The sequence below is a fragment of the Leucobacter holotrichiae genome, assembly GCF_055791005.1.
Map to the genome: position 1 here is coordinate 169,445 of NZ_JBVUAC010000003.1, position 57,506 is coordinate 226,950.

The following is a 57,506-nucleotide window of genomic DNA, read 5'->3' on the forward strand; positions in this document are numbered from 1 at the left end:
ACGCCGACACCGCCACATCAGTCCGACGCCGCAGGCTCCCGATACCGCGACAGGCTTACGCCCGCGCGATCAGGCGCCCTCGATCGCGCGCTCCAGGCGCTCGAGCTTCCCGTCGAGCTCGCCCTCGAAGCCGGGGCGGATGTCGGCCTTGATGACCAGCGAGACGCGCGAGCCGAAGGGCAGCACCGCCTCCGTGGCGCGTTTGACGACGTCGAAGACCTCGTCCCAATCGCCCTCGATCTCGGTGAACATGCTGCTCGTGCGGTGCGGGAGCCCCGACGCTCGCACCACCTTCACGGCCTCGGCTACGGCATCGGACACCGAGGCGTCGGCCTTGCCGGTGCCGCTCGGTGCGACGGAGAATGCGACGATCATGCGTGATCCTTCCTTTCTGATTCAACGGAGCGAGCCGGGCGCCGCGCCAACAGCAGGGCGATGAGCGCGCCTACCAGGATGACACCCATGGGCATGAGGATCGACTCGGCCATCGCTGCGGAGAAGCCCTCGTGCAGCGCCTCCGGGAGCGCGCCCGATCCGCCGCCTTCGGCCCCGGCCCCGCCGGCGGCATCGGCGACCTCCGAGCCCAGCTGGGCCGCGATCCGCGACCCCATGAACGCGGCCATCGCCGCGGAGCCGAGCACCGCGCCCACCTGGCGGCTCGTGTTGTAGACACCCGATCCCGCTCCTGCGAGATGGCGTGCGAGACCGAACGTGGTGATCGACGCGAGCGGCCCCCACATGAAGGCGTTGCCGAAGCCGAGCACGGCACTCGGGATCAGCAGCAGCCCGAGCGGCACGTCGGGCCGCGACATGAAGTAGTAGCACACGAGCCCCGCGGCCACGAGCAGCAGACCGAGCACCGGCAGACGGCGCGGATCGCGGTTGTCGATCAGCAGCCCGACCGGGCGCGCGAGCAGGATCGACAGCACGGCCATCGGCACCATCATGAGCGCCGACTGCGTGGGTGTGAGCCCGCGCACGAGCTGCAGATAGAACATGAGCGGGAGCGACATGCCGGTGACCGCGAAACCCACGGTCACGATCACGGCCGACCCGACCGAGAAGTTCCGGTCGCGGAAGATCTGCAGCGGAATCAGCGGCTCGCCCTTCTGCACCCGCTGCCACACCACGAACAGCGCCAGCACGACCGCGCCCGCGATGATGAGGCTCCAGACCGTGATCGGGCCCCAGATCGTGCCCCATTCGAAGCTCTCGCCCTCCTGGATGCCGAACACCAGCAGGAACATGCCCACGGCGCTGAGCAGCACGCCCAGCCAGTCGAAGCGGTGCGCGTTCGTCGGCAGCACCGGCACGAAGCGCAGCGCGCACACGAAGGCGATCACGCCGACCGGCACATTGATGAAGAAGATCCACTCCCAGCCCCAGGCGTCGACGAGGAAACCGCCGAGGATCGGACCCACCAGCGTGGCCACACCCGCGGTGACGCCCCAGACCGCCATCGCCGAGCCGCGCTCCCGCGGCGGGAAGATGCGCGTGATCACCGACATGGTCTGCGGAGTCATGAGCGACGCCCCGAGCCCCTGGAAGACCCGGGCCGCGATGAGGGTCTCGACTCCGGAGGCGAGGCCGCAGGCCAGCGACGAGAGCGTGAAGATCGAGAGGCCGACGAGGTAGACGCGGCGCGGGCCGAAGCGGTCGCCGAGGCGGCCGGTGATGAGCAGGGGCACCGCGTAGGCCAGCAGATAGGCGCTCGTCGCCCACAGCGTCGCCACCATCGTGGTGTCGAGACCGCGCATGATGGACGGGTTCGCGACCGACACGATCGTCGTGTCGACGAGGATCATGAAGAAGCCGATGACCATCGACCAGAGGGCCGGCCACGGCCTGATATCGGGTTGCCGCGAGGGCTGATCGGTGCTCACCAGGCAAGCCTACTCCGGGCCCCCGACACTCGCCCCTGGGCACGGCGACCGACCTTCGATAGCGTCGAGGCATGACTGCTGCAGGCGCACCCCTTCCCGCTTCCCCGATCCCGATCGCTCCCGGCGTGGAGATGCCCCAGCTCGGCTACGGACTCTACAAGGTGCCCGCCGAGGATGCCGAGCATCTCGTCGGGCTCGCTCTCGCAGCAGGCTACCGGCACCTCGACGGCGCAGCGTTCTACGGTAATGAGACGGGGGTGGGGCGCGGGATCCGCACCGCACTCGAGTCCGGCCTCTCCCGCGAGGATCTGTTCGTCACCAGCAAGGTGTGGAACACCGAGCAGGGCTACGACCGGACGCTGCGCGCGTTCGATCGCACCCTCGACGATCTCGGGCTCGAACAGCTCGATCTCTTCCTCATCCACTGGCCGTGCGCGGAGCGCGGACTGTTCATCGAGACCTATCGCGCGCTGGAGCGCCTGCACTCAGAGGGCCGGGTCCGGGCGATCGGCGTGAGCAACTTCCAGATCCCGCACCTGGAGCGACTGCTCGACAGCACGGAGACCGTGCCGGCGGTCAACCAGGTCGAGCTGCACCCGTGGCTGCAGCAGAGAGACCTGCGCGAGTTCCACGCCGAGCACGGCATCACCACCGAAGCCTGGTCGCCGCTCGCCCGCGGGCGACTGCTCGACGATCCCGCGCTCCTCGGCCTCGCGCGGGATCGCGGCGTCTCGATGGCGCAGCTCGTGATCCGCTGGCACCTCCAGATCGGCAACGCGGTGATCCCGAAGGCGAGCAGCGCGGCACGCATCGCCGAGAACGGGGACGTGTTCTCGTTCGAGCTCGACGCCGCGAGCATGGACACGCTTGCGGCCATGGATCGCGGCTTCCGCAGCGGCTCGCACCCCGACGAGGTGAACTGAGAGCCGGCGACCTACCCCTTGATCGCCTCGCTCAGCTTCACCTTCGCCCCGGTGCGCAGGATCGAATTGCTGTAGATGCGGGCGCCGATCCAGAGCACGATCGCGATCGAGACGAGCAGCACGCCGACCGAGAGCAGCGGCTCCCACCACTCGGCGGTGCCGAGGTACAGGCGCATCGGCATGCCGATCGGAGCCGAGAACGGAACGTAGCTCATGATCGCGAGCGCCTGCGGGTTGTCGTTGAAGAAGATGATCGCGAAGTAGGGCAGCATCACCAGCCACATGACCGGGCTCACAGCCGAGGCCACGTCCTCCTGCCGCGACACGAGGGTGGCGAGCGCCGCATACATCGTCGCGAGCAGCACGAAGCCGAACGCGAAGAGCACGCCGAACCAGATGAGGGAGGTGCCGAGCTCGCCGAGCAGCAGGTCCTGCCCCGTCGCCAGCATGCCGACCGAGGCCACCGCGACGATGGCGACCACCTGCGCGAGCGCGAGGATGCTGTTGCCGAGGATCTTGCCGGCGAGCATGGTGCGCGCCGAGACCGTGGCGAGCAGGATCTCCACGATGCGGGTCTGCTTCTCCTCGACCACGCTCTGCGCGATCGTCGTGCCGAAGGTGATCGCGCTCATCATGAACACCACACCGAAGGCGACGGCGATGATGTAGGCGAGCCCCGGATTGTCGGTCGTGGGGGCGAGCAGTTCGACCGAGGGCGCCGCCGAGAGGGCGGTGAGCACGTCGCTCGGCGCGCTGTCCTTCGCGAGTACCGTGAGGTCGACCGCGGTGTCCCCACCCGGCACCACGGCCGCGTCGACATCGCCGTCGAGCACCATCTGCTCGGCTGCGGCGCGGTCGGGCGCCTGCGTCACCTCGAAGGTCTCGCCGTCGAGCGGTTGCAGCACCGAGCTCGCCTCGCCGACGGCCGCGACCTTGGTCGGGCCGCCGAAACCGCCCGAGTTCGCCATGAAACCGCTGAACAGCACCCCGCCGAGCACGAAGAGCAGCAGCACGATGCTCGAGACGACGAATGCCTTGCTGCGCAGTTTGGTGGTGATCTCGCGCTCGGCGACGAGCCAGGCGCCCTGTGCACCGCTCACCTGACGCGCTTCGCTGCGGGACTGGATCTGCGTGGTCATTGCACGACCTCCTTGAAGATCTGGGCCAGCGTCGGGGTGACGGGGCCGAAACGACGGACGACGGACGATGCCGGGTCTTGGCCGACGGCGCGCGTGAGGATCGCCTGGGCCGCGGCGTCGCTGTCGGCGTCGAAGCGGGCGAAGCCGCCGTCGAGGTGGGTGACGGAGACGCCCGGCTGATCCCGAACCCATCCGGCATCCGCCCCGGGGCCCGCGAGCTCGATCTCGAACTCTCGCCCCGAGTGCTCGGCCCGCAGCGACTCCCGCGATCCGGAGGCGAGGATCTTGCCGCCGCCGATCACGACCACGTCGTCGCAGAGCCGCTCGACGATGTCGAGCTGATGAGACGAGAACAGCACGGGAGCCCCCTGCGCGGCGTAGTCGCGCAGCACGCCGAGCACCACCTCGACCGCGATCGGGTCGAGCCCGGAGAACGGCTCGTCGAGCACCAGCGCGATGGGCTCGTGCACGAGCGCGGCCGCGATCTGCGCCCGCTGCTGGTTGCCGAGCGAGAGGTTCTCGAGGGTGTCGTCGGCGCGCTCGCCCAGACCGAGCCGCTCGACGAGACCGCTCGCCGAGGCCTTGGCCGCGTGCGCGCTCATGCCGTGCAGCCGCCCGAGATACACGAGCTGCTCGAGCACCTTCATCTTGGGGTAGAGGCCCCGCTCCTCCGGCATGTAACCGAAGCGCGCCCGGTCCGCCGCGGTGATCAGCTCGCCGTCGAGCGCCACCGTGCCGCTGTCAGCGGACAGCACGCCCAGGATGATGCGCATCGTGGTGGTCTTGCCCGCGCCGTTACCGCCGACGAAACCGGTCATGCGGCCGCTCTCGACGCCGAAGCTCACGTCGCTGAGCACTCTGCGATCGCCGAAGCTGCGGGAGACGCCTGTGATCTCGATCATCTCGTCTCGCTCCTTTCCTCGTTGACTCCACGCTAGAGGCGACCTCTGACATCGCGCGTCCCCCGCGAGGCGGAAACCGCTCCTCCGGGAGGAGGACGCGCAATGTCGGAGGGTCCCCCTACGCTGGATGGCATGACAGATCTCAGAGGCGCAGAGTGGGTGCGCCCGAAGCCGAGCCCCCGCAGCATGCGGGGCGACCTCGGCCTCGCGGTGCTGCTCGCCTTCGCGGCTCTCACCACCTCGCTGCTCTACCAGCGCACGGGCCTCATCGCCGAGCCCGCCGAGCCGTGGGTGTGGGCGCTCGGCCTCGGCCTCGCCACGCTGCCGCTCGCGCTGCGGCGCCGATATCCCGTCCCCGTCGCCGTGATCGTGTCGGTGGGCTTCTTCATCTGCGGCCAGTTCGCCGTGCCCGAGATCCTCATCGTGAACATCTGCCTCTTCATCGGGCTGTACACCGTCGGCGCTTGGGAGGAACGGCGGGCCCTCGCGGTGTGGGCGAGGATCGCGATCGGCGGAGCGCTCATCCTCTGGCTCGTGCTGTCGCTGATCATCTCCTCCTCAGACACCGACGCCTTCCCGGGTCTGTCTCGCTCGGGCCTGTTCTCGGCCTACGCGACGTTCGCGGTGATCCAGCTCATCACCAACCTCATGTACTTCGGCGGCGCCTACTACTTCGGCGAGCGCTCATGGCGCGCGGCGCGTGCTCAGGCGCGTCTCGAGGCGCAGGGGCGCGAGCTCGAACTCGAGCGTCAGACGAGCGCCGCGCAGGCCGTCGCCCTCGATCGGATCGCGATCGCCCGCGAATTGCACGACGTCGTGGCGCATCACGTCTCGGTGATGGGCATTCAAGCGGCCGCTGCGAGGCGCAGCATCGAACGGGACCCCGTACGTTCGGCCGCCGCGCTCGAGGTGGTCGAGGAGAGCGCCCACACGGCGGTCGAGGAGCTGCGACGCCTCGTGCACACGCTGCGCACCCCCGAAGCGGAGACCGGATCGAGCACCGTGGGTATCGCGCAGCTGGCAACGCTCATCGCCGAGTCGCAGAGCGCGGGCGTGCCCACCACGCTCATCGTCGCCGGCGATCCCCGTCCGCTGCCCATGCTGGTCGACGTCGCGCTGTACCGGGTGGTGCAGGAGGCGCTCACCAATGTGCGCAAGCACGCCGGCCGCGGAGCCACCGCCGACGTGCGGCTGCGTTTCACGGCCGGCACCGTCGAGGTGGAGGTGAGCGACGACGGCGTGCGGCAGCGCGCCGACGAGCACTCGGAGGGCGCGGGCCTGGGCATCCGAGGCATGCGTGAACGCATCGGCGCCGTCGGCGGCACGGTTCAGGCCGGGCGTCGAGAACCCGCGCTCGGAGCGGGTACGGGCGGCTTCCTCGTGCGGGCGTCAGTGCCCGCTCCCGCCCCAGCCCCCACCCCCGTGTATGCGAACAGTGCGCACCCGGCAGAATCAGAAGTAGAAGGGATCGACGTATGATCCGCGTACTGCTCGTCGACGACCAGGCGCTCGTGCGATCAGGTTTTCGGATCATCCTCGAGACAGAGCCGGATATCGAGGTGGTCGGCGAAGCCGCGAACGGGCTCGAGGCGGTCGAGCTCTCGAGGTCGCTCACGCCCGACGTGATCTGCATGGACGTCGAGATGCCCGAGATGAACGGCATCGAGGCGTCCCGACGAATCCTCGGAGACCCGGGCGCCGCCGGCCCGGCCGTACTGATCCTCACCACCTTCGGCCACGAGACCTACCTCTTCGATGCCCTCGCGGCGGGAGTCAGCGGCTTCCTGCTCAAGACCTCGCGCGCCGAGCAGCTCATCGACGCCGTGCGCACGCTGGCTTCGGGTCAGGCGCTGCTCGGACCGGACGTCACCCGAGCCGTGATCGAGCGGATCTCGCAGGGCTCGGCCCAGAGCGGTGAAAGCGCGGAGACGTCTGCGCGAAGCGAGGCGGCGGCCCCGGAGAACAGTCAGAGCGGCGGATCACCGTCGGCCCTCGACCGCGCGGGTCTCACCGAGCGGGAGCGCGAGGTGCTGGCGCTCATGGCGGAGGGACGTTCGAACGCGGAGATCGCCGCGGCGCTCTTCCTCGGCGAAGCCACGGTCAAGACCCACGTCTCGAACGTGCTGCAGAAGCTGGAGGTGCGCGACCGCATCCAGGCCGTCGTGTGGGCGCACACTCTCGGGGGCGTGCAGGCCCACCGACCCCGGTAGTCGACGTCGGGTTCCGGTCCAGCCGGTGATTCGCAGGGGAGCGGGCGTCGAAGGCCGATGGCTGCCGGTCTCGTGTGAATCACCGGAGTTCTCACGGTCCGAGCCGGTCCAGCCAAGGACCGAGACCGCGCCGAATCGCGTTACTGCGATAATCGATGACGATGAAAGCGCACGAGGTGGTCATGGAGTGGGTGACCGAGGAGCTGCGGAGCGGGCGGCTCCACATCGGCGACCATCTCCCCGGCGAACGGGCCCTCGCAGAGACGCTGCAGGTCTCCCGCAGTTCGCTGCGCGAGGCCCTGCGCGTGCTCGAGGCGCTGGGCACGATCCGCACGGCCACGGGTTCCGGCCCGCGATCCGGCACCGTCATCACGGCCGTCCCCGAGCAGGCCCTCACGCTCGCCCTCAACCTCCAGCTCGCGACCAGTCAGGTCGAGCATCACCACGTCTACGAGATGCGCCTCCTGCTGGAGTGCTGGGCAGCCGAGCACTCCGATCCCGCCCGCGGCGACTGGGAGCGCGCGGCCCGGCTGCTCGAACTGATGGACGATCCGGATCTACCGGTCGAGGAGTTTCTGCCCCTCGACGCAGAGTTTCACGTGCTCCTGTCGCGCGCGGCCGACAACCCGCTCATCAGCACGCTGATGGACGCCCTGCGCATCTCGATCGCCGACCACACCCTGCAGCGCGCCCAGGGGCTGCCCGACTGGGCGCGCACCGCGGAACGCCTGCGCGCCGAGCACCGCGGCATCCTCGAGAGCCTGCGCGGGGGCGACCGCGACGCGGCCGTCGAGCGGATCCGCTCGCACATCCGCGGTTACTACTTCGAGACCGCCCGCTGAGCCGAGCCCGCGGTCGGCCGCACCCCGCCCGCACCCGCACCCTGCCCCCCTGTCCCGCTTACCCCTGTCGAGAGACGGAAAGCGCAGCCTCGGCTCGCGCAGAACACGCGAAATCCGTACCTCGGCGCCTCTGCCCACACCCGCGCCCTGCCCCTGCCCCTCCCCGCTCCCCCCTGTCACGCCCGCACCATCCGAGAGGACGAAAACGGCTGCGATCCTGGGGATTCAGAGCCCTTCTCGACCTCTCGGCGGGGTAGGGGCCGGCGGTGGCAACGGCCGACGCGGATCCGACGCGGATCCGACACGGATCCGACACGGGCTCCGATCGTCGAGACCGCCTGTCGCCGTCAACGCAAGAGGCGGTCTCGGCGGCAAAAGGCAGCCTCAGCCGCAGCAGGCGGTCTCACCCGCAGCAAGCAGTCTCGACACCGAGACCCCCTCCCCGCGAATTGACGGATCGCGACACCCGACCTACACTACTTGTGGTAATACCACATGGTCAGACCACAAGTATTTCGAGGACGTGACATCCTCACGACAGAGATCTCAAGGGAGAGACGACATGACGAGCACCGCAGCCCGGGCCGACACGGTGCCGGGGATCAACTACCGTGTACTCCTCGGCAGCCTCAGCGGCAGCGTGATCGAGTGGTTCGATTTCCTGGTCTACGGCACGGTCGCCGCGCTGGTCTTCAACAAGCTCTACTTCCCGAGCGACAACGAGTTCGTCTCCACGATGCTCGCCTTCGTGTCGTTCTCGCTGACCTTCTTCTTCCGCCCGCTCGGCGGCATCATCTTCTCCCACATCGGCGATCGCATCGGCCGCAAGAAGACCCTCTTCATCACCCTGACCCTGATGGGCGGCGGCACGGTCGCGATCGGCCTGCTGCCCGACTACGCCGCGATCGGGATCGCGGCCCCGATCCTGCTCATCTGCTTCCGCATCCTGCAGGGCCTCGGCATCGGCGGCGAGTGGGGCGGCGCCCTGCTGCTCGCCTACGAGTACGCCCCCAAGAACCGCCGCGGCCTGTACGGCGCGGTGCCCCAGATGGGCATCAGCCTCGGCATGCTGCTCGCCGCCGGCGTCGTCGCGCTGCTCACCCAGCTGCCCGACGGCCAGTTCATGACCTGGGGCTGGCGCGTGCCGTTCGTCGCCAGCATCGTGCTCGTGTTCGTCGGCCTGTGGATCCGCAACGGCCTCGACGAGACCCCCGAGTTCAAGCGCGTGCAGGAGACCGGGGCGCGGCTCAAGCTGCCGATCAAGGAGGTCATCACGAAGCACTGGGGCGCCGTGCTCGTCTCGATCGGTGCCAAGGCCGCCGAGACCGGCCCGTTCTACATCTTCGGCACCTACGTCGTGGCCTACGCCACCGACATCCTCGGCGCGCGCGACAACGTCGTGCTGCTCGCCGTCGCCGCGGCCGCCCTCGTCGCGACGATCTGGATGCCGATCTTCGGCAGCATCTCCGACCGCGTCTCCCGCGCGGCCCTCTACCGCTGGTCGGCCTGCACCACCATCGTGCTCGTGGTGCCCTACTACCTGATCCTCAACACGGGCGAGACCTGGGCGCTGTTCGTCGCGACGATCCTCGGCTTCGGCTTCCTGTGGGGCAGCGTGAACGCGATCCTCGGCACCCTCATCGCCGAGAACTTCGCCCCCGAGGTGCGCTACACCGGCGCGTCCCTCGGCTACCAGCTCGGCGCGGCGATCTTCGGCGGCACGGCTCCCCTCATCGGCGCCTGGCTGCTCGAGATCAGCGGGGGCGAGTGGTGGCCGATCGCGATCTACGTCGCCGTCTGCGCCGGTATCTCGATCGTGGCCTCGTTCTTCATCAAGCGTGTCGCGCACGTCGAGGACGAGCAGGCGAAGGATCCGATCGCGCGCTCCGCGCAGATCGCGTAGAGTCCCCGGAGCATCCCGGCTCCGACCGCCCCCCAGCACCCCAGTCCCCGAGTCGAAAGGGTCACCCAGATGAAGCGGCAGTTCCCCAACCCGGCCGAGCTCCTCGAACTCATGCAGTTCAAGAAGCCCGACCTCAACGGCAAGCGGCGGCGACTCGAGTCGGCACTCACCATCGCCGATCTGCAGCGCATCGCGAAGCGCCGCACCCCGAAGGCCGCCTTCGACTACACCGACGGGGCCGCCGAGGGCGAGCTGTCGCTGGCGCGAGCCCGGCAGGCGTTCGAGGACATCGAGTTCCACCCCGACATCCTCAAGCCCGCCGAGCACGTCGACACCTCGACCGAGATTCTCGGCGGCCGCTCGGCACTGCCCTTCGGCATCGCCCCGACCGGCTTCACCCGCCTCATGCAGACGGAGGGCGAGATCGCGGGCGCGGGCGCGGCGGGCGCGGCAGGCATCCCGTTCACGCTCTCGACCCTGGGCACCACCTCGATCGAGGACGTGCGAGCCGCGAATCCCCACGGCCGCAACTGGTTCCAGCTCTACGTGATGCGCGACCGCGAGATCTCGTACGGCCTCGTCGAACGCGCCGCCGCGGCCGGTTTCGACACGCTCATGTTCACTGTCGACACCCCGATCGCGGGAGCCCGCCTGCGCGATAAGCGCAACGGGTTCTCCATCCCGCCGCAGCTCTCGCTGAACACGGTCGTCAACGCGATCCCGCGGCCGTGGTGGTGGATCGACTTCCTCACCACCCCCAAGCTCGAGTTCGCCTCGCTCTCGACGACGGGCGGCACGGTGGGCGACCTGCTCAACGCGGCGATGGATCCCACCATCTCCTACGAGGACCTCGCGGTGATCCGCGAGATGTGGCCGGGCAGGATCGTGATCAAGGGCGTGCAGAACGTGCCCGACGCGGTGAAGCTCATCGACCTCGGCGTCGACGGCATCGTGCTCTCGAATCACGGCGGGCGCCAGCTCGACCGCGCCCCCGTGCCGTTCCATCTGCTGCCGAAGGTGGTGCGCGAGGTCGGCCGCGACGCGACCGTGATGATCGACACCGGGATCATGAACGGCGCCGACATCGTCGCCTCGGTCGCGCTCGGCGCCAAGTTCACGCTCGTGGGCCGCGCCTACCTCTACGGCCTCATGGCCGGTGGCCGCGCGGGCGTCGACCGGATGATCGCCATCCTGCGCAGCGAGATCGAGCGCACCATGGCCCTGCTCGGGGTGTCGTCGCTCGAGGAGCTCGAACCCCGGCACGTAACGCAGCTCAGCCGGCTGACCCCAGTCCCGCAGGCCGCGAGCGAGGGGATCGAGCAGGCCGGGTAGGGCCGGGAGGATCCGGGACGGTGCCGGCCTCAGCCGAGCCGCGGCGAGGCCGGATCCCCGGGGAGATGCCCGGCGACCCGGTGCTCGAGCCCGAGGCGCACACCCGGCCACTCCGGCCGGGTGATCGAGAACACCACCGTGTCGCGCACGTAGCCGGCCTCGGGCTTGAGGTGGGCACGCAGGATCCCGTCCTGCTTCGCCCCGAGCCGCGCGATGGCCGCGCGCGACTGGTGATTGTGGAAGTCGGTGCGGAACTCGACGGCCGTGCATCCCCACGCGTCGAAGGCGTGGCCGAGCAGCAGCAGCTTCGACTCGGGGTTGGTGCCCGTGCCCTGAGAACTCGCGGCATTCCACGTGGAACCGATCTCGACCCGCGGCGTCGCCGCATCGATGTTCATGAAGGTCGTCATGCCGATCGCGCGCCCGGTGTCGTTGCAGCGGGCGGTGAAGGGCAGCATGCTGCCCTGATCCTGCAGCGCGAGTCGGCGGCGGATCTCGGCATCCATGCGCTCGGGCTCCGGGATCCGCGTGTACCACAGGCGCCACAGCTCCCCGTCGCGCACGGCGTCGGCCAGTTCGTCGCGGTGATCGAGCGAAAGCGGTTCGAGGGTGACGAGGCGGCCGCGGAGGGTGCCCGGGTGTTCGAGTGCCATACGCCCATTCTGCACGCATCGAGGGCGGCGTCCCGGTCGGCCCGCGATGATTCCGCTCAGGGCCGCTGCGCTCCCGGCATGCACTCCCGCACCTCGACCCAGGTATCGAGCTCGCCCGCCAGCTGCCCGGCGAGCTCGTGCGCCCGGGCGCGATCCGGCACCCGCACCACCCAGAGCCGACGCAGCGGCTTGCCCGCTTCGTTGTACCAGCCGTCGCGGCGCTCCCCGCCCGGCCCCACGACCTCGGCCCGCGCATCGCTGTCGAGCGTCTCGGTCCACTCGAGCTCCGAGCGGCTGAGCAGCTCGTCCTCGAACCGCGCGAGGAACTCGACGACCTCCTCGATCCACTCCGGAGCGCGCTGCAGCAGCTCGGATTCTCGGCGGTGCAGCAGAAGCATGAAACGCATGATGCCCTCCTCCCCCCGGGGCTACCGCAGCAAGCGCGCGCCCGGTCCCCGGTGCTCACATCGTGACACGAACCGGGCGCCGCGTCGAGATCGGCGGCTACTCGCCGTCCGGAACGAGGATCAACCGCAGCTCCGCGACGAAGCGGTCGATGCTCTGCTGCGCGTCGATCCGCGCTTGCGCCGACTCGTCCGGGCGGTTGAGGTATCCGTGCACCGTCGCCGGCTGCACCGCCTCGACGACGGGAACCCCCGCCGCGCGCAGCTGATCCGCGAACTGCTCGCTCGACGCCCGCAGATCGTCGGCATCCGCGTTCACGATGATCACCGGGGGCAGCACCGCCAGCCGCTCGGGCGGCAGCTCGCCCGCGATCACGGCGCCCGCCGCAGTCGCCTCACCCGGGTCGCCCAGGTAGAAGTCGTACATGCCCGCGATGCGCTCAGCGCCGAAGCGGCGCTGCTCGGGGAGGACGGCCGTTACCGCGTCGAGCTCGGGGTCGAAGCGCTGCGTCCGGTGCAGGGTGGGGTATTCCAGCAGCAGCGCTGCGATCGGACGCCCGCCCGCGGCGTCGGCTTCGGAGAGTGCCGCGAGCACGGCCAGGTGCGCGCCCGCGCTCGCCCCGCCCACGACGAGGGGGTGCACGCCGTCCTCCGCCCCTGCCCAGCGCACCACTGCGGAGACGTCGGCGACGGGTGCCGGCGCCTTCACGGTTTCGCTCGCGAGCGCATAGTCGACGGAGTGCACGCGGATCCCAGCCTCGGCGAAGCGGCGCGCCGCCCAGTCAGCCTCTGGCCAGTCGAGGTTGCCGCGAGAGAACGAGCCGCCGTGCGCCCACACGAGCGTCGCCCACGCCTCACCATCGGGTTCGTAGGTGCGCACCGGCACGGCGGAGGAGCCGACCCGGTTCGGCAGGCCCGGATCGCGCCCGGCAGCGGGGCCCTCGATCTCGGTGTCGGTGATCCGCATCTCCCCGCCCCTCTCGCCCGCCGCCTGCTCGACGACCAGCGGCTGCTCGACCACCGCCGCGTGCGGCGGCTCGACCGGCTCGCTGCGCGGCAGCCACACCGCACCCGCTGCGGCGAGCGCGAGCGCGCACGCAGCCACCAGCTGGAGGGCCCTGCCCTCTCGGACGGAGCCTCGACGCACAGGCACAGTCTAGGCCGCCCCGGGCCTGGGCGCATGCCCCGGGCCTGGTGCGGGCGCACGCGCCAGGCAGGAGATCGCGATCCGAGCGGGTGAAAACGCGGGATCCCGACCGCACAGGCCGCGATCTCCTACCTGGGGAGCGCACTCCGACGTGTGGAGCGCGCCCTGTCTCGAGCGCGCCTCCAGAGTCCGCGCGACCTGCCTGAACTGCGGACACTGCGGAACCCGCCCGCCGGGGCTAGCATCGAATATGAACGGTCTTCATTTTGCGAGGCCTCGAGCGGCACGAAAGCGAGCACCCATGAGCACGAACACCACGATCTACCGCAACGCCACGGTCTTCACCGGAGACGCCGCCGTCGCTCCCCGCGAGAGCTTCGCGGTGCGCGACGGCCGGATCCTCGCCGCCGGAGACCTCGATGCCGTGCGCCTCGCAGCGGGCGAGGCCGAGGAGGTCGACCTGGACGGCGCGCTCGTCACCCCCGGCGTGATCGAGGGCCACTCCCACATGCTCATGCTCGGCGAGGCGCTGTCGAAGGTGCAGCTGCGCGACGCGAAGACGGTCGCCGAGGTTCAGGAGCGCCTGGCCGCCGCCCGGGCGGCGAACCCGGAGGCGACCCGGATCCTCGGCGTCAGCTGGCTCTTCGACATCTTCGAGGAGGGCGAGCGCCCCACCGCCGCCATGCTCGATGCGGCCGTGCCCGACGTGCCCGTCATCCTCGACGCCAACGACCTGCACTCGGCCTGGGTGAACTCCGCCGCGCTCGAGGCGATGGGCATCACCCGCGACACCCCCGATCCGGTCGGCGGCGAGATCGTGCGCGACGAGCACGGCGACGCCACCGGCTTCCTCATCGAGACCGCCGCCGTGAAGTACGCGTGGGGCTACCTCGACGAGGTGACGACCGACGCGGATCGCGATCGCTACCTCGCGGCCGCCTTCGACGCGTACCTCGAGACGGGCGTCACGGGCGCCACCGAGATGTCGTTCGGGCGCCCCGACCTCGAGGCCTACCGCCGTATCCTCGACCGCGACGGGCGGCTCCCCTTCCCGGTGAACGCGCACTGGATGCTCACTGCGACGGGCGACCTCGAGAGCGATCTGGCGCAGATCGGCGAGGTGGTGCGCGTCCGCGACGAGGTCGCGGCGCAGTACGGCGACGAGTGGCTGCGGATCGCGGGCGTGAAGTTCATCCTCGACGGCGTGATCGACGCCTGCACCGCGGCGATGCGGGCGCCCTACGCGAACGGCGAGATGCCCGGCCCGATCTGGGAGCGCGAGTTCGCACTGCCCACCGCGGTCGCGGCCGACGCGGCCGGGCTGCAGCTCGCGCTGCACGCGATCGGCGACGAGGCGAGCACGATCGCACTCGACATGGTGCAGGAGTGCATCAGGGTGAACGGTCCCCGCGCGGATCGCCGGCCCCGAGTCGAGCACCTCGAGTCGGTGGCCGACGACACGATCGCGCGCATGGCGGCCCTCGGTGTGACGGCGTCGATGCAGCCCGTGCACTGCGACCCGGCGATCATCGACAACTGGATGGCGCAGCTCGGCGACGAGCGGGCGCACACGGGCTTCCCGTGGCACAAGTTCCGCGATGCGGGGGTGCCGCTCGCTCTCGGCACCGACGCGCCGACCGCGCCGCACGAGGCCCCGAACAACCTCTTCATCGCCCTCACCGCGAAGTCGGTGCTCGACCGGGCCCGCGAGCCGTACCAGCCCGAGCGCATCTTCACACCCGCCGACGCGCTCGAGGCGCTCACCCTCGGCACCGCGTACGCGACGCGGCGCGACGATGAGGCGGGGCGGATCGCGGCCGGATACCGGGCCACCGTCGTGGTCTGGTCGGCCAACGCGCTGACAGACTCGCCCGAGAAACTGCTCGACACGGAGGCCGCGATCACCATGGTCGACGGCGAGATCGTGCACCGCGGCGGGGAGTAGTCGGACGCACCCTGGCGCTGTTCAGCCCCGCACACCAGAATGAGGGGATGACCGAAGCGAACGGGTACACCGAGTTCAGCTACACCGATGAGTACGGCGTGGAGATCGCGGCGTACGAGTGGGCCGCCGCCGAGCCGGTGGGGATCGTGCAGATCTCGCACGGCGTCGGCGATCACGCGAAGCGCTACGACGCGTTCGCCCGCGCGCTGACCGGCGCCGGCTTCACCGTCTACGCCGACGACCACCGCGGTCACGGCGAGACGGGGCGGGCGCAGCACAAGGGCGACCTGTCGAAGCTCGGTCGCCTCGGCCCCGGCGGGCTGCGCGCTGCGGAGGCGGCGATCCTGCAGCTCACCGGGATCGCCCGCGAGCGGCACCCGGGCCTGCCCGTCGTCATGTTCGCCCATTCGTGGGGCTCGCTCATGGCGCAGCGCATCCTCGGCGAGCACCCGGGGGCCTGGGACGCCCTGGTGCTCTCGGGGTCGGCTCTCCGCACCTTCAAGCATATGGAGAGCGGCGACCTCAACGCGAAGTGGAAGAGCGACGACGCCAACGGATTCGAGTGGCTGAGCCGCGACCCGAGGACCGCCGAGGCCTTCATCGCCGACGAGCTCTGCTTCGCGGCCGATATCGCGAAGCTCTTCGGCGTGGCCGATTCGCTGAGGCTGTTCGGCAAGCCGGGGCCGGGGATCCCGAGCGACCTGCCGATCCTCATCGTCTCCGGCGGCGACGATCCGCTCACCCGCGGCGACGGCCTGCGGCAGCTCGCCGACGCCTACCGCAGGCGCGGCGTGCGCGACGTCACGATGAAGATCTATCCGGGGGCGCGGCACGAGACGCTGAACGAGACCAATCGCGACGAGGTGTTCGCCGATCTCATCACGTGGATCGTGGATCGCGTCGGCGCCGAGTAATCCGCGATACCGGTTCGCACGGCTTGAGCCGTCGCCTGCTCCCCTCCCGGGCCCGAGAGGCGTACGCTGAGATCATGAGCATGCACGGTGAGTACAAGGTCCCCGGCGGCAAGCTGGTGGTCGTCGACTTCGACGTGGTCGACGGGCGCATCAGCGGATTCAATCTCTCGGGCGATTTCTTCCTCGAACCCGACGACGCGCTCGCCACGATCAACGGCGCCGTCGAGGGGTTGAATCCGTCGAGCACCATCGAGGAGGTGGGCAACGCGATCCGCAAGGCCCTCCCCGCCGAGGTGCACCTGCTCGGATTCACGCCCGATTCGGTGGGCGTCGCGATCCGCCGCGCCGTGACCGGTGCCGCGCACTGGCGCGACTACGACTGGCAGATCCTCCACGAGCCGCCGGTCGCCCCCGTGCTGAACGCCGCACTCGACGAGGTGCTCACGGCCGCGGTGGGCGAGGGCCTACGCGGCCCGACGCTGCGCATCTGGGAGTGGAACGCGCCCGCCGTGTTCATCGGCAGCTTCCAGTCCGTGAAGAACGAGGTCGACGAGGAGCAGGCCGCGGCGCACGGAGCTCAGATCGTGCGGCGCATCTCCGGCGGCGGCGCGATGTACATGGCGCCCGAGGCGTGCATCACCTACGCGCTGTACGTTCCGGGCGAGCTGGTGCGCGGCATGAGCTTCGCCGATTCGTACGCGTACCTCGACGAGTGGGTGCTCGAGGCGCTGCAGGCGCTCGGCATCGACGCCCACTACAAGCCGCTCAACGACATCACGAGCCCGCAGGGCAAGATCGGCGGCGCGGCTCAGAAGCGCCTCGGATCGGGCGCCGTGCTGCATCACGTCACGATGGCCTACGACATGGATCCCGCGGCGATGACCCAGGTGCTGCGCATCGGGCGCGAGAAGCTGTCGGACAAGGGCACCACGAGCGCGCAGAAGCGGGTCGATCCCCTGCGCAGCCAGACCGGCCTCACGCGCGAGGCGATCATCGAGAAGATGATCGCGGTGTTCAAGCAGCGGCACGGCGGCACCGACGGCGAGGTCACCGAGGGCGAGTGGGACGCGGCTGAGCGGCTGGTCGAGAAGAAGTTCCTCACGGAGGCGTGGATCCGCCGCGTGCCGTAGACGGTTCGGCAGACCCGCATTCGACCTGGTGGCCGGCAGCACGCGGCTCGATCCGGTCGAGACCGAGAGCTGGCCCGGCACCGGCCCGCTGCCGGATGCGGCAGAGCACCTCACCGAACACGACTGAGGCGGTGCCCTACACGCACTCGGCCGAGAGCTCCTCGACGAAACGCAGCACGGCGACCGATCCGGGATCCCGCTGCCCCACCGAGCGCTCCTGCTGCCACGCCGCCCTCCCGCGTCGCGACTGCCACTGCGCTGTCTCCTCGACGGCCGCCTCCGCCACACCGGCGAGCTCCGATGCCGGAACGCCCGACGCGAGCGCGGAGGCCACCGGTCCGAGCACGTCGAGCAGCGTCTTGTCTCCGACCCGCGCACCTCCGCGTTCCGCGATGCGCTCAGCGAGTACGCCGAGCAGCGGGGCGAGCCCGTCAGCCCCGAGATGCTCGCCTGATTCGAGAGTGTCCGCCGCGCTGATGAGGCCGCTGCCCACGAGCGCCGCGAACGTAGAGGGGTTCGCCGAGGAGAAGGCAAGACCCGCCGCACGCAGCACACTGCGCGCATCGGCGTCCTCCGGGAGCGCTCGCAGTGCCTCGGCCGCGGCTCGACTGCCCGCCGACACCGTGATCCCGAGGTCTCCGTCGCCGAGGACCGCGTCGAGCTCGCGCAGCTCGTCGGCGTGAGCCTCCATGCGCGGGAGTGCACCGACGAGCACGCTTCGCAGTGCGCTCGGGCTGCCCGCGGACACCACCTCGGCGCCAGCCGACTGACCGACGGGGACGGCGTTCAGCACCCCTCGGGCGGAGACGGGCACGGGAGCGTCTCCCTGTCGGAAGAACGGGGATCCCGCGGGCTCGTGCAGCAGCTCCTCGAGCTCCTCATCGAGCTGCATGATGGAGAGCGACGCCCCGGCCATCTCCAGACTCGTCACGTATTCCCCGACAAGGCGGTACGCGATCTCGACGCCGCGCTCGGCGAGCACCCGGTGCGCCCTGCGGTACACGACGTACAGCTCCTCGAGGGGCGTCGCTCCGAGGCCGTTCACGAGCACCGCGACGCGCGCGCCCGCGGTGAGGTCGAGCTCCGTGCCGAGCTCTGAAAGGAAGCGGTCGGTGATCTCGTCGGCCCTCTCGAGCGGTCCGCGGTGGCTGCCGCGCTCGCCGTGGATGCCGACGCCGATCTCCATCTCCCCATCGTCCAGCGAGAACGTGGCCTCCCCGGCCGCGGGAAGGATGGTGGGAGACAGCCCTACGCCCATCGTGCGCGTCGCATCGGCGGCCTTCTGCGCCACCCGGGCGACCTCGTCGAGCGACGCGCCCCGGTCCGCGATCGCCCCGGCGGCCTTGTAGACGAGCACGAGCCCGGCGACCCCGCGCCGAGTCTCCGAGCGTTCGGCGGGCGCGGACTGGATATCATCGGCACCCAGCACCGTGCGTACCTCGATCCCCTGACCGCGGCAGAGATCGGCGGCGATGTCGAAGTTGTAGACGTCGCCCCCGTAGTTGCCGTAGAGATAGAGCAGCCCGGCGCCGCCGTCCACGGCGAGCGAGGCAGCGTGGATCTGCGCTGGGCTCGGCGATGAGAACACGTTACCCACGGCGACCGCCGAGCATAACCCCCGTCCCACGTACCCGAGGAAGAACGGCAGATGGCCGGATCCGCCGCCCGTCACGATGCCCACGCGTCCGGCGGCCGGGGCGTCGGCGCGCACGAGCGCTCGGCGATCCTCCGTCGCGGCGCGCAGTTCGTCGGAGTGGGCGAGCAGGATGCCCTCGAGCACCTCGTCGACGAACTCATCGGCGCTGTTGATGATCTTCCGCATGGCTCCCATCTCCCCTCACTCGCCGGCCAGCACCGGCGCGTAGTCCTCGCCGTCGATCAGCGCCTCGCCGTCGACCTCCAGGCGGCCCGACGGCCGCAGGTCCTTCACGATGTCCCAGTGGATCGCGGACTCGTTACGGCCTCCGCACTGGGGGTATGAGCGCCCCAGTGCGATGTGCACCGTGCCGAGGATCTTCTCGTCGAGCAGCAGGTCGCCCGTCATCGTGCGCATGCTCGGGTTGGTGCCGATCCCGAGCTCCCCGACCACCCGCGCCCCGGGCGCCGCGAGCACGCGATCCACGAAGTCGCCGCCCTCGGCGGCCGCGGCGGCCACCACGCTGCCGCCCGCAAACTCGAGTCGCAGATCAGTGATGCGCGCCCCTCCGAACCAGAAGCTGCCGGGGAACGAGATGTGTCCGTCCACCCCGTCCTCGCGGGGCGCCGTGGCCACCTCGCCGTCCGGCAGATTGGCCTCGCCGGCGAACGGCACCCAGGTGCGTCCGCTGCAGTCGAGCCGCAGGTCGGTGTCGGTGTCGACGATGCGCATCACCCGGGCGTCGTCCAGCCGCGCGCAGAGGCGGTCGAGGTGGGCGCGGTGCGCCTCCCAGTCGGCCAGCGTCCCCGCGAAGAACTCCCGCTCGAGCTGATCCACCGGCACACCGATGAGCTCGGCCCACGCGGCGCTCGGGATCCGGACCAGCGTCCACCGTGTGCCCTGCCACCTGGCCGTCGAGATCACGCCCTTGGCCTCGCGCTGCAGGCTGAGCCGCGCGCCGTCGATCTCCTCGGCCGGAGGCTCCATCCCGCGGAACGAGACGTGCACGTCGGCCCACTCCATCGACGCGAGCTCGAGCGGCGCGGGAGTCCGCAGCGTCTCCTCGTCGGCGTGCGCGAGCGCGAAGCGGTCGTAGCGCTCCTCCGTCAGCAGCACCTGCGGCACGCCGCCCAACCGGTACACCTCCTCGACGAAGGCCGCCACCGCGTCGAGTACGCCGACGGTGGTCGCGAAGACGCCGACCCGGGTTCCCGGTCCGACCTCGTTCACGCGCGCGAGGTGCGCCGCCAGTTCGGGCCACCGGCTCATGGGGTCTCTCCTTCCTTGGCCGCGCGGAGCGCCCAGTAGGTACGCTGGAAGCGTTCGTTGGCGGCGCGGATCGTCGCCACCGCGGGATCCGATTCGTCGCCTGCCGTCACCGGCGGCAGGAACCCCGGCCAAGCCGATCCCTCCTCCTCCGTGATGGTGCCCACTCCGATACCCGCGAGGATCGCGTCGCCGTACGAGGCGCCGAGCGTCTGCGCAAGCGCGAGGTCGCGGCCCGTCACGTCGCAGATCGTGCGGGTGATGATGGGGTTCTTCACGCCTCCGCCCACGGCGACGATGCGGGTTTCGCCGCGTCCCGCCGAAACGAGGGCCTCGAGCGCGAGCGCGATCGAGTGACCGACACCCTCCGACACCGCCCGGGCGAGCTCGGCGCGCCCCGTGCCGAGGCCGATGCCGACGAAGGCGGCTCGGGCATCCGGATCGTGGAAGGGAGTGCGCTCCCCGCTGAAGTGCGGCAGGTGCAGCACGCCGCCCGCGCCGACCGGCGCCGCCTCCGCGAGCTCCATGAGGCGGCCGAAGAGCGCTGCGTCGCCGTCACCGCGATCGAGATCGAGCTGGTCGGCGATCCAGCGCGTGGCCGTGCCGCCGGTGGAGGTTCCCGCCGCCAGCACGAAGCGGCCGGGCAGCACCCAGGGCGCGGCCCAGAGCACGTCGCTCGTCGTCGGGCGGTCTTCGATCCGGATGAGGTAGCCGGTGGAGCCGAGCTGCAGCATCAGGTCGCCCGGCACCAGGACCGAGGCCCCGACCGCCTCCGCCGGAGAGTCCGTGGTCCCTACGACGACCGGGAGCCCCTCGGGCAGGCCCGTCGCCACGGCCGCCGCGGCGGTCACTCCGCCCGCGAGCTCGGAGGACCACGCGGTCTCGGGAAGCTTCTCGGACGGCACGGTGCCCTCCAGCCCGTCGCAGTTGTAGCGCAGCTCGGCGAGCTCGTAGAAGGGGTGGGTGTAGCCGGCCGTCGCGTGATCCACGACCACCCGTCCGGTCAGCCGGGCGACGAGGAAGCTCTGGCTCGTGAGGTACCAGCGGGTGCGAGCCGCCACCTCGGGCTCGTTCCGCTCGATCCACAGCATCTTGGGCCCGGCCGACTGGCTCGTCAGCGCGTTGCCCGAGCGCCGGAAGATCTCCTCGCGCCCGAGCCGCTCCTCGAGCTCGGCGATCTCCGCGGCGGCTCGCGTGTCCACCCCGTAGAGGATCGCGGGCCGCAGCGGGCGCAGCTCCTCGTCGACGGGCAGCACGCAGGGGCCGATCGCGCTGCAACCCAGGCCGATGAGTTCGTCGTCCTCCGCCACGCGCGCCATGAGGTTCCGGGCCACCTCGACGAGGTCGGTCCACCACACGGCCTCGGCGTCGTGCTCGACCCACCCGGGCCGCGGCGTGCTGATGCCGTGCCGCGTTCGCGCCTCGGCTCGCACGGTTCCGTCTGTGTCGACCAGCACGCCCTTGGTCTCATACGTACCGATGTCGATCCCCATGAGCAGCCGGGTCATAGCTTCCTCCGTCCCGCGGTCATTTCTCAGCCGGTCCGCCGGCCGCGACTGCCGCCATGATGCTCGTCTGCGTGCCGGGAGCGCGACGTCGGCGCCGGCGCAGCTGCACCTGATCTACCACCATGACCGCGATCAGGATCACGCCCTGCGCGATGGCGTACTCGTAGGACGACAGGCGCAGAGCCGTGAACCCCGACTGGACGACCTGCAGCACGAGCGTCGCGAGCACCACGCCGGTCACCGTCGCATAGCCGCCCATCGGGTTCGTGCCGCCGAGTACCGCGATGACGATGACGAGCAGCACGTACGAGCTGCCGTAGTCGGCGCTCGCGGTCGGGTTGCGCGCCAGAAAGACGAGCCCCGCGCAGCCTCCGAGGAGGCCGGTCAAAAGGTAGGTGCCGTAGAGCACGCTCGAGCTGCGGATCCCCGAGTAGCGCGCCGCGACGCCGTTGGCCCCCTGCAGCATCGTGCGGCGCCCGAAGGGGGTGCGCGAGAGCAGCACCCCAATGAGCAGCGCGAGCACGAGGAAGATGAGGAACAGCACCGGGATGCCCGCGACCGTCGACTTTCCGATCGCGGCGAGGGCCTCCGGGGCGCCGTAGAGCGTCTTCCCCCCGGTCCAGACGATCGCGATGCCGTTGAAGATCTGCATCGTCGCGAGCGTGGCGAGGATCGGTGCGATGCCGACCGTCGAGATGAGGAAACCGTTGACGAGGCCGCCGAGGAGCCCGACGGCGATCCCGAGCAGCAGGATGAGAGGCGCGAGGCCCTCGGCCCTCGCCGGGTCGCCCGCGGCGACAGCGGAGTAGACGGTGCTCACGGTCACCGCGGTGAAGTTCGCGATCGCGACGAGGGAAAGGTCGATACCGCCGGTCATCATCGCGAACGCCATCGCGACGGCGAGGATCCCGATCTCGGGCGACGCGACCATCAGGTTCTGCAGATTCAGCGGATTCAGGAAGATCCCGGGCTTGAGCACCGCGAAGAACGCGAACGCGATGACGAGCAGCACCACCATGCGGCCGATACCGCGCTCGACGTGGATCCGACCGAGCAGAGACCGCGTCGCACGATCGACATCCGCGTTCAACCGGGCGACGCCCCCGGTGCCCCGTTCAGTCGACATGGGTCGCCTCCTTCTTCGAGGTGCCGGGATCCGCCTCGCCGGACGGGGTGGTATCGAGCACGAACGTGCGCTTCGCCGCCCGCTTGGCCATGACGGCCTGCACGCCGACGCCGAGGGCGAGCAGCACGCCGACGGCGGCGCGCTGCCACGCTGTGGGAACCCCCATGAGGATCAGGCTGTTGTTGATGATCTGCACGAGCAGTACGCCGAGCACCGTGCCCACGACGCTGCCGCGGCCGCCGAAGATCGATGCGCCGCCGAGCACGACGGCCGCGATGACGTCCAGCTCGGTTCCGACGAGATCCTGCGGGTTGGCGTTCTGCCCGAGCACCACGTGGATGAGGCCGCCGACCGCCGCGATCCCGCCGGCGAGCACGTAGAGCAGCACCTGGTACCGCACCACGGGGAAACCCGCGCGGCGCGCACCCTCGATGTCGCCGCCGATGGCGTACAGGCCGCGGCCGAACATCGTCTTGCCGAGCAGCAGGGCGACCGCGACGACCAGGATGACCACGGGGAGCGTCGCCAGCGGGAGATAGGATCGGGTGCTCTCGATCGCGATGAGGCTCGACGTCGACAGCCGGGAGAGGCTCTCCGGCAGCTCCGCGATGTAGCGCGAACCGATGTAGGCGAGCAGCACCCCCTTGAAGATGCCCTGGGTCGCGAGTGTGACGATGAGCGTCGGCAGCCTGAACCTCGCGATGACCGCGCCGTTCACGAGGCCGAGCAGGGCGCCGAGCGCGATCGCGATCGCGAGGACGCCGAAGAGACCGGGATCGAACTGCCCCTGCTGGGCGAGGAACACGGTCGTATACGCCGCGAAGATCGCGATGGCGGGGAACGAGACGTCGATCCCGCCCGAGATAATGACGAGCAGGACGCCGAGCGCGAGCACCATCGGCACGAGCGCCGAGCGGAGGATCGAGAAGAGCGTGTGGACGGTGAAGAACGTCGGGTTCACGAGGCTCATCACGACGACGAGCAGCAGGATGATGCCGACGAGCACGAGCTCGCTCGAGAGCTTCGAGGTGCGCAGCCTGGCGCGGCCGGTTCGCGATGAGGCGCTCACGCCGCCATCACCTCCTGGATCCGATGGGTGTCGATGCGGTCGTCGGTGAACTCGCCGACGATCTCCCCGCGGCGCACGATGAGCACGCGGTGGCAGATGGAGACGAGTTCCGGGACGTCGTCCGAGATCATGATGATGCCCATGCCCCCGGCGGCCGCCTCCCGCAGGATCTGGAGGATCTCCTCCTTGGAACCGACGTCGACGCCGACGGTGGGGCCGTTCAGGATCAGCACCCGGGGGTGGGTCGCCAGCCACTTGGCGAGCACGACGCGCTGAGCGTTGCCGCCCGAGAGCGAGCGCACGGGCGCGGCCACGCTCGGAGCCTTGATGCGCAGCCGCTCGAACAGACGCGCGATGGTCGCCGCGGTGCGCTTGCCGCTCAGGAAGACCTTTCCACGCGCATGCTCGCCGAGGGAACTCGCGATGATATTGTCCGAGATCGGCTTGTCGAGGAACAGCCCCTGCGTCAGCCGGTCCTCGGGCACGTACCCGAAGCCCGCGGCGATGGACGACTGAATGCTGCCGGGACGCACACGCGCCCCCGCGAGCTCGACGGTACCCGACTCGGGCTTCAGGACGCCGAAGAGCGCCTCGGCGATCTCGCCGCGGCCGGAGCCGAGGAGGCCGGTGAGCCCCAGCACCTCGCCCGGACGGAGATCGAAGGTGACGTCGGCGAAGGCTCCGGGGAGGGTCAGGCCGTCGACGCGCAGCAGCGGTTCGGCGTCGGGATCGACCTCGACGACGGCGCGCGAGTCGTCGACCTGGCGGCCGGTCATGGCCTCGGTCAGCGAGCGCACGTCGAACTCGTCGACGGTGCCATGCGCGACGAGACGACCGCTCCGCAGCACCGTCACCTCCTGCGAGACCGACAGCACCTCCTCGAGCTTGTGGCTCACGAAGACGAGCGCGACCCCGCGGCTCTGCAGCCGGCGTACCAGGGCGAAGAGCCGCTGCACCTCTGAGTGCGTGAGCGCCGTCGTCGGCTCGTCCATGAAGATGACGCGCGCGTCCTGCACGAGCGCTCGGCAGATCGCGGTGAGCTGGCGGTCGGCGACCGAGAGCCGCCCCACCTCCTCGTCGAGGTCGAGGGTCAGGCCGAGCTCCCCCACGATGCGGTCGGCCTCCGGTCGCAAGCGCTTCGCGCGGTAGAGCTTGCTGCGCGTCGCGATGGCCGCGGGCAGCACGATGTTCTCGGCGACCGTGAGGTTCGGGAACAGCGAGAAGTCCTGGTAGATCACCTGGATGCCGGCGCGGATGGCCAGCGTCGGCGTCATCCGGGGCACCGGTTCGCCGTCGATCAGGATCTCACCGACGTCGGAGGACTCCACGCCGCTGATGATCTTGATGAGCGTCGACTTGCCGCAGCCGTTCTCGCCCGCGAGGCAGTGGACGACGCCGGGGCGGAGGGCGATCCCCACCCCGTCGAGCGCCACCACGCCGCCGAACGTCTTCCTGACGCCGCGCACCTCGAGCACGGGAGGGACCCCGGCGGGGTCTCGATCAGTGGTCATCGGATCTCCTCGGTCGGGGGCCGGGCCTCCGCCCGGCCCCGCGCGTCACTCTGCAGTTGACGGGCCGACTCAGAAGTCGTACTCGTCGACGTTCTCCGCGTCCACGATGACAGCCGCGTCACCGACGAACACGTTGTCGAATCCCTCGAGGGGCTGCAGGGACTCGTAGCCCTCGATACCGAGGTCCGTGCCCGCTTCGATCTTCTCGCCGCTCACCAGCATCTCCGCGATCTTGAGCTGGGCCTTGCCCGCCATCGCGGGATCCCAGAAGAAGATCTTGTCGATCGAGCCGTCCGAGAGGTACTTCTTCGCAACCGACGGGATGCTCGTGCCCATCACGCAGACCTGGTCTGCGAGGCCGGCCTCCTGGACGGCGCGCGCCGCGCCGGCGACGTCGGTGCCGGCAGACCCCTGGATGCCCTTGAGGTCCGGGTACTTCGCGAGCAGCTCCTTGGTGCGCTGGTAGGCGACGTTCTCGTCCTCCTTGCTCTCCACCGGATCCTCGACCCGCTGCATGTCGGGGAAATCAGCCTGCTGCTGCTCGTAGGCGCCGCCGACCCAGTCCATGTGGGTCTTCGCGGTGAGACCGCCGACGAACTGGACGTACTCGCCCTCGCCGGACATGCACTCGCCGAGGTTATCCATGATCTGCGCGCCGTACGACTTGTTGTCGAAGGCCTCGATGTCGATGTCGGCGTTCTTGATGCCCGCCGCCTCGTGGGCCACGACGACGATGCCCTGATCGCGCGCCTGGCCGAGCACGTTCTCGAGCGCCTCGGGCGAGTTGGGCACGACGGTGATCGCGGCGGGCGCCTGGGGGATCAGATCCTGGATGATCTGGATCTGCTTCTCCGGGCTCGCGTCGTCCGCGCCCTCCTGGCGAGCGTCGTTCCCGCTCTCCTCCGCGTACTCGTCGACGCCGACCTCCATACGGTCGAACCATCCGACCCCCGAGACCTTCACGACCGTGACCATCGTCAGGGGGCCGTCCTTCTGCGACCCGCCGTCGCCCGACCCCTCGGCGGAGCCGCCGCCGACCTGACCGCAGCCCGTCAATGCGAGCGCCGCGATCGCTCCGATACTGATTCCTGCTGCCCATCTGCGCCGCATCTGACACCCCTTTGTGTGAGTTTCCATCAGGATTCCGTAAAACTGGTACAAAATCTCATTGCCTGGGAAGAGTAAAGCTCGCACCTCGACGTTGTCAACACGAGTCCCGGCGGTTCTTCCATTCGCACCCGTGTCAGCGGCGTCCCGCTCGGCACCGCAACGGGCCACCTCCGCCGCGAAGACGGCACGATGCATCCGGCCCCCGCACGCGCAGAGGCTCTCAGCTCCTCAGCCGGTGACGCACTCCACCGTCACGCCGGCAGCGCGCAGTCCGGCGAGGGCCGGATGATCCGCCGGACCGTCGGTGATCAGCAGGTCGATCTCCCCCGGTTGCGCCACGTTGGTGAGATGGACCCGACCCAGCTTGGAGGCGTCCGCGACCACGATGACGCGCTCAGCGGCGCGCAAGGCCGCGCGCTTCACCGCGGCCTCCTCGTTGCTGTAGTCGGAGAGCCCGCGCTTCCCGTCGACCCCGGAGACACCCATGATGTAGACATCGCAGTTGTAGCGCTCGAACGCCGCGACCGACTCCGCCCCGATGAGACTCAGCTCTCCGGGCCTCACGGTGCCGCCCGTCACGAGGATCGTCGTATTGGGCTCATTGTGGAGCTCGGCAGCCACGAGAATGCTCGGAGTGACCACCGTGAGGCCGAGGCCGCGGCCGACGATGGTGCGCGCCACCGCCAGGGCCGTGCTGCCGCTGTCGAGGACGACGGTCTCCCCCGGGATGAGATGCTCCACGGCGGCGATCGAGATCCCCACCTTTTCCCGGGCGCTCACGAGCGCCCGGGCGTCGAACCCCGGCTCGACCGCGGTGCCGTGCACGGCGATCGCGCCGCCCATGATGCGGCGCACGCTGCCCGACTGCTCGAGCAGTTCAAGATCGCGGCGCACCGTCATCTCGGAGACGCCGAATTCCTGCGAAAGAGTCTTGAAGTTCGCCTCTCCGTCCGACAGGATGCGTCGCTCGATCAGATCCCGCCGCTCCTGCGCTTCCATGCCAGGCCTCCCGTTAGTCCTCTCCAAGGATATGGCAGCGGATTGTGTTATTGAGTCACTTGTGATTGTATTCACGTGAATTATTCACACTTCTCTTCACGTTTGTCCACTTACTGAAACGAGGAACAATGACCGACTGGCTCCCCGACGTCTTCGGCACTCGCAAACCCGTCATCTCGATGCTGCACCTCGCAGCGCTGCCGGGAGATCCGGGCTTCGACTCCGCTGCCGGCGTCTCGGCGATCGTCGACCGCGCGAAGCGCGAACTCGGCAGACTGCAGGAGGGCGGAGTGGACGGCGTCCTGATCTCCAACGAGTTCAGCCTGCCGTACCTGACGAAGACCGAACCCATCACGGCCCTGACCATGGCCCGGGTCATCGGCGAGCTGCAGAACGAACTCGCGGTGCCCTACGGCGTCAACGTGCTCTGGGACGGACGGGCCTCCGTCGATCTCGCGACGGCGACCGACGCGAAGTTCGTGCGCGAGATCTTCACCGGGGTCTACGCGAGCGACTTCGGGCTCTGGAACACCAACGTCGGCGAGGTCGCTCGCCACCGTCACCGCATCGGAGCGGCGGGCGTCAAGCTCCTCTTCAATATCGTGCCCGAATCTGCGAAGTACCTGGCTGACCGCGACCTCGCCTCGATCGCGCGATCGACCGTATTCGCATGCAAGCCCGACGCGCTCTGCGTCTCGGGCCTCACCGCAGGGGCGCCGACCGACACCCAGTCCCTCTCGGTCGTGAAGGAGAACGCCGGCGACACGCCCGTCTTCGTGAATACGGGCGTGCGCGCCGATAACGTCGCCGAGCAGCTCGCCGTGGCTGACGGCGCCGTGATCGGCACATTCTTCAAGCGCGACGGCGTCTTCGAGAACGAGGCCGATCTTTCACGCGTGCAGGAACTGATGGGCGAGGCGCGCCGCTTCCGCGAGGCGCTGTAAGGCCTCCGTGTGCGGGCGCGCCGGCCTCGCTCACGGCTCGAGGATCACCTTGCCGGTCGTGGCGCGCGACTCGAGCGCCGTGTGCGCATCGGCCGCCTCCGCGAGCGGGAAGCGGGCGCCGATGCGCACGTCGAGCTGGCCGGCCGCGATCGCATCGAAGAGTTCGCCGTAGCGCCACGCCCGCTCCTCGGGGGTCCGCAGGAAGTGGCCGAGCGAGGGGCGGGTGACCGAGAGGGATCCGCCGGAGTTGAGCCGTTGCAGATCGAACGGCGGCACCGGGCCGCTCGCCGCGCCGAACAGCACGAGCTCGCCTCGCACGCGCAGTGCGCGCAGCGAGTCGTCGAACGTGCTCTTGCCCACCCCGTCGTACACGACGGCGACGCCCTCGTCGTCGGTGAGCTCGCGTGCCCGGTCGGCGAAGCCCTCGTAGTCGAGCACGGTGCTCGCCCCCGCGGCGTGGCTGAGGTCGCGCTTCTCTGGTGTGGAGGCCGTGGTGATCACGCGCACCCCGCGAGCCGTGAGCAGCTGGGTGAGCAGCAGGCCGACGCCGCCGGCTCCCGCGTGCACGAGCACCGTCTCGCCTTCCCGCGGATTCGCGGCGGAGGTCGCGAGGTAGTGCGCGGTGAGGCCCTGCAGCGGGAGAGCCGCGGCGGTCTCAGCCGAGACCGAGTCGGGTACGCCGACAGCAGCGTCCGCCGAGACCACGAAGCGCTCGGCGTAGGTCGCCCGAGCCTCGGCTGTGGTGATCAGGTCGCCGGGGGCGAACCCCTCGACGCCCTCGCCCACCTCGAGCACCCTGCCGCTGGCCTCCGCGCCCGGCGTGAACGGGAACTCCACCCGGTACAGGCCGGAGCGCTGGTAGGTCTCGATGAAGTTGACGCCCGTGGCCGCGGTCTCGACGAGCAGCTCACCGGCCGCCGGCCGGGGATCCGGCTCCTCCGTGATCCTCAGCACCTCGGGCCCGCCGCTCTGCTCCGCAGTGATCGCTCGCATAGTCATACCCCGACCCTACGCCCGCCCGCTGACATGCGCACCCGGAGCTCGGACCCACCTGAAGTCGTGTCCCGCCTCACCCAGCCTCCATCCCCCTCGAGGTACGGATTTCGCAGCGCCACCCGCGGGCAGGCATGCGAGATCCGTATCTCGAGCGGTGGCGCCCAGGCGCGGGGCCGTTTAGAACACGAAGCGGGCCGTGGGCCGCAATCGCCACTGGAACCGCGGGCCGCAGCCCGGGGCCCTCGCCCGCTCAGGCGCGACGCCGATCCCGCGCGACCGCGAGCACGGTGAGCACCAGCCCGCCCAGCGCCCACAGCGCGAGCACCACCGCCGCGATCCCTGCCCCCGAGGCGCCCGTCGCGATCGCCTGGAAGCCCTCGAGCACCGCCCCGATCGGACTCGCGTCGCCGGCCGCGGCGAGCGGGCCCGGCACGGTCGACACGATGCCCACCGCGAACGCCACCACGAGCAGCACGAACGCCACGAACCGGCCGAAGCCGCCCAGCAGCGCGGATAGCCCCTGCACCACGAGCGCGAACGCGACCCCCGCCAGCAGCGCGAGCCCGAAGAAGGCCGCGCCGCGCCCCAGCTCGTAGCCGAGCGCGAGCGGCAGCACGATCCCCGCGATGGAACCCTGCACCGCGCCGAGCGCGACGGCGGGCGCGGCGCTGCGCAGCGTGATCCACCCGACTCCGCGGGCTGCCTCGCGCGTGCGGTGCCACAGCGGCGCGAACACGAGGAATGCGGCGAGCGCCCCGGCCCACAGCGCGATCCCCGCGAACAGCGGCACGCCCGAGGCGTTGAACAGCTCGTCACTGACGCCGCGCGCCTCCACCGGCGCGACCGCGGTCTCGGCGAGACGGTCGCGCTGGGCCTCGGTGTAGTTCGGGATCCCGTTCACGGCCTCGTCGAGACCGCTGGCGAGGTCGCCCGCGCCACTGGCCGACCGCTCGGTCCCCTCGGCGAGCTGCGATGCCCCCTCCGCGAGCTGGGGGGCGTTGGCCGCGAGCTCGGAGGTGCCCGAGGCGAGCTGCGAGGCCCCCGAGGCGAGGCCCGAGGCTCCCTCCGAGAGCTGCGCGGTGCCCGATGAGAGCTCGGCGGAGCCGTCCGCCAGCTGCGACGCGCCCGCCGAGAGGTCGGCGCCCTGCGCGGCGAAGGACTCGAGGCCGCGGCCGAACTCGCCGGTGCCGGCGATGAGCTGGTCGAGTTGCGCGGTCGGATCGCCGCCGCCGGGCTGCCCGCCCCCGACGGAGCCCTGCAGCGTCGTCATGGCGCTTCCGAGGCCCTCGGCCCCTGTCTGAGCGGTGGAGAGCCCAGCTCCGATCTCGCCGGCGCGCGTCTGCAGCGTCGCGAGCATGCTGTCGCAGAACTCCTGCGTCGCACCCGACGCGAGGCACTGCGGATAGAGGGTGCCGAGATCCTCGCCCAGCCCTGCCGCAGCCGCACCCGCCGCCGTCATCCCGCTCTCGAGCTGGGACTGAGGCTCCGCGGCGTCGACCTGCAGCCGGCCGAGTGCCGAGACGAGGGTCTTCAGCTGCGTCGCCGCGGCGACCGTACCCTGCTCGAGGGGGGCGTAGGACTGCGCGAGCGTCGAGGCTCCGTCGACGTACCGGCCGACCCCGTCGGCGAGGCCCGCGGCTCCGGTCGCGAGTTCGCCGGCGCCGCCCGACAGCGCTCCCACGCCGGCCGACAGCTGGCCGGCGCCCGATGCCAGCTCGCCGGCGCCCGCGGAAAGCTGCTGCGTGCCCTCGGAGAGCTGGGCGGCGCCCTCTGCGAGCGATCCCGCGCCATCGGCGAGCTGCGCACCGCCGTCCGCGAGTTGCGCCGCCCCGTCGGCCGCCTCGCCGATGCCGCCGTGCAGCTCGTTCATGCCGACGAACACGCCGCCCACGAACTGCGAGCCGAGCTGCTGGTTGAGCACGCTCGTCGCGGTCTGCGTGACGATGCCGCTCAGGGCGGTGTCGATGAGCCGCCCGCGGTCGCTCTCCGCGATGTCGATGTGCGCCTGCTCGGCGTCGTCGGGCCCGCTCGAGAGCGAGGTCGCGGCGGCCGAGAAGTTCTCGGGGATCGTGACGACGGTCGAGTACCGGCCGTCGTCGAGCCCCTGCCGGGCGTCGTCCTCGTCGGTCAGCACCCAGGTGAAGTTCGCGGGTTCGTCGGTGTCGGAACCCGAGCCGCTCTCTCCGGGAGGATCGGAGGGCGAGGCGGATCCGATCAGCTCGCCCGCCAACACGCGCCCGAGCGGCACGAGCTGCCCGTCGACCTCGGCCGGCTCGTCGTGGTTGACGACGGCGGCGGTGACCGTGTCGAGGCGCTCCGTGGGGTTCCACAGACCCCACAGCAGCAGGCCCGCGACGGTGAGCGGCACGAGCAGCAGCCCGAGCACGGTGGTCCAGTGAACGGGCTTGCGGCCCCGGAGGGGCGTGAGCGGCAGGCTCATCGTGCGGTTCCTTCCAGAGTCGTGGTGTCGGCGGCGGGCCGGGCCGGGCTCGGCGAGGCAGGATCGTCGCCTGCGGCATCGCCCGCGGCGGGAGCGGCGGTCGCGACTGCACCCGCCGCGACCGGCTCGACGAGCACCGTGCCTGCGGGCAGCAGCCGCTCGGCGAGCTCGCGCGGGCCGAGCACGATGACCGTGGGAGGCGGCGCCGATCCGCGACTCCCCTCGATATGCGCCGCCGCGAGCGCGGAGTGCGCGCTCTCGACGAGCGGGAGCGGCATCGGGCGCGCAGCCCCCGCACGCAGATCGAGCAGCAGTACCGTGGGCCGATCCCGCAGCGCCTCGCGCAGCGACTCGGGATCCGCCCAGGCCGAGCGGGCGCGCAACGACGCGGCGCGTTCGGGCAGCAGCAGCCCGTCGACCTTCACGGTGCCGGTCACGATGGGTCCGCGCCCCGTGAGCGTCTCGGCGAGCGGCAGCGACAGCGGATCGCGCGGCGAGAGCAGCAGCGCCTCGCCGGGAGCCACCCGCAGCGTCGGCAGCGCCGGCGCGCCGCGCAGTCCCAGCCGCTCGGCCGCGATGACGGCGTGCGGCATATCGGCCGGCCACTCCCGGTGCTCGATCTCCCGCGCGAGGCCCTCGCCCTCGACGTCGAACGCCGGCAGCACCCGCGACAGCCCGCGCGGCATCCACCAGGCGCGGTCGCCCAGCAGCGCCATGACCGCCGGCACGAGCGTCATGCGCACGATGAACGCGTCGACGAACACGCCCACCGCGAGCCCGAGCGCGATGACCTTGATCGACGGGTCGCCCTCGGGCACGAACGCGGCGAACACCGCGAACATGATGAGCGCCGCCGCGGTGACCACCTTGGCGCTCCCCACGAAGCCCCGGCTGATCGCGTCGCGGGCGGAGGCCCCGTGCACGTACTCCTCGCGGATGCGCGAGACGAGGAACACCTCGTAGTCCATGGCCAGGCCGAAGAGCACGCCCATGAGGATGATCGGCATGAAGCTCAGCACCGGCCCGGTCGAGCTGACGTGCAGCGCATCGGCGAGCCAGCCCCACTGGAACACCGCGACGACCGCGCCGAACGCCGCCCCCACCGAGAGCAGGTAACCGAGCGTCGCCTTGACGGGCACCCACACCGATCGGAAGACCATGGCGAGCAGGATCAGCGAGAGCCCGACCACGAGCACGCCGAACGGCAGCAGCGCGTGCATCAGCATCTCGGAGACGTCGATGCCGACCGCGGTGAACCCGGTGACGGAGAGGCTGACGCCGTACTCGTGCAGCCACTCGTCGTGGTGCTCGCGCAGGGTGTGCACCAGATCGGCGGTGCTCTCGGAGTGCGGCCCCGCCTCGGGCACCACCTGGATGATGGCGGTGTCGGCCCCCTGATTCGGGGTCGCGAGCGGCACATCGGCCACGCCCGGCACTCGCTCGACCTCGCGCTTGAGGTCGTCCATGAGGCCGAGCGGATCCTCGCTCGTGATGATCGAACCCGTCAGCAGCAGCGGGCCGTTGTGGCCCTCGCCGAAGTGCTCCCCCGTCAGCTCGTAGGTGACGCGGGCCGGATCGTCGGCGGGCAGCGAGGTCGCGTTCGGCAGGGCCAACCGCAGGTCGAGCGCGGGCACGGCCGCGAGGCCGAGCGCGGCGAGCACCGCGACGATCGTGAGGATCGGCCGCCGCGTCACCGCGCGCACCCACCCGGCGAAGAACCGGTCGGCGCGGGAGGGGGTGTGGGAGATCGCGTCATCCTGCGCGAGCTCGCGGGCCTGCTCGGCAGCGGAGGCGAGCGCGCGCCGTTGCTTCTTCGGCAGGATCCGCATGCCCACCATCGCCATGATCGCGGGCGTCAGCGTCACCGAGATGAGCACTGCCACCGCGACCGCCGCGGCCGCGGCGACGCCGAGGGCGGTGAGGAACGGGATCCCCGCGACCGCGAGGCCCACGAGGGCGATGATGACGGTGAGGCCGGCGAACACCACGGCCGATCCGCTGGTCGCGGTGGCGCGGGCGATCGATTCCTCGACCTGGGCGCCGGCCCGCAGCTGCTCCTGGTGCCGGCTCACGATGAAGAGCGTGTAGTCGATGCCCACGGCGAGGCCGAGCATGAGGGCGAGCATCGGGGTGGTCGAGGTGAGGTCGGCGAACGCGGTGACCAGGAAGAGGCCCGCAATCGAGACCCCGACGCCGATGATCGCGATGAGCAGCGGCATACCGGCAGCGATGAGCGAGCCGAGGGTGAGGATCAGCACCACGAACGCGATCACCACGCCGACGGCCTCGGTCGGGCTGATGCCCGGCACGGCCGCGGAGAACATCTCGCCGCCGTAGGAGGTCTCAGCGCCGGAGGGCAGACGATCCCGAAGTTCGTCGGTGGCCCGCTCGATCCCCTCCACGGTCGCGTCGGGCACCGTGGACATATCTCCCTCGACCTGCACCGTGATCAGCGCGGCGCTGCCGTCGTCCGCGAGGCCGCCGCTCGCCTGGTCGCTGAAGGGCGTCTGCACGGCGGTCACGCTCGGCACGTCCTCGAGTGCCGAGGCGGCGTCGTCGATGATGCGCTCGTAGACCGAATCGTCGACCCGCTCCCCGTCTGCCGCGACCACGATGATCGTGGCGCTCGTGCCGCTCACCTCGGGGAAGGTGCGGCCGAGTTCGTCGAGCGCCTGCTGCGACTCCGTGCCGGGGATCGTGATCGGTGCGTTCGCGCCCTGGCCGAAGAGCGCGGCGCCCGTGCCGAGCAACGCGAGCAGGGCGATCCAGAGCACGAGCACGAGCACTCGGGCGCGGGCCGCCCAGCGTCCGAGGGCGTAGAGCAGTGTGGACATGCGGGCCTTCCGGTGGCGCGAGCGGGCTGACGCGGTTCGATACACGGATGCATCGAAACGATACACCAGTGTATCCGACTGGATACACCGATGTATCGGCGCGTTCTCAGCTTCGGCTTCGCGTGAGACAATGACAGGCATGTTCTCCGCCGCTCCCGATTCCGCAGCGCCCGGATCCGGGTCGGATCCGGCTCCGAGCGCTCGCCGCCGGGAGACCCGCAATCGGCTCCTCGATGCCGCCGCCGAGGTCTTCACCGAAGCCGGCCTGCAGGGCGCCACCGTCGAGCAGGTCTGCAGCCGCGCCGGATTCAGCCGCGGCGCGTTCTACTCGAACTTCTCGAGCAAGGAGGAGCTGTTCCTCGCCGCACTGCAGCACCAGTACGAGCTGCGCGCGGCGCAGCTCACCCGGCGAGCCGAGCAACTCATCCCGCACCTGCAGGAGTGCAACGAGCCCCTGCAGCCCGCCGAGGTCGCCGAGTACGTGCAGGAGTTCCTCGCGCCGGTCGACGTCGAATCGGCGTGGTTCGCACTCGAGACGGAGTTCATGCTGCTCGCCATGCGGGATCCCGAGATCGCCCCTCCGGGCTTCGCGGGCTTCCTCGACGCGCTCAAGAGCGAGCTCGCCGAGGTGGTCGAGAAACTCGTCGACGCCGCGGGCCGCCGCTTCACCCTGCCCGTCGAGCGGGCCCTCGCCGTCTTCGACGGGCTCTACGACCGCGCGGCTCGACTCGCCGCGCTCTCGGGCGGCGCCGTCTCGGAGGGGTCGGAGGAGCTCGGAGGCCGGATCACCGAACTGCTCTTCGTGATCACCGAAGAGGTGGAGTGAGGCGCGCGCCCCGCCGCCGCCCGCTCCACCCGTCGCCCCCGCACGCAACCCACCGCACCCCCCGCACGCACCCCGCACTCCCGCACGCAACTGCACCGATCTGCCGTAGAACACACGATTTCGGCCGATTTCGGTGCTTCAGGGCAGATCGGTGCGGTTACGACGGGGCACACCCGCAGCACATCACCATGTCGGTCGGGCTGCCCGCCGACGCGCGCTGCGCGATCGAGTTCGTCGCAGCGAAGTCCTAGAGGCGCCTCCGAGCTGCCGAGTCCCCGCGCGGTGGCCCGCCCGCGAGGACTCGGCATTGTCATGCCCGGCGGGCCACCCTGCGCGCCGCTGAACCCGAGCCCGACTCAGGCGCCTCGTCGAGCGCGCAGCACGAGCACGCCCGCGCCGAGCACGAGCAGCGCGCCCGCGGCGACGCTCATCAGGAGCGGCGCATCGCCTCCGGTGCTCGCCAGGTCGCTGCCCGGGTGCTCGGCGGTGCGCCCGTCCGATCCCGCGCCATCAACGCCCGCACCATCAACCTCCGCGCCATCGGCACCGCTGCCACCAGCACCATCGCTATCGGCACCGGATCCGGCGGCGTCACCCTCGCTGTCGGTCCCATCGCCGTCGGCACCACTCCCGCTATCCGCGTTGCCGTCGTTGTCGACGTCACCCTCGGGATCGCCGCCGCCCGGCCCGTCGCTCAGCACCGCCCTGCCGAGCGGAGCCGGGTCGACGACCTCGTGCGCCTCGAAGTAGGCGATCGAGGCCGCCAGGTCCGCCTGGCCGGTATCGGTGCGATCCGTCCCCTCCGCGAAGGTGAGGAAGTTGTCGCCTCCGCCTGCCAGGAACGAGTTGGTCGCGACCGTGTACGTCGCCGCCGGGTCGATCGCCTCTCCGTGCAGCGCCATGGAGACGATGCGCTCCCCGCGAGCCGCATCGGGGTCGTACTCGTAGCTGAAGCCCTCCGAGACTCCGAGGTGCAGCTTCGGCCGCGACGCCCCGTCGGGCTGCCACTGCTCCTCGAGCACCGCCTTCAGCTGCGCCCCGGTCAGCAAGACCGTCACGATCGTATTCGCGAACGGCTGCACGTTCGCGACATCGCGGTAGGTCACCGTGCCGTCGTCGCCGAAGCGCAGATCGTCTCGGAGCCCGCCGGGATTCATGAGGCCGATCGAGGCGGGTGCTCCCGCGTACCCCTCGTTCGAGGTCGACCACAGGTACATGTCGGCGACGAGGTTGCCGATCGACGACTCCACTCCGCGGTCGCTCCCCGACGGCTCGCCGCCGCGCACGATGTCGGCGCTGATGCGGCCGACGGGCACGGATCCCCGCTCCTCGGCATTCTCCACGGCTGCGTTCACGATACCTTCGACCTCCGGATCCGGCTCGAACGCCGCAGCGCCGTCGACGACGAGCGGCACGAGCCCGCCCTCGATCGAGACGAGCTGCTTGCTCGCCCGGTCCACGCGGATGTCGAGCTTGCCGACAGTCGTGCCGTACTGGTGCGCCTGGATGACCGGGCGCCCGTCGATCACGCAGTCGTACTTCTGATGGGTATGCGCCGAGACGATCGCGTCGACCGCGTCATCTGCGCCGCGGACGAGCTCGCCGAACTTCGTGGCGTCGGCCTCGACGGCCGCGCAGTCGCTCGTCTCGGATCCCTCGTGCGTGAGCAGCACCGTCACGTCCGCGAGGTCCCCCGCCTCGATCTCTGCCGAGACCCGGTTGACGGCCTCGAGCTGGTCTCCGAACTCGATGTCGGCGATGCCGGTCGGGCTGACCATCGCGGCGGTCTGCTCGGTCACCGTGCCGATGAATGCGACGCGCACCCCGTCGACCTCTTGCACGACGTACTCGCGCAGCGCGGGCGTCTTCGTGCCCTTCCGGTACACATTCGCTCCGAGCGCGAACTGGTCTCCTCCGAAGCCGGGGATCACACGCTCCACGAGGTCGGCGAAACCGCGATCGAACTCGTGGTTGCCCACGACGCTCACGTCGAGCCCCGCCTGCGCGAGTGACTCGATGGTCGGCGAGTCGTCGTCGATGAACGAGGTGAAAGTCGACGCGCCGATGTTGTCGCCCGCGGAGGCGAACAGGGTGTTCGGATTCTCGGCCCGATAGCTCTGCACCGCGCCGGCGAGCACGGCCGCACCCGCTTCCCCGCTCTCGGCGTTCGCCTCGATCCGGCCGTGGAAGTCGTTGATCGTGAGCACCTGCACGTCGACGGGGGCCAGCAGATCCTCGATCGAGAACACGGTCGTCGTGCCCGAGACCTCGTTGCCCGCCACGAGCAGAGGAGTGCCGGTGGGCGAATCCGTCGCGTCGACGAAGGAGAGGCCCTCGGGGCCGAGATCACCGGCGGCGGCGAGGTCGCCGCCCTCCTCGACCGACTGGGAGAAGTCGCGGTTGTTGACGTAGGTCACGAACGAGGGCGAGCCCGGGTTCGTGATGTCGTAGGTTGCGATGCCGCCCACGCGCTCGAAGCCGACGAACGCGTAGCTGCGGTCACCGACCTGCCCGACGACGACCGACTCCGGTTCGGGACCCTTGTCGTCGCTGCGCCCCTCGAGGTTCGATTCGCCGTGGTTCGAGTTGAAGTACTCGGGGTTCGCGGCGAGGGTGACCTCCTCGAACGATGATCCCGAATCCCAGACCAGCTCTCCCGAGGTGCTCCAGATCGAGAACGACCGTCCGCCGAAGACGTACAGCTCCGAGTAGCAGCCGCGGGCCTCGTCGAAGCCGAGCTCCTTCGTGACGTTCAGGCGCCCCAGCTCGTCGTCGCCGAGCTTGTCCGCGAGCGCGCTGTCCGTGCAGACCGGGCCGTACCCGTCTCGGGGCGCCCCGCTCTCGTCGGTCAGATCCTTCACCCGCGACGGCTCTGCGTAGTCGCCCCACTCGCGGGCATCGCCCTCGTTCGCCGTGACGAGGTAGCTCGCGCCGTCGCCGGCGGTGTACGCGTCGATCGCGTCGGGCATGTACACGCCCTTGAGCCCCTGGTAGCTGCGCAGCTCGGCCCTGCCGTCCTTGTCGCTCGGATCGAGCGCGTTCTGCGCGAGCCCGTGATCCTTGAACCCGAGCGGTCTGATCGCGCTGACCGTCGCCGAGGCCAGGTCGACCTCTGCGACGGCGTTCGCCTCCTGCAGGGCCACGTATGCGGTGCCGCCGTCGACCGCGACGTACTCGGGTTCGAGGTTGCGGCTGACGGGCAGATCGTCGCCGTGCGGCGTCGGACCGAACACGCGCACGCCCTCCGGCAGCGCGTCGCCCTCGAACGCGTGGAAGTCCGCGATGCGCACCGCGTCCTGCGCGGGGGCGGCGAGCTCTCCGGGCAGCGCGACCACGGAGATCGACCCCTCCGGGTCCACCGAGAAGTCGTCGGCGGGCTCACCCTCGTTCGCGACGACGGCGTATGCGCCGTCTCCTGAGATCGTGACCATGTCGGGCAGCGCTCCCACGGCGACGGTGCCGAGAACCGCGGATGCCGCGTCGCTCGCGTTCGCGTCGAAGAACAGCAGGTGGCCGGGATCGGTCTTCACGCTCGCCTCGAAGGCGACGACCCCGAGCCCGTCGGGTCGGATCGCCACCGAGTTCGCCACCCCCTCGGAGCCGATGGCGAACAGCTCGGTCATCGCGGCCGGGTTCGAGTAGTCGAGCACGCTCACGGATCCCGCCTGCGCGTTCACCACGAACAGGCGATCGCCGTGCGCCTGCACGATCTCGGCGGCCGACTCGTCGAACACGCCGGTCTCGAACGAGCCGATCGGGGTCAGCGCGAGCGTGGCGTCACTCGCCGAATAGGCGATCGGCGCGTCGACGACGGCGGCGGTCGCCGTCGTCGAGGCCAGCGGCGCTGCGACGAGCGCGCAACTCACGACGGCGGCCGCGGCGCTCTTCAGCCACAGCCTCGATTTCGGGGCCTTCATAGTTCTCCTCCTGGTAGGTGCCCATGCACCTCATCCAGGTTTCAGCACCCGGTCGACGGGCAGATGAACCGCTGCATAACGGCAGGCGAACTCGCGGCGCTGTTTCGCGCGGACGCACATCGAGGAAGACCCGCCCCTTCGACAGGCTCAAACCCCCTGAGGGTGGGGTTCTGAAGCGGCTCCTGCGGATCAAAGCCTCCGCCGCCTCTCGGGGTCATCGAGGCCAGAGGCGTCGATCTGCGCGACGGCTTGGTTGTGGGACGCAGACCCCCTCTTACATCCGCTGAGAGGCGCCAAGAACGCACCTCACTCCGAGATGGGGCTGGCACTATGCCCCCGGTCCCGGTGCATCAGGGTCGTGTGGGCCGTGGTCGTCGCCGGCGCAGGACGTCGCGTCCGACTGCACGAGGTCGATCCGGCACCCTGAGCCGGCGCTGCGGGGCGGCGCCGCACTTCCCCTCGCCACCGACTCCCGCTTCGGGATGCGGTTCGGGGGCGGGCGGGAAACGGGCGCGGAGCGGGGTGTCCCCTTCGAGCTCAGGTGACGACGAGCTCAGGGACGAGGTCAGGCCCGCGCCGGCTCTCCGATCGTGCGGGCGAGAATTCGGGCCTCCGCCACCGCGCGGGCGAGCTCCTCCGCCGCTAGAGCGGTGTCCAGCTCGGGGATCGCCTCGGCCAGCGTCCGGCTGGTACAGACCGTATGCACCTCCATGCCGAGCCCCGCTCCCAGCGCCAGCCGCAACGGCGCGAAGAGATGCTCGAACGCACCGTCGTCGTCGAGACCTCCTCGCGCGCTCATGACCACCGCCGGGCGCGCCGCGAGCGGCTGGACCGGCCGATCGAAAGGCGCGGTGACACCCGGCATGTGGACGAAGTCGAGCCACGATTTCAGCGTCGAGGGGAAGGCGTAGTTGTACATCGGCGCACCGATCACCACCGCGTCGGCGGCGAGCAGCTCCGTGAGCAGCTCCTCCTGCAGCGACGACGTCGCCGCGTCCAGCTCTGCTCCGCCTCGGAGCCGCTCAGGCCAGTGCTGCGCGGTGTCGACGAGGTGCGGAGGGGGCGACGTGTGAACATCACGGGAGATGACGGAGAACTCATCACCGAGCGACGACCATTCGCGGCTGAACGCCTCGGTCAGGGCACGGGTGCGGGAGGCCTCGCCGCCGGCAGAGGAATCGATACGGAGCAGTACAGGCATCGTCAGAACCTCAGATCAGCAGACTCATCGGCTGCTCGATGCGCTTCTTGAACGCGGCGAGCCACTCGGCGGCGAGCGCACCGTCGAGCACACGATGGTCGGCGGAGAGCGTGACCGTCATGAGTGTGGCCACGCCCAGCGTGCCGTCCGGTTCGACCACGGGCCGCTGCTCGGCGGCACCGACGGCCAGAATGCCGGCCTGCGGCGGGTTCAGGATCGCCGAGAACTCGCTCGTGCCGTACATGCCGAGGTTGGAGACCGAGAAGGATCCACCCTCCAGCTCGTGCTGCCTGAGCTTGCCGGCACGCGCCCGCTCCGCGTAGTCGCGGATCTCGCGGCTGAGCGCCCCGAGCGAGAGCTTCTCGACGCCGCGCACCACCGGGGTGAACAGCCCGTCGGGCACAGAGACGGCGACCGAGATGTCGACGCTCTCGAAGCGCCGCGTCGCCTCGTCCGTCCAGATCGCGTTGGCTCCCGGCACGTCCTGCAGGGCAGCCGCGACGGCCTTCACCACGAAGTCGTTGACCGAGACCCGGGTGCTCTCCAGCTCGTTGATCTGCTTGCGCAGGGCGAGCAGCGCATCCATGCGGCAGTCGGCGACGAGGTAGAAGTGCGGCACCGTGCTCTTGCTCTCGGTGAGCCGTCGCGCGATCGCCCGGCGCATGCCGGTGTGGGGCACGTCGGTGTATGGGGTTGCGTCCGGAGTAGCTCTCGCGCTGCTCCCTTCGACAGCCTCAGGGAGCGGGGCAGCAGTCGATACGGCGTCTCTGTCCCCTGAGCTTGTCGAGGGGGCGGATCCCGCGATGACTCCCCGACCGGCCTCGAGCCGTTCGAGATCGCGACGCACGATGCGGCCGTTCGGTCCGGTGCCGCTCACACGCGAGAGGTCGAGGCCGCGCTCCCGGGCGAGCTTGCGCACGAGCGGACTCGCGAAGAGACGCTCGCCCGCAGGGGCCTGGGTGGGGGTATCCCCTTCGACAGGCCGAGGAGATGATGCGGACTCAGGGGACAGGACGTCTGCTACCCCGTTCCCTGAGCTTGCCGAAGGGATCGGGTCGGATCCCGGGGCGTCCCCTTCGACAAGCTCAGGGGACGCGGTCGGCTCAGGGGACGATACAGGCTCAGTCGACGCCCCGACGCCCGACCCCACGCCGGCCTCCGCGAGTGCCTCCTCCGCCGACTGGCCGCCGGTCGCGAGCACCGCGATCGGCGTGCCGACCTCGACGGTGGCGCCGGCCTCGGCCAGCATCCCGGCGAGCACGCCCGCGGCCTCGGCCTCGTACTCGACGGTGGCCTTCTCGGTCTCGATCTCGACGAGCGCCTGACCCTCCGCCACCTCGTCGCCCTCGGCGACGAGCCAGCCGGCGATCGCGGCCTCCGCCGAACCGGTGACGAGCTCGGGCATGCGCACGATCGCGGCCATCAGTTCTCGCCTCCCATCGCGGCGCGCACCCGTTCGAGGCCGGCGACCACTTCCTCGGTGCGCGCGATCGCCGCGCGCTCGAGCACCTTCGAGATGCTGGGGCTCGCCTCGCCGCCGGTGACGCGCTCGACGGGCTGATCGAGCCAGTCGAAGTAGCGGCGCTGGATCTCGTCGGCGAGCCAACCGCCGTACGACGGCCCGCTCGCGCCCTGCTCCACGATCAGCACGGCGTTGGTCTTCTTGATGCTCTCGCCGATGGTGTCCCAGTCGAGCGAGGCGCGGTCGAGCCAGCGCAGGTCGATCAGCTCGGCGTCGACGCCGGTCTGCTCGATCGCCTCGAGCGAGTGATCGACCATCGTCAGGTAGCTGAGCACGGTGACGTCCGATCCCGCGCGCCGCACCGCGGCCGATCCCGGCGGGATGATGTAGTCGAGGTCGCCCTCGGGGAGCCGGTCGGCCTTGCCGTAGAGATCGACGTGCTCGATCACGAGCACCGGATCCTCGAGCGCGAGCGCCGCGTTCATGAGGCCCACGTAGTCGGCGGCGTTCGACGCCGCGACGATCCGCCATCCCGCCTGCGTCGCGAAGATGCCCGCGGGGTCCATGAGGTGCTGCGAGCCGTAGCCCACGCCCATCGCGACCTTGGTGCGCAGCACCAGGGGCACGTCGTTGTTGTCGCCGAACATGTGGCGCGCCTTGCCCGCCTGGTTGAAGACCTGGTCGGCGGCCACCCACATGAAGTCGGGGTACATGAACTCGACGATGGGGCGGATGCGCCCGTCGAGCGCGGCACCGGTGGCGAAGCCGAAAAAGGCGTTCTCGCTGATGGGCGTGCCGACGACGCGCTCGGGGCCGTACTTCTTGGCGAGGCCCTTCGTGGCGCCGTTCGTGCCGCCGCCGAGCCGATGCACGTCCTCACCGAGCACGACGATACGATCGTCGACCTCCATGCGGCGATCCATGGTCTGCGCGACCGCATCGACGTACTTGACGTCGCGCCACTCGCCGCGGATCTCCGAGGGCTCCTTCACCTCGAGCGGTTCGAGCTCGCTCGCGTCGCTGCGGATCCCGGTGTCGACGACCGCGGGATCCGGCCACAGCTCGGGCTTGATCCGCCGCTTGCCCTCCCGCTCCGGGTCGTCCTCGATGAGCTGCCCGACGGCGTCGGTCATGGCCTGCTTGGCCTGATCCCGAACCGCGGCCACCTCGGCCTCGGTGGCGTACCCCAGCTCCTGCATCTGCGCCGCTACGCGCGTCAGCGGGTCGCGCGCCCGCCACTCCTTCTCCTCGTCCTTCGTGCGGTAGCCGAAGGCGCTGCCGGGGAAGGGGCCGTTCTGGTGGAAGAAGCGGTAGACCTCGGCCTCGATGATCGCGGGGCCCTCCCCGGCTCGCATGCGCTCGAGCGCCTCCTGGGTGGCGAGGTGCACGGCGAGCGGGTCCATGCCGTCGACGCGCCAGGACGGGATCGAGAAGCCCTGCCCCCGCACCGAGAAGCGGGTGTCGGCACTGGCCTCGCTCGCGTGCGTCGAGACGGCGTAGAGATTGTTCTCGATGAAGAACATGACCGGGGTCTTCCAGGTCGCGGCGAGGTTCATCGATTCGAGCACCGAGCCGATCTGACTCGACCCGTCGCCGAAGTAGTTGATCGAGATGTCGTCGGTGCCCGCGAACTTCTGCGCCCACGCGTTGCCGCCCGCGAGGGGCGCTCCGCCGCCCACGATCGCGTTGGTGCCGAGCGCGCCGGCCTCGAGCCACTGCAGGTGCATCGACCCGCCGCGCCCGCCCGAGAAGCCCTGGGCGAGCCCGAGGATCTCGGCCAGGGTGCGCTGCAGCATCGCCTGCATGTCGGCGTCGACCAGGGAGCCGAGATCGAGCCTGCCGCCCGAGACATGGGTGATCGCCTTCGCGAGGAACTGGTGGTGTCCGCGGTGCGAGCCGTTCACCCCGTCGCTCGAGCGGAGGGTGAGGATCGAGCCGACCGCGCCGCCCTCCTGGCCGATGCTCGAGTGCGCGGGGCCGTGCACGAGTCCGGCGCCCGCGAGCTCGAGCACCGTCTCCTCGAAGGAGCGGATGAGCTGGATCTGACCGAGCATCGTCGCGAGCAGCTCGGGATCCGCCTTCTTCCAGTCGGTGGCGGTGGTCGAGAGTTCGACCCAGGGCACTCCGGTATCGAGTTTGCGGCGTCTGGGCATGTGGTTCTCCGTTGAAACGAGTCCTGAAATGTTAAGAGCGACTGTACGCGAAATTGGATTCAATGACAAAAAGCGATCGAGGTTCCATCGAGATAATCGCCCCATATTGCACAGCTTTGGATACAATCATCAAGAAACGTCGCAAGGAGGAGACATGGCCATACCCGGTTTGAGAGGCACGGATCACATCGGATTCACGGTGCCCGACCTCGAAGAGGCGCACCGCTTCCTCGTCGACATCCTCGGCTGCGAGCAGATCTACACCCTCGGCTCGAAGCAGTCCGACGGCGACTGGATGAACACCCACCTCGGGGTCCACCCCCGCACCGTGATCACCGAGATCCGCTTCTACCGCCTCGGCAACGGCTCGAACTTCGAGGTCTTCCTCTACGACTCCGCCGACGGGCAGAACCCTCAGCCGCGCAACAGCGACATCGGCGGATACCACCTGGCCTTCTACGTCGACGACCTCGATGCCGCGGTCGCCTACCTCCGAGAGCAGGGCGTCGAGGTCATGGGCGAGCCGACCGCCAGCAAGCAGTCCGCCGAAGGCCAGCGCTGGATCTACTTCAGGGCCCCCTGGGGCCTGCAGTTCGAACTCGTGAGCTTCCCGGAGGGGAAGGCGTACGAGCGCGGAGCCTCGACCCTGCTCTGGCACCCGGCGCACCCGCAGGACTGAGCCGACGGGATACAGTTCCTGCGGAGACGAGGGAGGACTCACGGTGGAAGCAGTCGAGGAAACACGCACTCGCGGCGGCGATGCCGGGGCGAGGATCGCGTCAAGCTTGCGGGACGACATCCTGCGCGGCGAACTCGCGCCCGGCACCCGCATTCGCCAGGAGCATCTGGCCGCCCGCTTCGGCGCGAGCCGCGTGCCCGTGCGCGAAGCGCTGAGCCTGCTCGTGCACGAGGGCCTGGTCACCACGGTCGCGAACTCGGGCTCCTGGGTGTCGCGCCTCACCCTCGCCGAGTGCGAGGAGATCTACCAGATGCGCGAGCGGCTCGAGCCGTTGCTGCTGCGGTACAGCGCGCCGCGTCTCGCCGAGCCCGATTTCCTGCATCTCGAGGATCTCGCGTCGCAGATCGATTCCGCTTCCAGTGCGGGCAACATCGATGAATTCCTGCGCCTCGACCGAGAGTTCCACCTCGCGAGCTATGCCCGCGCCGAGACCCAGCAGCTCGGCGACCTCATCTCGAAACTGTGGAACAGCACGGCGCCGTATCGCAGGGCGTACGTCGCGACCTGGTCGCCCGAGCTGCGGCGCATCGCGAACGACGAGCACAACATCCTCATCGCCGCGCTGCGCGACGGGGACTTCGACGAGGCCGAACGCGTGCTCGCCGGCCACATCCGCCGTACACGGCGGCAGCTGGCGAAGCACCCGGAGATCTTCGGCGCGTAGATCCCGCCGTCATCACGGCACCGAACCACCGAACCAAAGGAGCATCATGACCATCGCCACCGTCAACCCCGCGACCGGTGAACTCGTGGAGGAGTTCACCGCGCACACCGACGACGAGGTCGACGCGAGGATCGCTGAGGCGCACGCAGCGTTCATCGCGCTGAAGCGGACGGACTTCGCCACCCGGGCAGCCTGGATGCATCGGGCCGCCGACATCCTCGAGGAGGACCTGGAGGATGCCGCCGCCATGCTCGTGCTGGAGATGGGCAAGACCATCGGTCAGGCGCGCGGCGAGGTGCTCAAATGCGCGAAGGGCATGCGCTTCTACGCGGACAAGGCAGAGGAGTTCCTCACGGGCCGCGAGCTCGAAGACCCCAGCGCGGTCGGCGCCAGCTACGCCGCCTCCCGGTACCAGCCGCTCGGCGTGGTGCTCGCGGTGATGCCCTGGAATTACCCGCTGTGGCAGGTGATCCGGTTCGCGGCACCCGCGCTCATGGCGGGCAACACCGGCGTGCTCAAGCACGCGTCGAACGTGCCGCAGGCCGCGCTCTACCTCGATACGCTGTTCGACCGCGCTGGCTTCCCGTCCGGCAGCTTCCGCTCGCTGCTCATCCCGGCCTCGGGCGTCGAGCGTGTGATCCGCAACCGCCGCGTGGTCGCCACCACCCTCACCGGCTCGGAACCGGCGGGCCGATCGGTCGCGAGCATCGCGGGCTCCGAAGTCAAACACACCGTGCTCGAGCTCGGCGGCTCGGATCCGTTCATCGTGATGCCCACGGCCGATCTCGACGCGGCCGTGGCCACCGCGGTCGCTTCTCGCACCACGAACAACGGTCAGGCCTGCATCAACGCCAAGCGCGTGATTGTGCACGCGGCGATCTACGACGAGTTCGTCGAGAAGTTCACCGCCGCGATGAAGGCCCTCGTGGTCGGAGACCCGATGGACGAGGCGACCGAGCTCGGGCCGGTGGCCACCGAGTCGGGCCTGCGCGACCTCGACGAACTCGTGACCGACGCCCGCGACAAGGGCGCCACCATCACCGCGGGCGGCGCCCCGCTCGAGCGGCCCGGCTGGTTCTACCCGGCCACCGTGATCACGGACGTCACCCGCGAGATGCGCCTCTACGCCGAGGAGGCATTCGGACCCGCGGCAACCGTCTTCAAAGCCTCAGACCGCGACGAGGCGCTGCAGCTCGCGAACGACACGACCTTCGGTCTGAGCTCGGCGGTGTGGACCCGCGACTCCGAGGAGGAGGAATTCTTCGTCAACGGACTCGATGCCGGGGCGGTCTTCGTGAACGGCATGTCCGTGTCGTATCCCGAGCTTCCGTTCGGCGGTGTGAAGGACTCCGGCATCGGTCGAGAGCTCTCCGCCGAGGGTATCCGCGAGTTCTGTAACCTCAAGTCGGTCTGGCGCGGCTGAGCGGCGCAGCGGGTGCGCGGAGGGCGGGGATCCGAGGGTCCCCGCCCTCCGCGCCTCTCACCCGCAGACGGGACGGAGCACTCCGGCGCCAAGATCACATGTTCATGATGACTGAGCTAAATGTTTAGTTTTAATGTACACTTGAGGGGCGAACACCCATCCGCCGTCGAAGCCCGACGGCCCCTCTCCTCACGCCCAGGGAGGCACCCATGGAAGCACAGACGCAGCGTCCCCGAGCACTCGTGGTCGGCGCGAGCGGCATCTCCGGCCAGGCTGTCTGCCGCAGACTCGTAGCCGACGGCTGGGACGTCACCGGCCTCAACCGCTCAGCCCTGCATCTTGAGGGTGTGACTTCATTCCAAGCCGACCTCCTGCGCCCCGAAACCCTCACCGGTGTCGCAGACCTGCGCCCCGAGGCCGTCTTCATCACCACCTGGATGCGCATGGACACCGAGGCGGAGAACATCAGGGTCAATCGAACGGCGATGGAGCACCTCCTCACCGCTCTCGAGTCCGCCGACTCCGTGAAACACGTCTCGCTCATGACCGGGCTCAAGCACTATCTCGGACCGTTCGAGGCGTATGCGCAGGGGGCTTCGGCCGATACCCCCTTCCACGAGGAAGAACCCCGGATCGAGATCCCGAACTTCTACTACGCGCAGGAAGACGCTCTCTTCGCAGCGGCGGAGCGGCAGGGGTTCACCTGGAGCACCCACCGCTCGCACACGGTGATCGGCTTCGCCACCGGCAACGCGATGAACATGGCGCTCACACTGGGCGCCTATGCCGAACTCTGTCTGGCGAACGGCGTGCCGTTCATCTTCCCCGGCTCCGAGGCCCAGTGGAACGGCGTGACGGACGTCACCGATGCCGACCTGCTCGCGGAGCAGATGGTGTGGGCCGCAGAAACACCGGCCGCAGCGAACACGGCGTTCAATATCAGCAACGGAGACGTCTTCCGCTGGCGCTGGATGTGGCCGCGCATCGCCGAGCACTTCGGGGTGCCGTGGGAGGGACACGACGGCTCGGATCGTCCGCTCCAGGGACGTGTCGAAGAGCTCGAGGGCGCGTGGCCCCGCATCGTCGAAGAGCACGGCCTGGTCGAGCCCGACCTCACCCGAGTCGCATCGTGGTGGCACACCGACAGCGATCTCCTCCGCCCCATCGAGTGCTTCGCCGACATGCGCCGGAGCCGAGAGCGCGGCTTCGACGCCAACCGCGTCAGCGTCGAGAGCTTCCTGAGCGCGTTCGAGCGCTATCGGGAGGCCGGCGTGCTCCCGCGCCGCTAGTTACCGAGACCCGCTGCGAAGAAGAATGAAGGCGACACCCATGATCGACACGTCGACGAAGCCGCGTCCCCTCCTCACCCCGGGGCAGATGGGGGTCGACTACGAGACCCGGGTCGATTTCGACCGACTCCGCGATTACCGTCTGGCGCGGGCGCAGGCGGCGCTGGAGGCGAGCGAGTGCGGGGCTTTCCTGCTGTTCGATTTCTACAACATCCGGTACACCACCCAGTCCTGGGTCGGGGGCGCACTGGGCGACAAGATGATCCGGTACGCGCTGCTGACGCGCGGCGGAGAGCCCCACCTGTGGGACTTCGGGTCCGCGGTCAAGCATCATCAGCTCTACGCGCCCTGGCTGAAGCACGACCACAACCACCCCGGGTTCCTCGGTTTCCGCGGCGCGGTGGCGCCGTCAGCAGGGCTCATGGTCGACGCGGTGACCCAGATCAAAGGCATCCTCACCGATCTCGGCCTGGAACGCTCCCCCGTCGGCATCGACATCGTGGAGCCGCCGTTCCTCTTCGAGATGCAGCGGCAGGGATTCACCGTGGTCGATGCGCAGCAGCACATGCTCGACGCCCGCGAGATCAAGAGCCAGGACGAGATCATGCTCATGAATCAGGCGGCGGCCATGGTCGACGGCGTCTACACCGACATCGTCGACGCGCTCAAACCCGGCGTCCGCGAGAGCGAGATCGTCGCGCTGGCCGCCAAGAAGCTCTACGAGTACGGCTCCGACCAGGTCGAGGCGATCAACGCGATCTCGGGCGAGCGCTGCAATCCGCACCCCCACAACTTCACCGATCGCATCATCCGCCCCGGCGACCAGGCCTTCTTCGACATCATCCACTCCTTCAACGGGTACCGCACCTGTTACTACCGCACCTTCAACGTGGGCAGCGCGACCGGCGCGCAGCGCTCGGCCTACAACCGGGCCCGCGAGTGGATGGACAACGCCATCTCGGCAATCAAGCCGGGCGTGGGTTCCGACGAGATCGCGTCGCTGTTCCCCACCGCCGAATCCCTCGGCTTCGACGACGAGCTGTCAGCCTTCGGCCTGCAGTTCTGCCACGGCCTCGGCCTCGGCCTGCATGAACGCCCGATCATCTCCCGCCTCAACAGCTACCGCGAACCCGTAGAGATCAAGACCGGCATGGTGTTCGCGGTCGAGACTTACTGCCCCGCCTCCGACGGCTACTCCGCCGCGCGCATCGAAGAAGAGGTCGTCATCACCGATGACGGCCCCGTCGTCATCACCAAGTACCCCGCGACCGACCTCATCGTCGCGAACCCCTTCTGATCCACCCACTCAGCCCGAAGGAGCGTCGAAGTTGACCTCACCAGCAGCCCCCGCCTCTCAGACCATGCAGGCCGCAGTCATGCACGGCAAGCAGGACATCCGCATCGAGGAGGTTCCCGTACCGAGCGCGCTGCCCGGCGAACTCCTGCTCGAGGTGACCGCCGTCGGAGTGTGCGGCACCGACGCCGCCGAGTGGGCGCACGGCCCCAAGCTCTTCCCCGTCGAGCACCCTCACCACGTCACCGGCCACGTCGGCCCCATGACCGTCGGGCACGAGTTCGCGGGGCGCGTCGTCGCTGTCGGCGACGACGTGGATCCCTCGTGGGAGGGCAAGCTCGTCGCATCCTGCGGATCCATGCCCTGCGGCAACTGCCGCGAGTGCCTGGGCGGCCGCTCCAACCTCTGCCGCAAATACGCCTCCGTCGGGCTGCACCGCGACGGCGCACTCGCACGATACGTATCCACCCCGGTCGCCAGCTGCGTCGACGCCGGCGCCCTCGGCCTCGACGAGACCGAAGCCGCCCTCGCACAGCCCATGGCCATCGCCGTCCACTCCATGAAGCGTTCAGGGGTGCAACCCGGAGACGTCGCGATCGTGCAGGGCGTCGGGGGCATCGGCGCGTTCCTCATCCACGCCCTCGTCCAGAGCGGGGCCCGCGTGGTCGCGGTCGACCTCGCACAGGAACGGCTCGACATCGCGACGGAGCTGGGAGCCCAGGTCACGATCCTCGCCGGCACCCCCGAATCGACCGCGCTGATCGAGGCCGAATTCGCGGACTCCATCCCGGTGTACTTCGAAGTGAGCGGATCCGAACCAGGCCTGCAACTGGCGCTGGAGATCGTACCGATGGGCACGAACATCGTCGCGGTGGGCATTCAGAAGCTCCCCCGCACCATCGACCTCGGCCGCCTCACCGTCCGAGAGCTCAGCCTCATCGGCACCAACGCCCTCGTGCGCGAGACCGACTTCCCCGAAGCCGCGAAGCTCATCTCCCAACGTCGCGGACGGTGGGGGTCCATCGCCCCCGCACCCCTCCCGCTCACCGACCTCGTCGACGGCGCTCTCAAGCCGATGTCCGCGGGAACACCGCCCGCCATCAAAACCCTCATCGCACCCTGACGCTCCGCCCTCGCGGGCGCCCGGTCACGCACCTCGCACTCAGTAAAGGAGAATCACGTGTCTCAAGTTGGTTTCATCGGCCTCGGCACCATGGGCGCCGCCATGGCGCACCGCCTCGTCGATGCCGGTCACGACGTTCTGGTCTGGAACCGTTCGCAGGCCGCCGTCGAACCGCTCGTCGAGGCCGGCGCCCGCGCGGTCGGTTCACCCGAGGAGGCGCTCGCGACCGGCATCGCTTTCTCGATGCTGTCGAACGACCGAGCCCTCGATGCGGTGTTCAGCTCGGAGATGCTCGCGAGCGCAGCGGGATCCGTGCACGTCAACATGGCGACGGTGAGTCTCGATGCCGCCCGCGAACTCGACGCTCGCCACACGGAGGCCGGCGTCTCGTACGCGGCGGCTCCGGTCCTGGGCCGGCCCCATCTGGCCGCCTCCGGACAGCTCAACATCGTCGCGGCGGGTGCGGCGGAACCGCTCGATCGGGCAGACGAGTTCTTCCCGGCGCTGAGCAAGCGCGTCTGGCGGGTCGGGGCAGATCCGGCACTGGCCAATCTCGTTAAGATCGGCGTGAATTACAATCTCATCCACACCATGCAGGCGCTCGCCGAATCGCTCAATCTGATGGAGCGCAGCGGCGTCGACGGTCGCACCTTCGTCGAGATCCTGACCGATGCGGCTTACACCGGGACGGCCTACCAGGGCTACGGACCCATCATCGCCTCCCGCGACTACACCCCGCCCGCATTCAGCGTGGATCTCGGCCTGAAGGACCTGACGCTCGTGCAGAGCGCGGCCGCGGCCGTGTCAGCGGCCCTGCCCACTGCAGGCGTCCTCCAGCAGATCTTCGAGGAGACACTGGCCGACCCCGAGCTCTCGCAGCTCGACTGGTCGGCGATGGCCGAGATCACGCGTCGCGCCTCATCGTGAACCCGCGAAGGCCGGCGAACCGTGACGGTTCGCCGGCCTTCGCCGTATCCGGGTTCAGAGTCTCGCGTCGAGTTCTACGTGGACCTTCAGGTTGCGGGCGCTATCGCGAGATGCTGCCAGCGCCTCGACCGCATTATCCACGCCGAAGCGCTCTGTGACCAGCGGCGAAAGATCGATGCCGGTCCGCTCGAGAAAGCGGATCGCCTCGGGCCACACGAAGGGAGAACCGATGGTGCCGACGATCCTCAGGCCCTTCGACTGGATCAGACCGAGGGGAACGGAGGCCTCGTTCCCCACGTCGATGCCGATGAAGCCCAGACGCGCTCCGTGACCGGCGAGTCTGATAGCGTTCGCCATCACCTCGGGCCGGCCGCTGGCCTCCATGACCACGCTCGGCCCGCGGCCGTCGGTGATCGAGGCGAGCAGGGCCTCCGCCCCCTCGGGATCGACCGCGTGGTCGGCCCCGAGGCCGAGAGCAGCCTGCCGACGCGCCTCAGACGGATCGACGGTGACGACCACGGCGCCCAGGTGATGGGCGGCCGCTGTGGTCACCAGACCGACCGGACCGGCGCCGAGCACGACGAGGGTGTCGCTCGCGTTGATGTTGCCGACCTCCATCAGCGCGTTGTACCCCACGGTGAAGGTCTCGATGAGCGCACCGCTCGAGTAATCGATGCTCTCGGGAATGCGGTGCAACCATTCGGGGCGCGCCACGAAGAACTCCGCGAGGGCGCCGCTGATCGAGAATCCGAAGTGGTCCTCCCCGATGACGCACTCGCCCACCACTCGGTCGCCGACGGAGAAGTCCGTCACGCGGTCCCCGACCGCCACGATCTCGCCGGCCCACTCGTGGCCCGGGATGATGGGGTAGGAGAACGGGATGATGTACCTTCCCTCGAGCAACTCGATGTCCGAGTGGCAGATGCCCACGGAACGAGCGGCGACGAGCACCTCGTCGGCCGCGATCTCCGGGATCTCGAGCTCCGACACCTCGGGCCGGTTCTCCGCGAGGAACTGCAGTGCTTTCATGTGTGACTCCCTGTCTTGAAATGGATCTGTCTGCCGAGCACCGCGCCTACCGCGCGGTGTAGCCGCCGTCGATCACGAACTCGGCGCCGGTGATGAACCTGGCCTCGTCCGAGGCGAGGAAGACCATCGCGTAGGCGACGTCGTCCGGCTCACCGAGGAATCCGAGCGGGTGGATCGACTGCATATGCTCAAGGTAGCCCGGCGTCCGCTCGGCCTTCTCGTAGTTGAGGGGTGTCAGGATGGTGCCGGGCATCACCGCGTTCACGCGGATGCTCTCGGGAGCGTATGCAATGGCGTCGGCCTTCACCATGCTGCGCACGGCACCCTTGGTCGAGTGATAGATCGGCACCTCGTCGCTGCCGATGAGAGCGTAGATCGACGAGGTGTTGACGATGCTCTTCTGGCCCCGGGTCTTCCGCATGTGAGGGATCGCGTGCTTCGTGCAGAGGAACGGGCCTGCCACGTTGACCTTGAAGACCTTCTCCCAGTCGGCCAACGCGACCTCGTCGAGGGGCTCGGTGGGGCCGGTGATGCCGGCGTTGTTGATGAGCACGTTCAGCGCGCCGAACTTCTCGAACACCTCGCCGAACACCTGCGAGACGCGATCCTCGTCGGTGGTGTTCATCTCCCAGAATTCAGCCGAGGCGCCGGTGCGGCGGATATCCTCGGCAACCTCCTCGCCGCGCGGGGAGATGTCGGTGAGGGCGACGGCGGCACCCTCTCGGGCGAACATGCGAGCGATCGCCTCGCCCATGCCGTTGCCCGCGCCGGTGATCAGCGCCACCTTTCCGTCCAAGCGTCCAGTCATACGGTCTGTGCTCCTTTGCTCTGAGTTGTTGTGAGAGTCTGCGGCGCCCTGAGCGATGGGGGCGCCGCGGGTCGGCCTCCGCCGTCGGCCGTCTCAGTCGGTCACGGAGGGGCGCGGAGGCAGACCCGCCATCTCGTACGCCCGGTCGATGACGCGCATGTTCTCGAGTGCGGCCGCAGTGGTCGTCGGGTAGTCGGATCCCAACCGGATCGCATCGCGGAACGCTCGCATCTGGTAGGTGAAGCTGCGCGTCAAACCGAGATGCTCGACCCGTGTTCCGGCCGCGGTCGTCACGATGAGCCGGTCGTCGGTGTGCACGTAGGAGAGGTTGGCCTGGTGGATGGACCCCTTGGAACCGACCGCGGTGAGAGTGAAGTCGCGGGGACCGACGAGATTGGCCTCCGCGACCGCGTGCGCTCCGTTCGGCAGCTCGAAGGTCATCTCGGCCCAGGCGTCGACCCGGGGATCGGTGCCCTCCAGGTGACCTGTCCTCGCGGAGGCGAGCTTCGCCTCACCGCCGAGCTCGCGGGCGACGTGGCCGATGGCGTCGATCACGTAGCAGCCCACGTCCATGAGGGCGCCGCCGGCCAGCGGCCACGACCAACGAATGTCCTGCAGGTCGGGTACGTCGATGGTCATGACTGCGCGCACCCACTGGATCTCGCCGATCTCGCCGCTGCGCAGCACCTCGAGAAAGCGCTGGAAGACGGGGTGATAGCTGTAGTGGAACCCGTTGAAGACAACCAGCTCGGGCTTGGCCTGCGCGGCCTCGTGCACCCGCAGCGCCTCGACCGCGTTGCTGGCGAAGGGCTTCTCGGCGAGCAGATGCTTACCCGACTCGATCACAGCCAGGTTCCAGGGCGTGTGGAGGCCGTTCGGCAGCGGGTTGTAGACCGCCTCGACCTCGGGGTCGGCGACGAGGGCCTCGTAGCTGTCCAGCGCGCGCTCGATGCCGTGCTCCTCCGCATACGCCCGGGCCTTGTCTACGTCGCGGGCGGCAACAGCGACGACCCGCCCCCCGATGTCCTCGACGGGTGGGAACAGCGTGTCCTGGCTGATGCGCGCCGCTCCGAGCACACCGATTCGCAGAGGTTCCGTCATAGCTTCACTCCTGTAAACGTCATTGTCGAACGTACCGGCGTCGCGGAGGGCGAGGTCATCCCGTCTGCATTCTGCGCAACCGCCCGGCCGCGCAGAATGCAGCACATTCGCACCAGTGTCGCGTCCAACTATACGCGTTCAATAAGATTGCACACAACCTTCCCACGTCGATACTACGCGGCCATGCTCGGTTCAGACCAGGCCAGCGGTGCCGGCTCAGAGAGTGAATCCGCCATCCGCTATGACAGTCTGGCCCGTGATGGCGCTGGCCTCCTCCGACGCCAGGAAACAGACCACTGCCGCGATCTCACGTGGTTCGATCAGACGTCCATACGGAGTCTGCGAGCGCCACGTATCCACCATCTCCGGCGCGGTCTCTGCAAGCCCCTGCAGGATCAGCGTGTCGGTATAGCCGGGACCGACCGCGTTGACCCGGATCCCATCGCTCGCCCACTCGTGAGCGAGCACCCTGGTCATGTGAGCGACACCTGCTTTTGCCACGTCGTAACCGACGTGCTTCTCAGGGCTGACCGCCTTGAAGGCCGCGATCGACGAAATGTTCACGATCACCCCGCTTCGGCCTGCTTCAAGAAGACGCCGCGCCGCCTCGCGAGCGCCGAAGAATGCGCCGGTGAGATTCACGTCGAGTTCACGCTGCCAGACCTCGTTGGGAAGATCGATCGTCGGATTGTCGCTGGTGACACCGGCGTTGTTCACCACGATATCGGGAACCCCGTGCTCGGCTACGATGTCGTCGAAAAGCATGCGGATCGAACCGCTGTCCGCGACGTTCACCCGATACCCCGCCGAACCGTTGCCGAGTTCATCGGCCAGCGCACGAGCTCCTTCCTCATTCAGGTCGGCGATGAGGACCTTGGCGCCCTCGGATGCGAACCTTCTCGAGATTGCCTCGCCGATCCCCTGAGCTCCGCCTGTAACCACACAGGTCTTGCCATCGAAACCCATCGACATGAACTTATCCTCTTTCTTCCCAACGATTTACAGACAAAGGTCGATCACATCGGCGGATACGATTCAGACCATCGCGGCGACGAGGTCCACCTCGGTAGGAGGGTCCTCGGGATCGACGACGTACTCGCCCTTGATCTTCCCGTCCTTCATGACGAGGATCCGATCCGACATCGTGATCAGTTCCGGCAGATCGTCGCTGATCAGGAGCACCGAAACCCCCGTCGCGGTGATCTGATCCAGGATTCCGTAGATCTCACCCTTGGCGCCCACGTCGACGCCGTTGGTCGGGTTGTCCAGCACCAGCAGCTTGGAGCCGAGCGTGAGCCAGCGTGCGAGGATCACCTTCTGCTGGTTGCCGCCGCTCAGGTTCCTGATCAGCGTGTTCGGGCTCGGCGTCCTGATGTTCAGCTGCTCGATGGCCGCTGCGGCGTCCTCGCGCTCCTTCTTGCCGTCGATCACGGGGGACTTCGCGATCGCCGCTCCGACGTAGGGCAGGGAGTGATTCTGGGCGACGGACATGCCGAGCACGAGGCCCTCCCGGTGGCGCTCGGTCGGCACGTAACCGATCGACTGCCGGATGCCGGCTCGGGGGCCGGTCTGCTTCGGGTCCTTCCCCTGGATCCGGATCGCTCCTGTGCACCCCGCTCCGAGCTCGAAGATCGAACGGCCGAGGCCGGCTTTACCCGAGCCCACGACGCCGGCGATACCGACGATCTCACCGGCCGAGACGGTGAGCGTGACGTCGCTGAAGCTGTCACTCGAGAAGCCCTCGAGTTCCAGTACGGGCTGCCTGCTGTCCCTCGCCTCGTCATCGATCACACGCTCGCGCTTGTGCATGGCGATGCTGCGCCCGACCATCATGTTGTGGATCTCGCCCTCGCTCAACTCCCGAGGCCGGTCGTTCTCTGCCACCTTTTCGCCGTCCTTGAGCACGACGAGACGGTCGCAGAGCGACACGATCTCCTCCAGGCGGTGAGACACGAAGACCTGAGCCGCATGCTCCTTGATACGGTTCACGAACTCGAAGAAGAAGTCGATCTGACCGCGAGTCAGGGCACTCGTCGGCTCGTCCAGCAGGATCACCGGGTGCTCGACGCCGAGCAGCCGCGCCTGTGCCAAGCAGCGCACGATCTCCACGACCTGTCTCTCGGCGAAGCTCAGGCGGCTGAGCACCGAGGAGGGGTTGAGGGTGACATCGAACTCGTCGAAGATCTCGCGAGTCCTGCGGACCATCTCCCGCTGGCTCAGCACGCCGAGGCGCGAGAACTCCGCCTCCTGCGCCATGAATACGTTCTCGGCCACGGTGATGTTCGGCACCAGCGCCTGGTGCTGGTACACCCGGAAGACACCCTTCAGCGTCGATTGATGGTATGTCGAGAACTTCACCGGTTCGCCGTTCAGCTCGAGGGTGCCGGAATCGGCCTGCAGCGTGCCGCTCAGCATCGAGAGCAGTGTCGACTTACCGGCGCCGTTCTCGCCGACCAGCCCCAGCACTTCCCCGACACGGATATCGAGATCGACGGACTTGTTGGCGTGCACCGGCCCGAAGCGCTTGTCGAGCCCGCGAGCAACCATAATCGGAGTCTTTGCCATGATCGCTTCCTCCGGGACTACTTGATGATGGTGAGCTTCGTACGGTCCAGGGTGAGCGCCACGGCAGCGACGACCACCAGGCCCTGAATGATCAGTTGCAGGTACGGCTGCACCCCCAGGGAGTTCAGGCCGACCGTCAGCGTTGTGATGACGAGGACGCCGAGCACGGTGCGCTGCACGCCGCCCACACCACCGGTGATGGCGGTGCCGCCGATGACG

45 protein-coding genes and 1 pseudogene (1 of these 46 cut by a window edge) are annotated in these 57,506 nt (G+C 69.4%); 18 read left to right on the forward strand and 28 right to left on the reverse strand.

The annotated features are described in order from the left end of the window. Nucleotides 1-69 precede the first annotated feature (69 nt). Both AC0KXF_RS06140 and AC0KXF_RS06145 read right to left on the reverse strand, forming a co-directional pair. Nucleotides 70-375 carry a thiamine-binding protein gene (locus AC0KXF_RS06140; protein ID WP_223042565.1) on the reverse strand — a complete coding sequence of 102 codons (306 nt, stop codon included), beginning with the start codon at nt 373-375 and terminating at the stop codon, nt 70-72. Further along, the gene (locus AC0KXF_RS06145) at nt 372-1,823 is read right to left on the reverse strand and encodes a DHA2 family efflux MFS transporter permease subunit (protein ID WP_473108417.1); all 1,452 of its coding nucleotides are present in this window, start codon (nt 1,821-1,823) and stop codon (nt 372-374) included. The genes AC0KXF_RS06140 and AC0KXF_RS06145 overlap by 4 nt, the downstream gene beginning before the upstream one ends. 131 nt (nt 1,824-1,954) lie before the next feature. On the opposite strand from AC0KXF_RS06145, the gene AC0KXF_RS06150 reads away from it, so the two are divergent. Next, the gene (locus tag AC0KXF_RS06150) at nt 1,955-2,806 is read left to right on the forward strand and encodes an aldo/keto reductase (protein WP_473108322.1); all 852 of its coding nucleotides are present in this window, start codon (nt 1,955-1,957) and stop codon (nt 2,804-2,806) included. Nucleotides 2,807-2,817: 11 nt separating this feature from the next. Here the strand turns inward: AC0KXF_RS06150 and AC0KXF_RS06155 are convergent, their stop codons facing one another. Further along, nucleotides 2,818-3,945, reverse strand: coding sequence for an ABC transporter permease (locus tag AC0KXF_RS06155; protein ID WP_473108323.1), 1,128 nt, complete (start codon nt 3,943-3,945; stop codon nt 2,818-2,820). Next, nucleotides 3,942-4,847, reverse strand: a complete 906-nt coding sequence (locus tag AC0KXF_RS06160; protein ID WP_473108324.1) for an ABC transporter ATP-binding protein — start codon at nt 4,845-4,847, stop codon at nt 3,942-3,944. The genes AC0KXF_RS06155 and AC0KXF_RS06160 overlap by 4 nt, the downstream gene beginning before the upstream one ends. Before the next feature lie 132 nt (nt 4,848-4,979). Between AC0KXF_RS06160 and AC0KXF_RS06165 the strand changes: the two genes are divergently transcribed. The 5 genes from AC0KXF_RS06165 to AC0KXF_RS06185 all read left to right on the forward strand — a co-directional run bounded on the left by AC0KXF_RS06165 (nt 4,980) and on the right by AC0KXF_RS06185 (nt 11,134). Next, nucleotides 4,980-6,326, forward strand: a complete 1,347-nt coding sequence (locus AC0KXF_RS06165; RefSeq protein ID WP_473108325.1) for a sensor histidine kinase — start codon at nt 4,980-4,982, stop codon at nt 6,324-6,326. Then, a complete protein-coding gene (locus AC0KXF_RS06170; protein ID WP_473108326.1) occupies nt 6,323-7,057 on the forward strand; it encodes a response regulator in 735 nt (244 codons plus the stop codon). The genes AC0KXF_RS06165 and AC0KXF_RS06170 overlap by 4 nt, the downstream gene beginning before the upstream one ends. 161 nt (nt 7,058-7,218) lie before the next feature. Further along, a complete protein-coding gene (locus AC0KXF_RS06175) occupies nt 7,219-7,899 on the forward strand; it encodes a FadR/GntR family transcriptional regulator (protein WP_473108327.1) in 681 nt (226 codons plus the stop codon). A gap of 562 nt (nt 7,900-8,461) precedes the next feature. Continuing rightward, entirely contained in the window at nt 8,462-9,802 is a 1,341-nt protein-coding gene (locus AC0KXF_RS06180) for an MFS transporter (protein WP_473108328.1), read from the forward strand. 69 nt (nt 9,803-9,871) lie between these two features. After that, nucleotides 9,872-11,134 (forward strand): alpha-hydroxy acid oxidase, encoded by a 1,263-nt coding sequence (locus tag AC0KXF_RS06185; RefSeq protein WP_473108329.1) that lies wholly within the window; start codon nt 9,872-9,874, stop codon nt 11,132-11,134. A 29-nt stretch (nt 11,135-11,163) separates the two neighbouring features. Here the strand turns inward: AC0KXF_RS06185 and AC0KXF_RS06190 are convergent, their stop codons facing one another. The 3 genes from AC0KXF_RS06190 to AC0KXF_RS06200 all read right to left on the reverse strand — a co-directional run bounded on the left by AC0KXF_RS06190 (nt 11,164) and on the right by AC0KXF_RS06200 (nt 13,338). Continuing rightward, entirely contained in the window at nt 11,164-11,787 is a 624-nt protein-coding gene (locus AC0KXF_RS06190) for a GNAT family N-acetyltransferase (protein WP_473108330.1), read from the reverse strand. 56 nt (nt 11,788-11,843) lie between these two features. Continuing rightward, complete coding sequence (locus AC0KXF_RS06195) at nt 11,844-12,194, reverse strand: YciI family protein (RefSeq protein ID WP_473108331.1); 351 nt, start codon at nt 12,192-12,194, stop codon at nt 11,844-11,846. Between the two features lie 97 nt (nt 12,195-12,291). Continuing rightward, nucleotides 12,292-13,338: an alpha/beta hydrolase gene (locus AC0KXF_RS06200; protein WP_473108332.1), complete on the reverse strand. Its 1,047-nt coding sequence runs from the start codon at nt 13,336-13,338 to the stop codon at nt 12,292-12,294. Nucleotides 13,339-13,639: 301 nt separating this feature from the next. Between AC0KXF_RS06200 and AC0KXF_RS06205 the strand changes: the two genes are divergently transcribed. The 3 genes from AC0KXF_RS06205 to AC0KXF_RS06215 all read left to right on the forward strand — a co-directional run bounded on the left by AC0KXF_RS06205 (nt 13,640) and on the right by AC0KXF_RS06215 (nt 17,327). Beyond that, nucleotides 13,640-15,283, forward strand: a complete 1,644-nt coding sequence (locus tag AC0KXF_RS06205; protein ID WP_473108333.1) for an amidohydrolase — start codon at nt 13,640-13,642, stop codon at nt 15,281-15,283. A gap of 47 nt (nt 15,284-15,330) precedes the next feature. Continuing rightward, nucleotides 15,331-16,197 (forward strand): alpha/beta fold hydrolase, encoded by an 867-nt coding sequence (locus AC0KXF_RS06210; protein ID WP_473108334.1) that lies wholly within the window; start codon nt 15,331-15,333, stop codon nt 16,195-16,197. Nucleotides 16,198-16,277: 80 nt separating this feature from the next. Then, a complete protein-coding gene (locus tag AC0KXF_RS06215; protein ID WP_223045248.1) occupies nt 16,278-17,327 on the forward strand; it encodes a lipoate--protein ligase family protein in 1,050 nt (349 codons plus the stop codon). A 136-nt stretch (nt 17,328-17,463) separates the two neighbouring features. Here AC0KXF_RS06215 and AC0KXF_RS06220 read toward each other — a convergent pair whose 3' ends face one another. From AC0KXF_RS06220 to AC0KXF_RS06255, 8 genes are all read right to left on the reverse strand, one after another. Continuing rightward, nucleotides 17,464-19,149, reverse strand: a complete 1,686-nt coding sequence (locus AC0KXF_RS06220) for a dihydroxyacetone kinase family protein (RefSeq protein WP_473108335.1) — start codon at nt 19,147-19,149, stop codon at nt 17,464-17,466. A 15-nt stretch (nt 19,150-19,164) separates the two neighbouring features. Then, entirely contained in the window at nt 19,165-20,232 is a 1,068-nt protein-coding gene (locus AC0KXF_RS06225; protein WP_473108336.1) for an aminopeptidase, read from the reverse strand. Then, a complete protein-coding gene (locus AC0KXF_RS06230; RefSeq protein ID WP_473108337.1) occupies nt 20,229-21,737 on the reverse strand; it encodes an FGGY-family carbohydrate kinase in 1,509 nt (502 codons plus the stop codon). The genes AC0KXF_RS06225 and AC0KXF_RS06230 overlap by 4 nt, the downstream gene beginning before the upstream one ends. A gap of 19 nt (nt 21,738-21,756) precedes the next feature. Further along, nucleotides 21,757-22,863, reverse strand: coding sequence for an ABC transporter permease (locus tag AC0KXF_RS06235; RefSeq protein WP_473108338.1), 1,107 nt, complete (start codon nt 22,861-22,863; stop codon nt 21,757-21,759). After that, a complete protein-coding gene (locus AC0KXF_RS06240) occupies nt 22,853-23,932 on the reverse strand; it encodes an ABC transporter permease (protein ID WP_473108339.1) in 1,080 nt (359 codons plus the stop codon). The genes AC0KXF_RS06235 and AC0KXF_RS06240 overlap by 11 nt, the downstream gene beginning before the upstream one ends. Beyond that, a complete protein-coding gene (locus tag AC0KXF_RS06245; RefSeq protein ID WP_473108340.1) occupies nt 23,929-25,443 on the reverse strand; it encodes a sugar ABC transporter ATP-binding protein in 1,515 nt (504 codons plus the stop codon). Before AC0KXF_RS06245 ends, AC0KXF_RS06240 begins: the two co-directional genes overlap by 4 nt. 69 nt (nt 25,444-25,512) lie before the next feature. Continuing rightward, nucleotides 25,513-26,553 (reverse strand): substrate-binding domain-containing protein, encoded by a 1,041-nt coding sequence (locus AC0KXF_RS06250; RefSeq protein ID WP_473108341.1) that lies wholly within the window; start codon nt 26,551-26,553, stop codon nt 25,513-25,515. A gap of 228 nt (nt 26,554-26,781) precedes the next feature. Next, the gene (locus tag AC0KXF_RS06255; RefSeq protein ID WP_473108342.1) at nt 26,782-27,552 is read right to left on the reverse strand and encodes a DeoR/GlpR family DNA-binding transcription regulator; all 771 of its coding nucleotides are present in this window, start codon (nt 27,550-27,552) and stop codon (nt 26,782-26,784) included. Between the two features lie 128 nt (nt 27,553-27,680). Between AC0KXF_RS06255 and AC0KXF_RS06260 the strand changes: the two genes are divergently transcribed. Then, nucleotides 27,681-28,496 (forward strand): BtpA/SgcQ family protein, encoded by an 816-nt coding sequence (locus AC0KXF_RS06260; protein ID WP_473108343.1) that lies wholly within the window; start codon nt 27,681-27,683, stop codon nt 28,494-28,496. Between the two features lie 30 nt (nt 28,497-28,526). Here the strand turns inward: AC0KXF_RS06260 and AC0KXF_RS06265 are convergent, their stop codons facing one another. The 3 genes from AC0KXF_RS06265 to AC0KXF_RS06275 all read right to left on the reverse strand — a co-directional run bounded on the left by AC0KXF_RS06265 (nt 28,527) and on the right by AC0KXF_RS06275 (nt 34,766). Next, nucleotides 28,527-29,489 carry a quinone oxidoreductase family protein gene (locus tag AC0KXF_RS06265; protein ID WP_394358285.1) on the reverse strand — a complete coding sequence of 321 codons (963 nt, stop codon included), beginning with the start codon at nt 29,487-29,489 and terminating at the stop codon, nt 28,527-28,529. Nucleotides 29,490-29,742: 253 nt separating this feature from the next. Further along, the gene (locus AC0KXF_RS06270) at nt 29,743-31,932 is read right to left on the reverse strand and encodes a YhgE/Pip domain-containing protein (RefSeq protein ID WP_473108344.1); all 2,190 of its coding nucleotides are present in this window, start codon (nt 31,930-31,932) and stop codon (nt 29,743-29,745) included. Further along, entirely contained in the window at nt 31,929-34,766 is a 2,838-nt protein-coding gene (locus AC0KXF_RS06275) for an MMPL family transporter (RefSeq protein WP_473108345.1), read from the reverse strand. Before AC0KXF_RS06275 ends, AC0KXF_RS06270 begins: the two co-directional genes overlap by 4 nt. 139 nt (nt 34,767-34,905) lie before the next feature. Here AC0KXF_RS06275 and AC0KXF_RS06280 point away from each other — a divergent pair, with 139 nt between their 5' ends. Next, nucleotides 34,906-35,592 (forward strand): TetR family transcriptional regulator, encoded by a 687-nt coding sequence (locus AC0KXF_RS06280; protein WP_473108346.1) that lies wholly within the window; start codon nt 34,906-34,908, stop codon nt 35,590-35,592. Between the two features lie 356 nt (nt 35,593-35,948). Here AC0KXF_RS06280 and AC0KXF_RS06285 read toward each other — a convergent pair whose 3' ends face one another. The 4 genes from AC0KXF_RS06285 to AC0KXF_RS06300 form a co-directional block, all read right to left on the reverse strand. Next, nucleotides 35,949-39,509 (reverse strand): choice-of-anchor I family protein, encoded by a 3,561-nt coding sequence (locus AC0KXF_RS06285; protein WP_473108347.1) that lies wholly within the window; start codon nt 39,507-39,509, stop codon nt 35,949-35,951. A 565-nt stretch (nt 39,510-40,074) separates the two neighbouring features. Then, on the reverse strand, nt 40,075-40,710 hold the full coding sequence (locus AC0KXF_RS06290) for an NAD(P)H-dependent oxidoreductase (protein ID WP_473108348.1): 636 nt from the start codon (nt 40,708-40,710) through the stop codon (nt 40,075-40,077). 10 nt (nt 40,711-40,720) lie between these two features. Further along, entirely contained in the window at nt 40,721-42,133 is a 1,413-nt protein-coding gene (locus AC0KXF_RS06295) for a pyruvate dehydrogenase complex dihydrolipoamide acetyltransferase (protein ID WP_473108349.1), read from the reverse strand. Then, nucleotides 42,133-44,325 carry an alpha-ketoacid dehydrogenase subunit alpha/beta gene (locus AC0KXF_RS06300; protein ID WP_473108350.1) on the reverse strand — a complete coding sequence of 731 codons (2,193 nt, stop codon included), beginning with the start codon at nt 44,323-44,325 and terminating at the stop codon, nt 42,133-42,135. The genes AC0KXF_RS06295 and AC0KXF_RS06300 overlap by 1 nt, the downstream gene beginning before the upstream one ends. Nucleotides 44,326-44,479: 154 nt before the next feature. Here AC0KXF_RS06300 and AC0KXF_RS06305 point away from each other — a divergent pair, with 154 nt between their 5' ends. From AC0KXF_RS06305 to AC0KXF_RS06335, 7 genes and pseudogenes are all read left to right on the forward strand, one after another. Then, on the forward strand, nt 44,480-45,004 hold the full coding sequence (locus tag AC0KXF_RS06305; protein ID WP_473108351.1) for a VOC family protein: 525 nt from the start codon (nt 44,480-44,482) through the stop codon (nt 45,002-45,004). Nucleotides 45,005-45,047: 43 nt separating this feature from the next. After that, a complete protein-coding gene (locus AC0KXF_RS06310) occupies nt 45,048-45,728 on the forward strand; it encodes a GntR family transcriptional regulator (RefSeq protein WP_473108352.1) in 681 nt (226 codons plus the stop codon). 46 nt (nt 45,729-45,774) lie between these two features. Continuing rightward, on the forward strand, nt 45,775-47,151 hold the full coding sequence (locus AC0KXF_RS06315; RefSeq protein WP_473108353.1) for an NADP-dependent succinic semialdehyde dehydrogenase: 1,377 nt from the start codon (nt 45,775-45,777) through the stop codon (nt 47,149-47,151). A 209-nt stretch (nt 47,152-47,360) separates the two neighbouring features. Then, the gene (locus AC0KXF_RS06320) at nt 47,361-48,440 is read left to right on the forward strand and encodes an SDR family oxidoreductase (RefSeq protein ID WP_473108354.1); all 1,080 of its coding nucleotides are present in this window, start codon (nt 47,361-47,363) and stop codon (nt 48,438-48,440) included. A gap of 40 nt (nt 48,441-48,480) precedes the next feature. Beyond that, nucleotides 48,481-49,737: a M24 family metallopeptidase gene (locus tag AC0KXF_RS06325; protein ID WP_473108355.1), complete on the forward strand. Its 1,257-nt coding sequence runs from the start codon at nt 48,481-48,483 to the stop codon at nt 49,735-49,737. A 31-nt stretch (nt 49,738-49,768) separates the two neighbouring features. Further along, the gene (locus AC0KXF_RS06330; RefSeq protein WP_473108356.1) at nt 49,769-50,857 is read left to right on the forward strand and encodes a zinc-dependent alcohol dehydrogenase; all 1,089 of its coding nucleotides are present in this window, start codon (nt 49,769-49,771) and stop codon (nt 50,855-50,857) included. A gap of 36 nt (nt 50,858-50,893) precedes the next feature. Beyond that, nucleotides 50,894-51,784 (forward strand): annotated as a pseudogene (locus tag AC0KXF_RS06335) (NAD(P)-dependent oxidoreductase); the annotation flags it as partial. A 54-nt stretch (nt 51,785-51,838) separates the two neighbouring features. Here the strand turns inward: AC0KXF_RS06335 and AC0KXF_RS06340 are convergent. From AC0KXF_RS06340 to AC0KXF_RS06365, 6 genes are all read right to left on the reverse strand, one after another. Continuing rightward, entirely contained in the window at nt 51,839-52,813 is a 975-nt protein-coding gene (locus AC0KXF_RS06340; protein WP_473108357.1) for a zinc-dependent alcohol dehydrogenase, read from the reverse strand. 46 nt (nt 52,814-52,859) lie between these two features. Continuing rightward, a complete protein-coding gene (locus tag AC0KXF_RS06345; RefSeq protein ID WP_473108358.1) occupies nt 52,860-53,621 on the reverse strand; it encodes an SDR family NAD(P)-dependent oxidoreductase in 762 nt (253 codons plus the stop codon). 93 nt (nt 53,622-53,714) lie between these two features. Next, nucleotides 53,715-54,722 (reverse strand): Gfo/Idh/MocA family protein, encoded by a 1,008-nt coding sequence (locus AC0KXF_RS06350; protein ID WP_473108359.1) that lies wholly within the window; start codon nt 54,720-54,722, stop codon nt 53,715-53,717. A 216-nt stretch (nt 54,723-54,938) separates the two neighbouring features. Next, complete coding sequence (locus AC0KXF_RS06355; RefSeq protein ID WP_473108360.1) at nt 54,939-55,694, reverse strand: SDR family NAD(P)-dependent oxidoreductase; 756 nt, start codon at nt 55,692-55,694, stop codon at nt 54,939-54,941. Nucleotides 55,695-55,757: 63 nt separating this feature from the next. After that, entirely contained in the window at nt 55,758-57,287 is a 1,530-nt protein-coding gene (locus AC0KXF_RS06360; RefSeq protein WP_473108361.1) for a sugar ABC transporter ATP-binding protein, read from the reverse strand. A 17-nt stretch (nt 57,288-57,304) separates the two neighbouring features. Beyond that, nucleotides 57,305-57,506: the end of an ABC transporter permease gene (locus tag AC0KXF_RS06365; RefSeq protein ID WP_473108362.1), read on the reverse strand. It continues 779 nt past the right edge of the window; 202 of the gene's 981 nt are visible here — the last part of the coding sequence; the start codon falls outside the window, past its right edge; its stop codon occupies nt 57,305-57,307.

What these genes read in the sequence shown, in the direction of transcription:
- AC0KXF_RS06140 (WP_223042565.1), bottom strand. Translation starts at nt 375, where the DNA reads ATGATCGTCGCATTCTCCGTCGCACCGAGCGGCACCGGCAAGGCCGAC.
- AC0KXF_RS06145 (WP_473108417.1), bottom strand. Translation starts at nt 1,823, where the DNA reads ATGGTCATCGGCTTCTTCATGATCCTCGTCGACACGACGATCGTGTCG.
- AC0KXF_RS06150 (WP_473108322.1), top strand. Translation starts at nt 1,955, where the DNA reads ATGACTGCTGCAGGCGCACCCCTTCCCGCTTCCCCGATCCCGATCGCT.
- AC0KXF_RS06155 (WP_473108323.1), bottom strand. Translation starts at nt 3,945, where the DNA reads ATGACCACGCAGATCCAGTCCCGCAGCGAAGCGCGTCAGGTGAGCGGT.
- AC0KXF_RS06160 (WP_473108324.1), bottom strand. Translation starts at nt 4,847, where the DNA reads ATGATCGAGATCACAGGCGTCTCCCGCAGCTTCGGCGATCGCAGAGTG.
- AC0KXF_RS06165 (WP_473108325.1), top strand. Translation starts at nt 4,980, where the DNA reads ATGACAGATCTCAGAGGCGCAGAGTGGGTGCGCCCGAAGCCGAGCCCC.
- AC0KXF_RS06170 (WP_473108326.1), top strand. Translation starts at nt 6,323, where the DNA reads ATGATCCGCGTACTGCTCGTCGACGACCAGGCGCTCGTGCGATCAGGT.
- AC0KXF_RS06175 (WP_473108327.1), top strand. Translation starts at nt 7,219, where the DNA reads ATGAAAGCGCACGAGGTGGTCATGGAGTGGGTGACCGAGGAGCTGCGG.
- AC0KXF_RS06180 (WP_473108328.1), top strand. Translation starts at nt 8,462, where the DNA reads ATGACGAGCACCGCAGCCCGGGCCGACACGGTGCCGGGGATCAACTAC.
- AC0KXF_RS06185 (WP_473108329.1), top strand. Translation starts at nt 9,872, where the DNA reads ATGAAGCGGCAGTTCCCCAACCCGGCCGAGCTCCTCGAACTCATGCAG.
- AC0KXF_RS06190 (WP_473108330.1), bottom strand. Translation starts at nt 11,787, where the DNA reads ATGGCACTCGAACACCCGGGCACCCTCCGCGGCCGCCTCGTCACCCTC.
- AC0KXF_RS06195 (WP_473108331.1), bottom strand. Translation starts at nt 12,194, where the DNA reads ATGCGTTTCATGCTTCTGCTGCACCGCCGAGAATCCGAGCTGCTGCAG.
- AC0KXF_RS06205 (WP_473108333.1), top strand. Translation starts at nt 13,640, where the DNA reads ATGAGCACGAACACCACGATCTACCGCAACGCCACGGTCTTCACCGGA.
- AC0KXF_RS06210 (WP_473108334.1), top strand. Translation starts at nt 15,331, where the DNA reads ATGACCGAAGCGAACGGGTACACCGAGTTCAGCTACACCGATGAGTAC.
- AC0KXF_RS06215 (WP_223045248.1), top strand. Translation starts at nt 16,278, where the DNA reads ATGCACGGTGAGTACAAGGTCCCCGGCGGCAAGCTGGTGGTCGTCGAC.
- AC0KXF_RS06220 (WP_473108335.1), bottom strand. Translation starts at nt 19,149, where the DNA reads ATGCGGAAGATCATCAACAGCGCCGATGAGTTCGTCGACGAGGTGCTC.
- AC0KXF_RS06225 (WP_473108336.1), bottom strand. Translation starts at nt 20,232, where the DNA reads ATGAGCCGGTGGCCCGAACTGGCGGCGCACCTCGCGCGCGTGAACGAG.
- AC0KXF_RS06230 (WP_473108337.1), bottom strand. Translation starts at nt 21,737, where the DNA reads ATGACCCGGCTGCTCATGGGGATCGACATCGGTACGTATGAGACCAAG.
- AC0KXF_RS06235 (WP_473108338.1), bottom strand. Translation starts at nt 22,863, where the DNA reads ATGTCGACTGAACGGGGCACCGGGGGCGTCGCCCGGTTGAACGCGGAT.
- AC0KXF_RS06245 (WP_473108340.1), bottom strand. Translation starts at nt 25,443, where the DNA reads ATGACCACTGATCGAGACCCCGCCGGGGTCCCTCCCGTGCTCGAGGTG.
- AC0KXF_RS06250 (WP_473108341.1), bottom strand. Translation starts at nt 26,553, where the DNA reads ATGCGGCGCAGATGGGCAGCAGGAATCAGTATCGGAGCGATCGCGGCG.
- AC0KXF_RS06255 (WP_473108342.1), bottom strand. Translation starts at nt 27,552, where the DNA reads ATGGAAGCGCAGGAGCGGCGGGATCTGATCGAGCGACGCATCCTGTCG.
- AC0KXF_RS06260 (WP_473108343.1), top strand. Translation starts at nt 27,681, where the DNA reads ATGACCGACTGGCTCCCCGACGTCTTCGGCACTCGCAAACCCGTCATC.
- AC0KXF_RS06265 (WP_394358285.1), bottom strand. Translation starts at nt 29,489, where the DNA reads ATGCGAGCGATCACTGCGGAGCAGAGCGGCGGGCCCGAGGTGCTGAGG.
- AC0KXF_RS06270 (WP_473108344.1), bottom strand. Translation starts at nt 31,932, where the DNA reads ATGAGCCTGCCGCTCACGCCCCTCCGGGGCCGCAAGCCCGTTCACTGG.
- AC0KXF_RS06275 (WP_473108345.1), bottom strand. Translation starts at nt 34,766, where the DNA reads ATGTCCACACTGCTCTACGCCCTCGGACGCTGGGCGGCCCGCGCCCGA.
- AC0KXF_RS06280 (WP_473108346.1), top strand. Translation starts at nt 34,906, where the DNA reads ATGTTCTCCGCCGCTCCCGATTCCGCAGCGCCCGGATCCGGGTCGGAT.
- AC0KXF_RS06285 (WP_473108347.1), bottom strand. Translation starts at nt 39,509, where the DNA reads ATGAAGGCCCCGAAATCGAGGCTGTGGCTGAAGAGCGCCGCGGCCGCC.
- AC0KXF_RS06290 (WP_473108348.1), bottom strand. Translation starts at nt 40,710, where the DNA reads ATGCCTGTACTGCTCCGTATCGATTCCTCTGCCGGCGGCGAGGCCTCC.
- AC0KXF_RS06295 (WP_473108349.1), bottom strand. Translation starts at nt 42,133, where the DNA reads ATGGCCGCGATCGTGCGCATGCCCGAGCTCGTCACCGGTTCGGCGGAG.
- AC0KXF_RS06300 (WP_473108350.1), bottom strand. Translation starts at nt 44,325, where the DNA reads ATGCCCAGACGCCGCAAACTCGATACCGGAGTGCCCTGGGTCGAACTC.
- AC0KXF_RS06305 (WP_473108351.1), top strand. Translation starts at nt 44,480, where the DNA reads ATGGCCATACCCGGTTTGAGAGGCACGGATCACATCGGATTCACGGTG.
- AC0KXF_RS06315 (WP_473108353.1), top strand. Translation starts at nt 45,775, where the DNA reads ATGACCATCGCCACCGTCAACCCCGCGACCGGTGAACTCGTGGAGGAG.
- AC0KXF_RS06320 (WP_473108354.1), top strand. Translation starts at nt 47,361, where the DNA reads ATGGAAGCACAGACGCAGCGTCCCCGAGCACTCGTGGTCGGCGCGAGC.
- AC0KXF_RS06325 (WP_473108355.1), top strand. Translation starts at nt 48,481, where the DNA reads ATGATCGACACGTCGACGAAGCCGCGTCCCCTCCTCACCCCGGGGCAG.
- AC0KXF_RS06340 (WP_473108357.1), bottom strand. Translation starts at nt 52,813, where the DNA reads ATGAAAGCACTGCAGTTCCTCGCGGAGAACCGGCCCGAGGTGTCGGAG.
- AC0KXF_RS06345 (WP_473108358.1), bottom strand. Translation starts at nt 53,621, where the DNA reads ATGACTGGACGCTTGGACGGAAAGGTGGCGCTGATCACCGGCGCGGGC.
- AC0KXF_RS06350 (WP_473108359.1), bottom strand. Translation starts at nt 54,722, where the DNA reads ATGACGGAACCTCTGCGAATCGGTGTGCTCGGAGCGGCGCGCATCAGC.
- AC0KXF_RS06355 (WP_473108360.1), bottom strand. Translation starts at nt 55,694, where the DNA reads ATGTCGATGGGTTTCGATGGCAAGACCTGTGTGGTTACAGGCGGAGCT.
- AC0KXF_RS06360 (WP_473108361.1), bottom strand. Translation starts at nt 57,287, where the DNA reads ATGGCAAAGACTCCGATTATGGTTGCTCGCGGGCTCGACAAGCGCTTC.